Annotated in this window: 44 protein-coding genes and 4 pseudogenes; 29 read left to right on the top strand and 19 right to left on the bottom strand. The window is 45.1% G+C overall.

Annotation, left to right across the window (positions count from 1 at the left end):
* Nucleotides 1–225: 225 nt before the first annotated feature.
* From RIM23_RS17200 to RIM23_RS17170, 7 genes are all read left to right on the top strand, one after another.
* Nucleotides 226–819, top strand: a complete 594-nt coding sequence (locus tag RIM23_RS17200) for a hypothetical protein (RefSeq protein WP_446368399.1) — start codon at nucleotides 226–228, stop codon at nucleotides 817–819.
* A gap of 264 nt (nucleotides 820–1083) precedes the next feature.
* Nucleotides 1084–1851 (top strand): YebC/PmpR family DNA-binding transcriptional regulator, encoded by a 768-nt coding sequence (locus RIM23_RS17195; RefSeq protein WP_446368398.1) that lies wholly within the window; start codon nucleotides 1084–1086, stop codon nucleotides 1849–1851.
* 261 nt (nucleotides 1852–2112) lie between these two features.
* The gene (locus tag RIM23_RS17190; protein WP_446368397.1) at nucleotides 2113–4353 is read left to right on the top strand and encodes a TOMM precursor leader peptide-binding protein; all 2241 of its coding nucleotides are present in this window, start codon (nucleotides 2113–2115) and stop codon (nucleotides 4351–4353) included.
* A gap of 140 nt (nucleotides 4354–4493) precedes the next feature.
* The gene (locus tag RIM23_RS17185) at nucleotides 4494–5930 is read left to right on the top strand and encodes a SagB family peptide dehydrogenase (RefSeq protein ID WP_446368396.1); all 1437 of its coding nucleotides are present in this window, start codon (nucleotides 4494–4496) and stop codon (nucleotides 5928–5930) included.
* Between the two features lie 286 nt (nucleotides 5931–6216).
* Entirely contained in the window at nucleotides 6217–6570 is a 354-nt protein-coding gene (locus RIM23_RS17180) for a hypothetical protein (protein ID WP_446368395.1), read from the top strand.
* A gap of 364 nt (nucleotides 6571–6934) precedes the next feature.
* Nucleotides 6935–10849 carry a two-component regulator propeller domain-containing protein gene (locus RIM23_RS17175; protein WP_446368394.1) on the top strand — a complete coding sequence of 1305 codons (3915 nt, stop codon included), beginning with the start codon at nucleotides 6935–6937 and terminating at the stop codon, nucleotides 10847–10849.
* Between the two features lie 431 nt (nucleotides 10850–11280).
* Complete coding sequence (locus RIM23_RS17170; RefSeq protein WP_446368393.1) at nucleotides 11281–12108, top strand: carbonic anhydrase; 828 nt, start codon at nucleotides 11281–11283, stop codon at nucleotides 12106–12108.
* 84 nt (nucleotides 12109–12192) lie between these two features.
* Here the strand turns inward: RIM23_RS17170 and RIM23_RS17165 are convergent, their stop codons facing one another.
* The gene (locus RIM23_RS17165; RefSeq protein WP_446368392.1) at nucleotides 12193–13287 is read right to left on the bottom strand and encodes a DJ-1/PfpI/YhbO family deglycase/protease; all 1095 of its coding nucleotides are present in this window, start codon (nucleotides 13285–13287) and stop codon (nucleotides 12193–12195) included.
* Between the two features lie 356 nt (nucleotides 13288–13643).
* On the opposite strand from RIM23_RS17165, the gene RIM23_RS17160 reads away from it, so the two are divergent.
* On the top strand, nucleotides 13644–13979 hold the full coding sequence (locus RIM23_RS17160; RefSeq protein ID WP_446368391.1) for a DUF6335 family protein: 336 nt from the start codon (nucleotides 13644–13646) through the stop codon (nucleotides 13977–13979).
* 109 nt (nucleotides 13980–14088) lie between these two features.
* Here RIM23_RS17160 and pyk read toward each other — a convergent pair whose 3' ends face one another.
* A complete protein-coding gene (pyk, locus tag RIM23_RS17155) occupies nucleotides 14089–15516 on the bottom strand; it encodes a pyruvate kinase (protein ID WP_446368390.1) in 1428 nt (475 codons plus the stop codon).
* A gap of 89 nt (nucleotides 15517–15605) precedes the next feature.
* Nucleotides 15606–16937, bottom strand: coding sequence for a M16 family metallopeptidase (locus tag RIM23_RS17150; RefSeq protein ID WP_446368389.1), 1332 nt, complete (start codon nucleotides 16935–16937; stop codon nucleotides 15606–15608).
* Between the two features lie 81 nt (nucleotides 16938–17018).
* Between RIM23_RS17150 and RIM23_RS17145 the strand changes: the two genes are divergently transcribed.
* Together RIM23_RS17145 and RIM23_RS17140 are read left to right on the top strand one after the other, a co-directional pair.
* Nucleotides 17019–17186 carry a hypothetical protein gene (locus RIM23_RS17145; RefSeq protein ID WP_446368388.1) on the top strand — a complete coding sequence of 56 codons (168 nt, stop codon included), beginning with the start codon at nucleotides 17019–17021 and terminating at the stop codon, nucleotides 17184–17186.
* A gap of 858 nt (nucleotides 17187–18044) precedes the next feature.
* Entirely contained in the window at nucleotides 18045–19883 is a 1839-nt protein-coding gene (locus tag RIM23_RS17140) for an ATP-binding protein (RefSeq protein ID WP_446368387.1), read from the top strand.
* Nucleotides 19884–19921: 38 nt separating this feature from the next.
* On the opposite strand, the pseudogene RIM23_RS17135 reads toward RIM23_RS17140, so the two are convergent.
* Both RIM23_RS17135 and RIM23_RS17130 read right to left on the bottom strand, forming a co-directional pair.
* Nucleotides 19922–21370: pseudogene (locus RIM23_RS17135) on the bottom strand (peptidoglycan-binding protein); the annotation flags it as partial.
* A gap of 102 nt (nucleotides 21371–21472) precedes the next feature.
* Nucleotides 21473–21997: pseudogene (locus RIM23_RS17130) on the bottom strand (peptidoglycan-binding domain-containing protein); the annotation flags it as partial.
* Between the two features lie 660 nt (nucleotides 21998–22657).
* Here RIM23_RS17130 and RIM23_RS17125 point away from each other — a divergent pair.
* The 3 genes from RIM23_RS17125 (at nucleotide 22658) to RIM23_RS17115 (ending at nucleotide 24646) form a co-directional block, all read left to right on the top strand.
* Nucleotides 22658–23200 (top strand): ATP-binding protein, encoded by a 543-nt coding sequence (locus tag RIM23_RS17125; RefSeq protein ID WP_446368386.1) that lies wholly within the window; start codon nucleotides 22658–22660, stop codon nucleotides 23198–23200.
* A 345-nt stretch (nucleotides 23201–23545) separates the two neighbouring features.
* Entirely contained in the window at nucleotides 23546–24013 is a 468-nt protein-coding gene (locus RIM23_RS17120) for a phosphate-starvation-inducible PsiE family protein (RefSeq protein WP_446368385.1), read from the top strand.
* 180 nt (nucleotides 24014–24193) lie between these two features.
* Nucleotides 24194–24646, top strand: coding sequence for a nitrate reductase associated protein (locus RIM23_RS17115; RefSeq protein WP_446368384.1), 453 nt, complete (start codon nucleotides 24194–24196; stop codon nucleotides 24644–24646).
* Between the two features lie 44 nt (nucleotides 24647–24690).
* Here RIM23_RS17115 and RIM23_RS17110 read toward each other — a convergent pair whose 3' ends face one another.
* Nucleotides 24691–26604: a PAS domain-containing sensor histidine kinase gene (locus RIM23_RS17110; protein WP_446368383.1), complete on the bottom strand. Its 1914-nt coding sequence runs from the start codon at nucleotides 26602–26604 to the stop codon at nucleotides 24691–24693.
* A gap of 389 nt (nucleotides 26605–26993) precedes the next feature.
* Here RIM23_RS17110 and RIM23_RS17105 point away from each other — a divergent pair, with 389 nt between their 5' ends.
* The 6 genes and pseudogenes from RIM23_RS17105 (at nucleotide 26994) to RIM23_RS17080 (ending at nucleotide 33126) form a co-directional block, all read left to right on the top strand.
* Complete coding sequence (locus RIM23_RS17105) at nucleotides 26994–27146, top strand: hypothetical protein (RefSeq protein ID WP_446368382.1); 153 nt, start codon at nucleotides 26994–26996, stop codon at nucleotides 27144–27146.
* Nucleotides 27140–27451, top strand: a pseudogene (locus RIM23_RS17100) (hypothetical protein); the annotation flags it as partial. The gene RIM23_RS17105 and the pseudogene RIM23_RS17100, both read left to right, overlap by 7 nt.
* Before the next feature lie 20 nt (nucleotides 27452–27471).
* Complete coding sequence (locus tag RIM23_RS17095) at nucleotides 27472–28833, top strand: MFS transporter (RefSeq protein ID WP_446368381.1); 1362 nt, start codon at nucleotides 27472–27474, stop codon at nucleotides 28831–28833.
* Nucleotides 28834–29184: 351 nt separating this feature from the next.
* A complete protein-coding gene (locus tag RIM23_RS17090) occupies nucleotides 29185–29400 on the top strand; it encodes a hypothetical protein (protein WP_446368380.1) in 216 nt (71 codons plus the stop codon).
* Nucleotides 29401–29507: 107 nt separating this feature from the next.
* Nucleotides 29508–32384, top strand: coding sequence for a tetratricopeptide repeat protein (locus RIM23_RS17085; RefSeq protein ID WP_446368379.1), 2877 nt, complete (start codon nucleotides 29508–29510; stop codon nucleotides 32382–32384).
* Between the two features lies 1 nt (nucleotide 32385).
* Complete coding sequence (locus RIM23_RS17080; protein ID WP_446368378.1) at nucleotides 32386–33126, top strand: tetratricopeptide repeat protein; 741 nt, start codon at nucleotides 32386–32388, stop codon at nucleotides 33124–33126.
* 448 nt (nucleotides 33127–33574) lie between these two features.
* On the opposite strand, the gene RIM23_RS17075 is transcribed toward RIM23_RS17080, so the two are convergent.
* The 4 genes from RIM23_RS17075 to murC all read right to left on the bottom strand — a co-directional run bounded on the left by RIM23_RS17075 (nucleotide 33575) and on the right by murC (nucleotide 37157).
* Nucleotides 33575–33964: a nuclear transport factor 2 family protein gene (locus RIM23_RS17075; protein ID WP_446368377.1), complete on the bottom strand. Its 390-nt coding sequence runs from the start codon at nucleotides 33962–33964 to the stop codon at nucleotides 33575–33577.
* A 170-nt stretch (nucleotides 33965–34134) separates the two neighbouring features.
* Nucleotides 34135–34479 carry a YbaB/EbfC family nucleoid-associated protein gene (locus RIM23_RS17070; RefSeq protein ID WP_446368376.1) on the bottom strand — a complete coding sequence of 115 codons (345 nt, stop codon included), beginning with the start codon at nucleotides 34477–34479 and terminating at the stop codon, nucleotides 34135–34137.
* A gap of 83 nt (nucleotides 34480–34562) precedes the next feature.
* Nucleotides 34563–35537 carry a UDP-N-acetylmuramate dehydrogenase gene (gene murB / locus RIM23_RS17065; protein WP_446368375.1) on the bottom strand — a complete coding sequence of 325 codons (975 nt, stop codon included), beginning with the start codon at nucleotides 35535–35537 and terminating at the stop codon, nucleotides 34563–34565.
* 87 nt (nucleotides 35538–35624) lie between these two features.
* Nucleotides 35625–37157 (bottom strand): UDP-N-acetylmuramate--L-alanine ligase, encoded by a 1533-nt coding sequence (gene murC, locus RIM23_RS17060; protein ID WP_446368374.1) that lies wholly within the window; start codon nucleotides 37155–37157, stop codon nucleotides 35625–35627.
* A gap of 535 nt (nucleotides 37158–37692) precedes the next feature.
* Between murC and RIM23_RS17055 the strand changes: the two genes are divergently transcribed.
* Together RIM23_RS17055 and RIM23_RS17050 are read left to right on the top strand one after the other, a co-directional pair.
* A complete protein-coding gene (locus tag RIM23_RS17055; RefSeq protein ID WP_446368400.1) occupies nucleotides 37693–38709 on the top strand; it encodes a type I glyceraldehyde-3-phosphate dehydrogenase in 1017 nt (338 codons plus the stop codon).
* Nucleotides 38710–39111: 402 nt separating this feature from the next.
* Nucleotides 39112–39420, top strand: a complete 309-nt coding sequence (locus RIM23_RS17050; protein ID WP_446337007.1) for a hypothetical protein — start codon at nucleotides 39112–39114, stop codon at nucleotides 39418–39420.
* A 26-nt stretch (nucleotides 39421–39446) separates the two neighbouring features.
* Here RIM23_RS17050 and RIM23_RS17045 read toward each other — a convergent pair whose 3' ends face one another.
* The gene (locus tag RIM23_RS17045) at nucleotides 39447–40124 is read right to left on the bottom strand and encodes a hypothetical protein (RefSeq protein ID WP_446368373.1); all 678 of its coding nucleotides are present in this window, start codon (nucleotides 40122–40124) and stop codon (nucleotides 39447–39449) included.
* Between the two features lie 133 nt (nucleotides 40125–40257).
* Here RIM23_RS17045 and RIM23_RS17040 point away from each other — a divergent pair, with 133 nt between their 5' ends.
* Nucleotides 40258–41193: a metallophosphoesterase gene (locus tag RIM23_RS17040; protein ID WP_446368372.1), complete on the top strand. Its 936-nt coding sequence runs from the start codon at nucleotides 40258–40260 to the stop codon at nucleotides 41191–41193.
* 36 nt (nucleotides 41194–41229) lie between these two features.
* On the opposite strand, the pseudogene RIM23_RS17035 reads toward RIM23_RS17040, so the two are convergent.
* Nucleotides 41230–42433, bottom strand: a pseudogene (locus RIM23_RS17035) (RNA-guided endonuclease InsQ/TnpB family protein).
* A gap of 374 nt (nucleotides 42434–42807) precedes the next feature.
* On the opposite strand from RIM23_RS17035, the gene RIM23_RS17030 reads away from it, so the two are divergent.
* Nucleotides 42808–43329, top strand: a complete 522-nt coding sequence (locus tag RIM23_RS17030; protein WP_446368371.1) for a hypothetical protein — start codon at nucleotides 42808–42810, stop codon at nucleotides 43327–43329.
* 232 nt (nucleotides 43330–43561) lie between these two features.
* Nucleotides 43562–44716: an AAA family ATPase gene (locus RIM23_RS17025; RefSeq protein WP_446368370.1), complete on the top strand. Its 1155-nt coding sequence runs from the start codon at nucleotides 43562–43564 to the stop codon at nucleotides 44714–44716.
* A gap of 194 nt (nucleotides 44717–44910) precedes the next feature.
* Here RIM23_RS17025 and RIM23_RS17020 read toward each other — a convergent pair whose 3' ends face one another.
* The 5 genes from RIM23_RS17020 to sufU all read right to left on the bottom strand — a co-directional run bounded on the left by RIM23_RS17020 (nucleotide 44911) and on the right by sufU (nucleotide 48669).
* Nucleotides 44911–45321: a QcrA and Rieske domain-containing protein gene (locus RIM23_RS17020; protein ID WP_446368369.1), complete on the bottom strand. Its 411-nt coding sequence runs from the start codon at nucleotides 45319–45321 to the stop codon at nucleotides 44911–44913.
* 68 nt (nucleotides 45322–45389) lie between these two features.
* Nucleotides 45390–45677 carry a peptidase gene (locus RIM23_RS17015; protein ID WP_446337000.1) on the bottom strand — a complete coding sequence of 96 codons (288 nt, stop codon included), beginning with the start codon at nucleotides 45675–45677 and terminating at the stop codon, nucleotides 45390–45392.
* Nucleotides 45678–45854: 177 nt separating this feature from the next.
* Nucleotides 45855–47375 (bottom strand): sensor histidine kinase, encoded by a 1521-nt coding sequence (locus tag RIM23_RS17010; RefSeq protein WP_446368368.1) that lies wholly within the window; start codon nucleotides 47373–47375, stop codon nucleotides 45855–45857.
* A gap of 15 nt (nucleotides 47376–47390) precedes the next feature.
* Nucleotides 47391–48065: a response regulator transcription factor gene (locus RIM23_RS17005; protein ID WP_446368367.1), complete on the bottom strand. Its 675-nt coding sequence runs from the start codon at nucleotides 48063–48065 to the stop codon at nucleotides 47391–47393.
* Between the two features lie 169 nt (nucleotides 48066–48234).
* The gene (sufU, locus tag RIM23_RS17000; protein ID WP_446368366.1) at nucleotides 48235–48669 is read right to left on the bottom strand and encodes a Fe-S cluster assembly sulfur transfer protein SufU; all 435 of its coding nucleotides are present in this window, start codon (nucleotides 48667–48669) and stop codon (nucleotides 48235–48237) included.
* Between the two features lie 45 nt (nucleotides 48670–48714).
* On the opposite strand from sufU, the gene RIM23_RS16995 reads away from it, so the two are divergent.
* The gene (locus RIM23_RS16995; RefSeq protein ID WP_446368365.1) at nucleotides 48715–49038 is read left to right on the top strand and encodes a cupin domain-containing protein; all 324 of its coding nucleotides are present in this window, start codon (nucleotides 48715–48717) and stop codon (nucleotides 49036–49038) included.
* Between the two features lie 39 nt (nucleotides 49039–49077).
* Here the strand turns inward: RIM23_RS16995 and RIM23_RS16990 are convergent, their stop codons facing one another.
* Together RIM23_RS16990 and RIM23_RS16985 are read right to left on the bottom strand one after the other, a co-directional pair.
* Nucleotides 49078–49719 carry a ribonuclease H1 domain-containing protein gene (locus tag RIM23_RS16990; RefSeq protein WP_446368364.1) on the bottom strand — a complete coding sequence of 214 codons (642 nt, stop codon included), beginning with the start codon at nucleotides 49717–49719 and terminating at the stop codon, nucleotides 49078–49080.
* 85 nt (nucleotides 49720–49804) lie between these two features.
* Nucleotides 49805–51043 (bottom strand): acyl-CoA dehydrogenase family protein, encoded by a 1239-nt coding sequence (locus tag RIM23_RS16985; RefSeq protein ID WP_446368363.1) that lies wholly within the window; start codon nucleotides 51041–51043, stop codon nucleotides 49805–49807.
* A gap of 696 nt (nucleotides 51044–51739) precedes the next feature.
* On the opposite strand from RIM23_RS16985, the gene RIM23_RS16980 reads away from it, so the two are divergent.
* The 4 genes from RIM23_RS16980 to RIM23_RS16965 all read left to right on the top strand — a co-directional run bounded on the left by RIM23_RS16980 (nucleotide 51740) and on the right by RIM23_RS16965 (nucleotide 56046).
* Complete coding sequence (locus RIM23_RS16980; RefSeq protein WP_446368362.1) at nucleotides 51740–53044, top strand: ABC transporter substrate-binding protein; 1305 nt, start codon at nucleotides 51740–51742, stop codon at nucleotides 53042–53044.
* A gap of 47 nt (nucleotides 53045–53091) precedes the next feature.
* Nucleotides 53092–53997, top strand: a complete 906-nt coding sequence (locus RIM23_RS16975; protein WP_446336987.1) for a carbohydrate ABC transporter permease — start codon at nucleotides 53092–53094, stop codon at nucleotides 53995–53997.
* A 7-nt stretch (nucleotides 53998–54004) separates the two neighbouring features.
* Nucleotides 54005–54880, top strand: a complete 876-nt coding sequence (locus tag RIM23_RS16970; RefSeq protein WP_446368361.1) for a carbohydrate ABC transporter permease — start codon at nucleotides 54005–54007, stop codon at nucleotides 54878–54880.
* A 71-nt stretch (nucleotides 54881–54951) separates the two neighbouring features.
* A complete protein-coding gene (locus RIM23_RS16965; protein ID WP_446368360.1) occupies nucleotides 54952–56046 on the top strand; it encodes an ABC transporter ATP-binding protein in 1095 nt (364 codons plus the stop codon).
* The last annotated feature ends 445 nt before the right edge of the window (nucleotides 56047–56491 follow it).

The following is a 56491-nucleotide window of genomic DNA, read 5'->3' as shown; positions in this document are numbered from 1 at the left end:
TAGCCCTAGTTGGTAGTCAGGGCTTTAGCCCTAGTTGGTAGTCAGGGCTTTAGCCCTAGTTGGTAGTCAGGGCTTTAGCCCTAGTTGGTAGTCAGGGCTTTAGCCCTAGTTGGTAGTCAGGGCTTTAGCCCTAGTTCGTAGTCAGGGCTTTAGCCCTAGATTCTGTTGGGTTTCCTAAGGTCAACCCAACCTACAACTATTCCACTATTTTGGTATAGTCATTTTATGACCACAGACTTAACTGATCCGACACTTGATCAAGCGATCGCGTCTTTAACCACGCCTTCTACCAAACCCCCTGCACCAGAGGCTGTGGTTGAGATGCTGTTAACCGCAGAAAAGACAGCAAAACAGACGAAAGCACGCCATAGCTACTCTCAGTTGCTGGGGACATGGCGATTGGGATTTATCACCGGAACCAAACGCTCTCGTCAACGTGCTGGTGTTGTTTTGGGTGCGGGACGGTTTTTGCCGAAATGGGTGAAGATTCAGTTATCCTACTTCTCCTCAAAAGCCAATCCAGAGCAAGGAACTGTCGCCAATTCGGTGGAACTTGGCTCTGTGCAACTGGTTGTCACCGGACCCACTCAGTTTTTTTCCAATACAAATATCCTCGCTTTTGATTTTACCCGCATGAAAGTGTCTTTATTTGGTTTAAGGTTATATGAAGGATATATTCGTGGTGGTCAAGAGCGAGAGGCTTCTTTTTATGATAAACCTTTAAAAGATAAGGCATTTTTTACCTATTTTCTCGTCGAAAACTGTGCGATCGCGGCGAGAGGGCGCGGTGGTGGGTTAGCACTGTGGACAGCATTGTAGAGGGGGGTTTTACCGATTTAGGGTCTGCTGAATAAGTCTGGTGGAGGGAGCAGGGGGAGCAATGTAGAGACGCGCCATGGCGCGTCTGGGAGCAGGGGGAGCAGGGGAAGCCATAGTACATTTTCCCGGATAGCGGTGCAAGGGTATAAAAGGGTTCTAATTTTCCGTTTGTTTTGGCTTTCACTAGCGTGAATGACCAATGACAAATGACCAATGACCAAGCTACCCTAGGGAAGCGGGATTTGACTGATTTGGTTTTCAGTTATGGCAGGACATAGTAAATGGGCAAATATTAAGCGCCAGAAGGCGAGAGTGGATGCGGTGAAGGGAAAAACCTTTGCCAAACTCTCACGAGAAATCATTGTAGCTGCCCGTAGCGGCGTTCCTGACCCGAATGGGAATTTCCGCTTACGCACCGCGATTGAGAAGGCAAAGGCGGCGGGTATTCCTAATGATAATATTGACCGGGCGATCGCGAAAGGGTCAGGTCAATTTGATAGTGGTAGCGACAACCTGGAAGAGATTCGCTATGAGGGCTATGGTCCGGGAGGTGTGGCGATTCTAATTGAAGCCCTTACCGATAATCGTAACCGCACGGCAGCAGATTTGCGATCAGCATTTACTAAAAATGGCGGGAATCTAGGGGAAACGGGTTGTGTTAGTTGGATGTTTGAACAAAAAGGGGTGGTGACGGTGGCGGGTGAGGTGTCCGAGGATCAGCTATTGGAAGCCTCACTGACTGGTGGCGCCCAAACCTATGAGTGGATAGAAGACGACGAGGAACCGGGGGTGGAAGTTGTTACCGAGGTAACCAATCTAGAACACTTGAATCAAACCTTACAGGATCAAGGCTTTACCGTGCGCGATGCTGAGTTACGCTGGATACCGGGAAATAGCGTCGAAATTACTGATCCAGATGTGGCGCGATCGCTCCTAAAATTAATGGATGCCCTCGATGAGTTGGATGATGTGCAAAACGTCACCGCTAATTTTGAAATGGCAGATGATTTGGTGTCGTTGACGATGGCGTGAGACGAGGGGAGCAACCATGACACAGGCACTCTTACACCCCAAAACCCAACGGTTTGTACATTTATAGCGCTTCGCGCTGGTATATTTACAAATTCAGAAATGGATGCTTGATCAGGTGAAATTTAGAACATTTGTACTGTAACTACGCGAGAGCGAACTGCTATAAATAAAATCGTAGGGTGGGTTAGGCGGTATTTAATCGAGATAATAACGATTTCAGTAGATATCCGCCGTAACCCACCACTCACTTGAACCAGTACCATGATCAATCAACCCATAGTTAAACCCTATTTTCATAGTGAAATTCTCGATTCCACCGTATTTTTAATCTCAGAACAGGAATCCTTTGCCCTCAGCGGACAGCTTTACACCCAATTAGTCCCCTTACTCACCGGACAACCCGTTGACGATATTATTGAACAACTCCAAGACACCGCCTCAGCAGCGGAAATTTACTATGCCCTCATGTTAATGGAACAAAAGGGGTATATTGTCGAAGCCCAGGATCACATCTCATCCGAAATCGCCGCTTTTCTGGCAACCTTACCCGTTAATCCAATCTCAGCATGGCATCGCTTACAAACCACAACCGTATCGGTGCAATCCTTGGCAACCTGTTCCATTCAAGACATCAAAATCCACTTGGAATCCCTTTCCCTAAACCTGGGGAAAGAAGGTAATTTAACCCTGGTTGTTACCGATGACTATTTGCGTCCCGAACTCGCCGACATTAACCGCAACGCTTGGCAAAACCAACAGCCTTGGCTATTAATCAAACCCATCGGGACAACGATTTGGCTAGGACCTCTATTTATACCTGGAAAAACTGGATGTTGGCACTGTTTAAGGCAACGGTTACGCACCAATCGACCGGTGGAAACTTATATCCAAAAACAAAACCAAAAGGCATCAATTTTTCCCATCGCGAAAGCCCTCCTCCCCTCCACCTGGCAAACCGGATTAAATCTCGCGGCGACGGAACTAATTAAATGGATTGTCCAAGGCGAAAATACCCAAGTTACTGGACAGATTATTACCGTCGATACCCTATCCCTGAAAACAGAAACTCATACCTTAGTTCAGCGTCCTCAATGTCCCTGCTGTGGCAATCCCCAACGGTTTAACCAAACCCCATCTCCTATCTATCTCACCAACCAGACGAAAACCTTTACCAAGGATGGCGGACACCGTTCTGTCTCACCGGAAGCCACGCTGAAAAAATACCAGTATCATGTGAGTCCGATTACGGGTGTCGTGCATACATTACATCGGAAAAAACTGACAGACAATGGTGTGATTCACAGTTATTATGCGGGACATAACTTTGCCATGATGTTTGAACCCCTCTACTTTTTGCAGCAAACCGTGCGCGGGAAAAGTGGCGGAAAAGGGAAAACCGATAGTCAGGCAAAAGCGAGTGCGTTGTGTGAAGCGATTGAACGCTATTGTGGCATATTTCAAGGGGATGAGATTCGCCAAAAGGGATGTTATCAGGAGTTAGGGGATCAGGCGATTCATCCGAATTACTGTATGCTTTATAGTGAAGCGCAGTATGAGAATCGTCAGCAGATAAATGAAAAATCGACGCCAAGTCAACAGGTTCCTGAACCATTTGATCCACAACAGGAATTAGACTGGACGCCTGTTTGGTCATTAACTCATCAACGGTTTAAATATATTCCCACGGCTTATTGTTATTACGGCTATCCCAGAGAACAAAATCTCTACTGTTGGGCAAATTCTAATGGCGCGGCGGCGGGTAATACCATAGAAGAGGCAATTTTGCAAGGGTTTATGGAGTTAGTAGAACGGGATGGGGTGGCGTTGTGGTGGTATAATCGGGTGCAGCGTCCAGGGGTCGATTTAGCGAGTTTTGATGACCCGTATTTAGAGGAGGTGGTTGAGTATTATCGTTCGATTCATCGGGAGATGTGGGTTATTGATATGACGACGGATTTGAATGTGCCGACGTTTACGGCGATTTCTCGACGAGTTAATCGGGAAGTTGAAGATATTGTCTTCGGCTTCGGCGCTCATTTTGACCCGAAAATCGCTTTATTACGCGCGATAACGGAGATGAATCAGGTGCTTCCGGCTGTGTTATCGGTGGCGGATGATGGGACAACAGAGTATCGTTTTAATGATCCGGTGGCGTTAGACTGGTGGCAAAGGGCGACGATTGCAAATCAGCCCTATCTGGTGCCTAATTCTAGGGTGAAAATGAAGGGTTATGATGATTATTCCCGGATGGGAAGCGAGGATTTGGCGGAAGATGTCAGGAGTTGTGTCAATATAGCTGGAAAGCAGGGCTGGGAGGTGTTAGTTTTGGATCAGACTCGTCCGGATATTAGATTGCCAGTGGTTAAGGTGATTGTGCCGGGATTGCGTCATTTTTGGCGGCGATTGGCGTTTGGACGGTTGTATGATGTTCCGGTAAAATTGGGCTGGTTGTCTAAACCGTTGCTGGAATCTCAGCTTAATCCGATTCCTATGTTTTTGTGATTGTAGGGGGCATAGATGTGCGTTCAATAATGGGCAATGGGTGATAAAATGAATTGATTAAGCTTTTGTGGTGGGGGATAGGAAAGTTTAACCGGCGAAGACAGCGCAACTACAAGCGCAACTACGAACCTAGGTGGAATATGTCACTTCCTTTTATCCTGTCTTTTCGTAAGGATATTACTGTAACTGAAGAGTCGCGCGATCGCATGGTGATTCAGTCAACCCGTGTTAAGGGCAATCTCCCTCAGTATACCCTGAATCTGGAGCAGGTATCACCAGGATTATTCAGTGCGATAAATAGTTTATCGACAGCTGGGGGAACAGAGGAGAATCTTAGTGATAGTGTTCTCCAAACAGATGGGTTTGAGAGACTGCCAACGTTTTATTATTATCTGAATCAGTTTATTCAGTTAGGGTGGATTTGTCATACGGTGGCTGGGGATGGGGTATCAATCGCTACGCGAGTTCCGATTTATCCGTTTAAACGGTTTCAGGTTCAATCGGCGACAGTTGAACAAAAATATACGCTCTCGCGTTTTGCTTATTGCCATAAACAGGACAATCAGTTAATCATAGAATCTCCTTTATCCCACACCAAAGTTATTCTAGCCGATTGGCGCGGCGCCGCACTGGTTTCTGAATTGGCGCAACCGAGAACCGGAGAGGAATTGTGTCAAACGATACCTGGATTGACGCCAGAAATGGTACAATTATTTTTAAGTTTACTCCGGAGTAGCCAAATGCTGGGTGTCGTGCCGAATAATGGCAAGATTGAGGAGGATGAGAGTCATTCGTTAATATCCTGGGAGTTTCACGATTTGCTGTTTCACGCCAGAAGTCGCAAGGGGAGACATAGCAATGATTCTGGGAAAACGTTCCGCTTCCTAGACAAGATTCCCCAGCCTCCGATGATTCAACCTCAGATGTCGGATGAGATTATTGAGTTGTATCAGCCGGATATCGAGAAACTTAAGGCGGAGGATTATTCCTTCACTTGGGTACTGGAGGAGAGGAAATCGATTAGGAGTTATGGCGATAAGCCGATAACCTTGAAGCAACTGGGAGAATTTATGTATCGCTGTACTCGGAATAAGCGAATCACGGCGAAGGATTATGGGGAATGCACCCACAGACCTTATGCCAATAGTGGAGGTCGATATGAGTTAGAATTGTATGCGATCGCGAATACCTGTGATAATCTAGACTCTGGAGTTTATCATTATCGTCCCGAAGCTCATCAGCTTTGTAGATTGACGGGCAGGAATGAGAATGTGGAGGCGCTGTTAGAAGATGCCTATTTTGCGAATGGTAGATTCTGTATGCCGCAAGTTCTATTTGTCTTTGCCCCAAGGTTTCAGCGAGCAAGCTGGGTTTATGAATCCATTGCTTATGCTAATATGCTCAAGGATGTGGGTTCATTACAGCAGACCATGTATCTGGTTGCAACAGCGATGAATCTTGCCCCTTGTGCGATCGGTGGTGGTAATTCCGATTTATTTGCGGCGACGGTGGGAACGGACTATTATCGGGAAACTTCAGTCGGAGAGTTTATTCTGGGTAGCCTATCTGTAGATTAGCCGAATGATCCAATCTAGACTAATTTAATTTATAAGACGCTCTTACATAGATAAAATAAGCATTGTATATTAATATAACTATAACTTGGCGTAGCGGATTTAAGGGAAATAAGTGTCCCTAGGACATCGGTCAAGAAACCGGGTTTCTTTGGGTGAAAGGTTGATATTGCGTTGTCATCCTCACGAGAAACCCGGTTTCTAGGAATACTTAACTAACAGCCTTTCGCGCTGCGTTGACTATCATTACTTCCCTTGACTAGATTCTTTGAAGAATAGGAGAAAAACCATGTCAGTTTTGGTAAAGAATAATCCAGCAACTCAAAAGATTTTGTCCAAGATTATCGCCCAGACATGGGTAGATGAAGAGTTTAAATCGCAATTTCTCTCGAATCCAAATCCTGTCTTAGAAGAGAACGGGTTAACGATTCCCAGTGGTGTAGAGTTTCAAGTGGTGAACAACACCTTAATGGGAACAATGACTAACAAAGTTCCTGTTCAGGACGGTAATGTAGTTTGTGAAATTCCTCTTCCCTCCAAGCCAATGGGACTGAAAGACCAACCGATACAGTCTTGGACTAACGATCAAAACTCTAATTATCCTGTCGCCGACTGTGATGGGGGAGAATCCTTTTGCTATTGATGTGATATCCTTCGTTTAAATAAGGCTCTTCTATTAACACCCTTATTTCAGTGTCTATATGTAGGAACAGTTCCTACATATAGGTAAAGTTTTCTATTGATAAAATTAGCGTTGTTGACCATAGTAATATCATGTCCGGTCAAGCACCACTGAATAAAAACGCCTGAAACCCTTGTTTTGATAGCATTGTAATTATGCATGAGCGTCAGTACATGATATCACAATTTTTTTATACCACAAGATAACTTAAAAATCTTATATATATATGGGCTTGATTGTAGTCTTATCTTTGCCCCTACTATATTTTAGAATGTTTGGGAAAACCATGAAATTGTTGAAAAAGATTATTATCAGCCTAATTTTTATGATTTTAATAATATTGAGTTTACCAATAAAGGTGTATGCTCAAGACTATCAAATTAAATTCGATCATATTAAAGTTAACGATGGATTATCTCAAAGTGGTGTTGCACCTATTCTCCAGGACAGCCAAGGATTTATGTGGTTTGGTACGCAAGATGGACTAAACAAATATAATGGATATACTTTTAAAATATACAAACACCAAGAAGAAGATTCCCTATCATTATCAGATAATTTTATATTATCCATCTATGAAGATAAGGAAGGTATCATCTGGGTGGGGACCGAAAGTGGGGGACTGAACAAATTTGACCGTAAAACTGAGCAGTTTACTCATTATACTTATGATTCGGGAAATCAACATAGCATAGGAAATAACAAGGTTTTATCCATCTACGAAGATAAGGATGAAAAACTTTGGGTTGGTACGGATGGCGGTGGACTCAATGAGTTTAATCGGGAAACCGAGCAATTTACTCGTTACACGCACAACCTCGATGATCCCAATAGTTTAAGTAATGATACTGTATTATCAATCTATGAAGACAAGGATGGAACACTATGGGTTGGTACGAATGGCGGCGGACTCAATGAGTTCAATCGAGAAACTGAGAAATTTACTCGTTACATACACAACCCTGATGATCCCAATAGTTTAAGTAATAATATTATATTATCAATTTATGAAGACCACTCTGACAGGCTGTGGATTGGTACGAATGGTGGTGGACTCAATCACTTTAATCGCGACACTAGACAATTTATCAATTTTAGACACGAATCAGATAACCCAAACAGTTTAAGTGATAATACTGTAAATTCAATTGTTGAAGACCGATTAGGTAATCTTTGGCTAGCAACCAGTAGCTGGTATGGGAATTACTATGGTTCAGCACTCAATAAGTTTAATCCTGAAACTAAGCAATTTACTCATTATACTCAAGCTTTAGCTGGTCAAAATAGCTTAAGTGATAATATAGTTGGTTATATATTTAAAGATAAGTCAGGAATTATATGGATTGGAACTGGTTTTAGTGGAGTTAATAAGTTAGACACAAAACACAAAAAATTTACTGGCTACAAATATGAGGCTAATAACTATTACAGCTTGAGTGATAATCATGTTATGTCAATTTATGAAGACTCCTCTGGTTTAATCTGGATTGGCACTAATAGTGGTGGACTCAATAAATTTAACCATCAAACTGGAAAATTTACGCATTACACTCATGACTCCAACAATCCCAATAGTTTGAGTAGCGACAATGTTTGGTCAATCTACGAAGATAGCAACGGTGCGCTTTGGGTTGGCGCGTTTGGGGGTGGACTCAATAAATTTAACCGCCAAACTGGAGAATTTACCCATTACATTCATGAACCTAATAATCCCAATAGCTTGAATCATAATACAATCTCATCAATCTATGAAGGCAGAGAAGGTACATTTTGGATTGGGACTTTTGGTGGCGGAATTGATCAATTTAATCGCCAAACCGAGGAATTTAGTCACTACCTGCATAATCCAGATGACCCAAATAGCTTGAGTGATAATTCGGTTGTATCAATTTATGAAGATAGTTCAGGTACACTCTGGATTACCACGTTCAACGGTGGACTCAACAAATTTGACCGCGAGACAGAAAAATTTACCCGCTACACCCACGAAACTAATAACCCCAATAGCCTAAGCTATGACCGAGTATTGTCAATCAATGAATACCCAGCCGGAACACTCTGGTTAGGCACCTACGGCGGCGGACTTAATAAATTCGATATCGCCACCGAAACCTTTACCCATTACACCGAAAATGACGGTTTACCCAGCAATTCTGTTGTCGGTATCCTTGCAGACGATAATGGAAATCTCTGGCTAAGTACAGGTAATGGCTTATCCAAATTTAACCCCGAAGCGGAAACCTTTAGAAACTACGATGTCGGTGATGGACTTCAGGGAAACGAGTTCGATGGCGTGAAAGCCTACGCCAAAACCAAAGATGGTGCGATGTTATTTGGCGGACTCAATGGCTTCAACTTATTTTATCCCGACCAAGTTAAAGACAATCCTCATATTCCCCCCATTGTGATCACCGATTTTCGAATCTTTGATCAAACCGTCAAACTAAACCCCGCCATCTCCGTTGCCAAGGACATTAAATTATCCTACAAAGACAACTTCTTTAGCTTTGAATTTGCCGCCCTTGACTATACCAATCCAAAAAAAAACCAATACGCCTACAAACTCGAAGGATTTGATCAAGATTGGATTTACTCCGGAACTCGACGCTACGCCAGTTATACAAACCTCGACCCCGGAACGTATACCTTTCGAGTTAAAGGGTCGAATAACGATGGAGTTTGGAACGAAGAAGGCACATCTGTGGCGATTACGATTACCCCGCCACCCTGGAAAACAGGTTGGGCTTATACCCTTTATGGAATTGCCGTATTCGGCGCTATTTATGGCTATGTCCAATGGAAAACTCTAGCCCAAGCTAGAGAAAATGCCCTGCTACGTGCCAGTGAGAAAAAGCTGAATCAAATATTAGAAGCCCTTCCCATCGGCGTCGCCGTTATTAACCAATTGTTTGAGAATATTTATGTGAATAAATTAGGTTGGCAATTCCTGGGAAAAGAACTCGCTCCCAAGGCGACAGGGAAAAACTATTCCGAGATTTATCAATTTTATATTGCTGGAACAGATAAGTTATATCCCTCAGAAAAACTACCCATAGTTCGCGCTTTGCAGGGAGAAACAGCAAGAGTTGATGATTTTGAAGTTCGCAACAATGATAAAAGGAATTTGTGGGAGATATTAGCTACCCCTATTTATGATGAAAAAGGCAATATTATTTATAGTATAGCCGCTTTTCAAGATATTACCCATCGCAAACAGCTAGAAGCCGAACGCCAGCAGTTTATTGAAGCCCTACAACAAACGAATGAACAACTGCAAGTTATTTTAAATACTGTACCCGGTTGTGTGGCTTGGATTAGTGCAGACGGGCGATACCTTGGCGTTAATCAGCATGCAGTGGATAATTGGGGCTTGTCTCCCAGCGATTTTATTGGTCAAAAAATTGGCTTTCGCAACAAGAGTTCGGAGTATATTCATTTTATACACCAGTTCTTGGCAAGTTCAGAACTTACCGCCTCTCAGGTGGTTGATTTCAAAATAAAGGATTCGATTCGCAATTATTTGATTATCGCGCAAAAGTACCAACAAGGTAAAGCGGCGGTTTTAGTTGGTATTGATATCACAGAACAAAAGCAAGCTGAAGCTGAACTGCAAACATCTCTGCGGGAAAAAATAGTTCTGCTACAGGAAGTTCACCATCGGGTCAAAAACAACTTACAAATTATTTCAAGTCTCCTGGATCTTCAATCCCAGAGGTTAACTGATCCCCAAGTGTTGGATGTTTTCCAACAGAGTGAGAATCGGGTTAAGTCTATGGCGCTGGTTCATAACCAGTTGTATCAATCTACCTCTCTAGAAAAGATTGACTTTGCCGATTATGTCGAAACCTTAGCCTCCTATCTATTCCAGTCTTATGGCGTGAATCGAAGCTTAATTAACTTAATTAAATTGCAGATTGACGTTGAACCGATTTCTCTCAACCTAGACACAGCAATTCCCTGTGGCTTACTGCTGAATGAGTTACTGTCCAATGCCTTAAAATATGCCTTCCCTGAATCCCGTCCAGGTGTGATTACCATTAAACTGACATCCGAGTGCGATCGCAGACTGACTCTCACGGTTCAAGATAACGGAATTGGCTTACCTGAAGGGTTTGAGCCGGAGAATCCCAAGACATTGGGATTTCAGTTAATCCAGGCTTTAAGCGAACAGTTGGAGGGAGAATTGGATATCACGCAAGATCAAGGAACCCAATTCACAATTCGGTTTTTTGATCTATGAATCATTCCTAGTGGCGGTTCCCTACCCTTGTCAAGGGGAGGGTTATAACGGGGGTAGCGTTCCCCGGATTTGGTATGACAAGGCTAAGCGCGATCGCTTCCCCGATACCTGTTCGGGCCCCTGTCACGATGGCGACTTTTCCTTCTAGGAGTCTACTCACGATCTAAACCTCTTCCCATGACTATTTCTACTCTGTTCTTGTTTTCAAATCATCTCAAATCAATTTTTTATACATCTATCTTTAGGATGATTTTAGCTGGGGATATTTGGAAAATTGGCGATAGTCTAGCAAAGGTTCTTAATTAATGATGCTCAATCTTTTGATAACCAATACTGATAAATCAAGTTCTATCTATTGATAGATTTTTCGCCAAAGGTATAGTAAGCTAATATATGTAAAGATTTGTAAACCACTCACTCATATAAGAAAAATGGATCGGCGTAAACTACTCAAGTACTTGTCAATCGGTGTAGCTGGAACCTCCTTAACCGCTGCTGTACAGTCTCTCGTATCAGCATCTGGTGGGGGAGGTGCTGCATGGGGTTATACCGGATCACTTGGACCGAGTAATTGGGGAAGTCTTGATCCAGCTTATGCGGTTTGTGGAACGGGAACACGACAATCTCCAATCGCTCTAACCAATCCCATTGGGGTCGATTTTGAAGACGACTTTACCATTAACTACAACTCGTTTTCCCCAACTATTCGGGATACTGGTAAGACTATCCAAGTTGACTGTCCTCCCGGCAGTACTCTGACCTTGGATGGTAAAACATTTAATTTAATCCAATTTCACTTTCACGCTCCCAGTGAACATACAATAGATAACCAAGTTACGGAGATGGAAGTTCACCTAGTTCATCAACGTACAGATGCAAATGGAAACGTAGAACTAGCGGTTATTGGCAGGCTCATGGAAGTGGGTAGTTCTGGTACTAACTCTGAGATGGCAAAGATTTTGAACAACCTACCCGCCTCAGGTGGAACAACATCACCATCAGTAACCATCAATCCTAAAAAGTTTCTTCCTCAGGATGGTTTGATAGGCAGTCTCCTGCCCCTCCTGGCCACCCCGCCCAAATATTATCGGTATTCTGGTTCTCTCACCACACCCCCTTGCTCAGAAATTGTGAATTGGCTTGTATATAAAGATACGATGAGAATTACATCAGGACAATTCGCCAACTTTACAAACCTATATTCCAATAATTCCAGACCTGTGCAAGAAAGGAACGGTCGGCTCGTACTCAAGGATTAATTAAATCCACCTTTACAGACAAGGGAGACGAGAAAGAATGTTGCGGGTTAGCAGATATTGCTAACCCAAACAAACTACTAATTCTTAACCCCCAACCGCCGCCATGGTAGTGGGTTCAGCAGGTGTAGCCTCTTGTTCTCCGAGGCGATTGTGATAAAGTTGGGCTAAACGCTGTTCGTATTCTGCCAACTCCTTTTCAATCTGAGTAAACAGGACTGTTGACGTGGGATCTGTGAATTGTTTCCGCAGATTATAAGCATCGACAACACCCGTTTGAATGTCACCCAAGGCATGGCGTAAAATTGATAAACTGTCGCTTGGTTGCAGCCAATTTTGTAAGGTGGCGTAGGCGTCTGTCGCCACTTCCGGAATAGATTCAAATGCCTGAAAATCTCTCAAACGATTTTCCAGCATAATAATATGATGCTGCTTATTTTCGATGATTTCTTGCAGTAGCGATCGCAACTCGACATCAGCCACTTTTTGGGTATAATATTCAAAGGCTTTTCGCCCATATCGTTCCCCAGCTAAAGCCGTATTCAATCCATTAACAATGTCGCTTTTGCTACTACCCCCCCAAGCTTCTGCCAATTGCCACCATTGAGCTGTCGTATCCTTTTCATCGGGTAACGCTTGATCCGGAATACCTAAACCCAATCGGGTGAGAATTGCTGTGGTAAATATTGCCAAGTCACCGGGTTGACGAGAGGTAATCAGATTACCATCCACCACTAAAGGTTCATCCACATAATTAGCACCGGCATTCGTCATATCCTTGCGAATGGAGAGAAATCCGGTAGCATTTTTGCCCTGAAGTAAATCCCCTTCAATTAATACTTGGGGACCATGGCACACCGCCGCGACGAGCTTATTCAACTCCATGGCTCCTTGCACAAATTGTACGGCATTAGGGTTATTTCGCATCGTATCCGGCGCCATCCCTCCGGGGATAACTACGGCGTCGAAACTTTCTGGACGTGCTTCGGTTACTGTACCATCAGGTTTAATCGAAACCTTCCCTTGTTTTCCCTGATAGGTTTCATTCATGCGCGAACCCAGAACCACAACCTGTGCCCCCGCTTGTTGCAGCGCTTGATAAGGGATTTGAAACTCAGAATCTTCAAAATTATGATCAATCAGAATGGCAACTTTTTTGGATCTATTATCGGTTATCATCATCAGAATTGTTAACGAGTTGATCGGGTAAAATATTGGAATTGTATTCTTTCAGCCACGAATAATACGACGGGCTAAACAGGTATTATGGATAAGTATTTTCAGCTTATAAACGGCTCCGGAAAAAGTCATCTCTCAAAAGAAAGAAATAGGGTTCGCTCTGGGGTAATAAACCGATTTACCGGCGAAACGCTAAGCTGTTGGGTGGGAGTAGTAACCTACTGCCGTAGTACAGCTAAAATTGTGGAATAGGTTGGGTTCGTAGTAGGGGCTAAAGCCCCTGATTTTATGTATGGGTTTTCTGGTTGTAAGGCGAATCTACCAAATTAGCTGTGCCACACCACTACAAGGAGATATAGATGGAACCTAAAAACATAAACCAATCCCAGTCCAACCCGATATCATCAGACGAAAGTCAGGTTGAAGAATCGAGAAACCGTATGGCAAGTGGCGAACCCACCACTACTGATATAGATGCTAACCTCTACCAAGCAAAAGTAAGCGGTGAGGAAGCCGTTGGCGGCTTAACTCCCACACCGGAGCAAAATGTGACCCAGGAGATAGAGCGAGTAGTTGGTGTAGCAGGCGCTCAAAAAGAACCGGTGCAAGTCACCAATAAGCTAGAACGGCGGGATGAGCAGCGTTGGGAATTAGATCCGAAGTCCTCTGAAGATTATCAAGAACACGGACTCTAGAATTTTGGTTGGCGTAATAGCAATTAGCGGCAGATAAGAAGTCAAAAGTTACCAGCCATAATTTTGAGTATTGAAGCCTACACTGAGCTGGCGCTACGGTGTTGGTAATTCAGGCGCTAATCGTATGAATGTTGAGCAAGTTCGTTCCGCCTGGGATTTTTGTCGGAATCCCAGCGATAATCAAAATTTTGTCTCCCGCTACCACTAAATTCCGTTTTAATAACTGAGTTTGGGCTTGATTAACTAACTCTTCAAAAGACTCAACTTCTTGCTCGATTAACAGGGGTTTAACCCCCCAAACTAAATTCAAGTTGTGGTAAACTTCTAAATTAGGAGTTAGAGCAATAACAGGCACTCCTGGACGCTCGGCGGCGGCTAGTTTGGCGGTGTGTCCTGTACTGGTGAAAGCCGCAATACAGCGCAAATCCATAATCTTATCAATCGTGTTGAGCGCTTCACTCAGGGCATTGGCTTCACTGGTTGCGGCTGGGGGATAATTGACAAATTTAATTTCCGGTTCCACATCCGTGGCAATACGGGCTAGCATTGTCACGGCTTTAAGTGGATATTTACCCACGGCTGACTCCCCGGAAAGCATAACCGCATCGGTGCCATCGATAATTGCATTAGCCACATCACTGGCTTCAGCACGAGTTGGACGGGGATTATTAATCATACTGTCGAGCATTTGGGTGGCTGTGATTACCGGAATCCCCTTTTGGTTACAAATCCGAATAATTTTCTTTTGCAGAAACGGGACTTTTTCCGGACTCATTTCTACACCCAAATCTCCCCGTGCTACCATGATACCGTCACTTTCATTAATAATGGCTTCTAAGTTCGCGATCGCTTGAGGTTTTTCGATTTTGGCAATCACGGGTATAGAGGAGGCATTGTGCTGCAGGAGAAATCCTTTGAGAGTACGGATATCTTCTGCAGAACGAACAAAGCTTAAGGACACCCAGTCTACCCCTTGAGCAATGCCAAATTCCAAATCTTGTCGGTCTTTGTCTGTCATAGAGGGTAAGCGATTTAGGCTCAATCCGGGCAGGTTAACACCTTTACGGCTTTTGAGTACACCCCCTTCGACGACTTGACACTTAACAGTATTGCCCTCAATTTCCTCAACCCGAAGCTCTAAGAGTCCATCATCCAGCAGAATCTGCACTCCGGGTTCCGCTTCTTGAGCCAAGTGGGGATAGTCGATAGAAACCGTTTTCGCTTGATGATTGAATTCCGAAATGGGAACTAAGGAAATCAATTCTCCTTGAACCAGATCAAGTCGTGCATCGGGCAGTTTACCGACTCGAATTTTTGGTCCTTGTAGGTCTTGGAGTAAAGTAATCGGTGTATCTAATTCCTCTTCAATAGAGCGTAGCAAAGAAATCGTGTGAGCATGGTCATCGTAGCTACCATGGGAGAAGTTCAACCGTGCCACATTCATTCCCACTTGCACCATTTGCTTGAGGATGTCTGGTGAATTACTTGCAGGACCAATGGTAGCAACGATTTTAGTGCGATTGCTTAGAGGTTTCATTATCAATTATCCCTAAATTGTGGTATGGGCACGGCATTGCCGTGCCCTATTATCTTATTTATCTCGTCCCGTTATCTCTTCCCGTCTATTTACGCTGGTTTCATCGTCACAATACCATAAGCATCCGTTGCCAGATAATCCTGGGCAGCATGTTGAATCTCGTGGGCATTGACGGCTTGAATGCGAGCCGGATAATTTAATGCTGGGGTTAAATCACCCAATTGGGAGTGATAATAACCATATAGACTGGTGCGATCGCTCGGTTTCTCATTACTAAAGGTAAAGCGATTCGCCACCTGGGTACGAATTCGGGCAATGTCCACCGCCGCGACACATTCTGTTTGTAACCGACGAATATGTTCCTCAATCGCCGCTTCCACAATTTCTAAGTTCTCTGTGGGAAGCTGGGCGGAAATATAAAATATTCCCTGTAGCTGCTGAGTCATATTACTCACCCCAATATGAGTCACCAGTTTACGGTCTTCGCGCAAATCTCGCACTAACCGCGACATCCGCCCCTGTCCTAAGATAGCGGCTAAAACATCTAACGGATAGGTACTCTCCAACTGTTTTAATCCCGGTACTCGCCAAACCATGACCAATCGCGCCTGCTGTAATGTCGAGTCTACATACTCTTGGCGCACAATGTCGGTAAACGGCGCTTCTGGCTTATAGGTAAGACGGGATGATTGGGGATTGGGTGAAGCATTCGCGTTGGGATTTTGACCGACAACCGATAAATCTGGGCGCATAAGCTTCGCCCCTACGTGGGCAAATCCCTGCACTACTGTGTCAATCAACTCCTCCACGGGTAAATTGCCCACCGCTACGGCTGTCATCGTTTTGGGCTGATACCAGGTGCTGTGAAAGTCTCGCATCTGCTGAGCGGTTAAGGATTCAATCACAGAAGTCGGTCCAAGTACCGGGCGACGGTAGGGGAGGTAGTCAAAGCTGGTTTCTAACGCCCGCCGAAAGGTGCGGCGACGGGGACTATCTTCCGAACGCCGAATTTCTTCTAACACTACTAACCGTTCCCGTTCAAAGGCGTCATCGGGAATCAGAGGATTTAACACCACATCCAGTTGCAAGGGCGCGAGTTGAGCAAAATCTTTTGGTGCTGTGGTGATGTAGTAATGGGTGTAATCATGACTCGTTGCTGCATTGGTCACCGCACCACGTTCTTCAATCAGCCGCTCAAACTCGCCACTGTTTAGGCGTGGTGTTCCCTTAAAAACCATGTGTTCGAGAAAATGCGCCATACCGTTAATCGGGTCAGATTCAACGGCGGAACCCACATTCACCCAGACATTCAGGTTAACCGCATCGACAGGCATCTGTTCTGCCACAATGGTTAGACCATTCGGTAATGTCTCAAGGGTTGGGGCATTTAGAGGTGGAGTTTTGAGCAGAGTTGAGGTCATTCGTTACTCGCTTGCTTTGCAGTTGTGCCATGTTTCTCTATCTTAATGGGTTTGTCAGATTCCCCCGGCATATCCTAGGGAATGCCAGAGGATGCGATTGAAATCGCTGCTACACTGGCCCTTTCGTCCGCCTGCGCGGACTGGGTTATAACGGGGGTGGCTAACCCGGATTTGGTATTAATTATTATCGCTGTTTCCGTCAATGCAGAAAACAGCAGTTGGCGTTTATTCAGGGGAATTTACGGTTAAATTTGATGGCAATTCGTGATAAATTTAGGCTTATTGGGTATTCTTCCCTAGGATATTGGAATTACTCTAAGCCAGTCGCTATATAGGTTTTATGGGTATGCTTTTGATTGTGCGATCGCGCTAATCAACTCTTTGCTCTTTTATTCCTCAATTTTTATCTATTTTTAATAACTATACTGCTTACCTCAATCGCTTTTTATATCTCTTTTATTTCATTTTTTCAAGGCAAGATGCTACCCCTACCACTAATTTACCTAATTAGGATGATCCAAATCACCGGAGTAATGTGCTACTTATTCCTTCCTTCCTTCCTTCACCCCCACAAAGAGTGGGTGTCGATGCTTACTTCCAGTCCTATCCGGAAGTTTTCAATATTTCTTAACCCATTGACTATTTTGCTGAAATATCTTTATATTACTTTAAGATTCCCTCAGCCCTCGACAGCCCTGTCATTGTCTCTCTAACTCCTACTGTCAGTCCACTCCCTCCATTGATAGCTCTTGAACAGAATCGCTTTTTACCACTGCCCTCTCCAATCTTTACCAGAACTTTATTTGTTTGGGTAATTTTAAATGAAAACTTGTTAAAAAATTCATCATTTTCTTCCTACAATTAATAGATAGAGGCTGTAATAAGTTAATGAACCAGGATAAGAAGCTACTAACTAAACTTATATCTACCAATTGTCACCATACTTAACTCCTATCGTCAACAATGACACCAACGGCTTAATTCAAGTCTTTCTCTAAAATCATGAATCATTTTTCCTTAAAAAATCAAAATCTATCTCACTTCTTGGCTTATCTTATGCTTTTTTCCCATTCCCGATATCCCCCAGTATCCCAAAACAAGGTTTTAATGAGTCAGCAAAACCCATTAAATCTAAACCAGCGTTTATCAAAGATTGTCCCTTTAACCTGGATCAAAGAAGGCATTCGCAACCTCAGCATATCTCAGAAAATTGGTTACGGCTACGCCTTAGCGATCGGCATATCCACTCTGGGAACAACAGGAGGATTAATTCTAGGTAATTATTACCAAGAACAAGCCCAACAACAAGAACGGGTTGCCGATCAGCAGCACCATCTCCTCAGCAACCTGGAAAATGCCACCTTTGCTGTGCGATCGCATCCCCAAGCACTATTGGCTGCATCGGTTAACCCTAGCCAGGTTGACGCCCAAAAGACTCAGTATTTAGCCGATGTGGAGCGGATGAAACGCCTACTCTTTTCGTTAGATACGTTCATCCAAGCATATCCCCATGACTTGGACATTAATACGGCTGAATTACATCATCTTGTTAAGGAGTATGAAGCGAATATAGACGCCTACAATCAGGTGATTGAATCACTCTGGCAGATCAGTGAATCGGAGAACCTGAAGTCAGAGGACGTTTCTGTCATTCAACAAGAACTATTAAAGGCACTCCATCACCCCTCTACCAGTCAAGTGATGGCTCAATTCGATCACCTATCCCACCATGTAGAGGATGCCAAAACTAAAGCTGAAACGCAACAGTCTCAGGCAGATCAAAAACTGGCACAAGCAGAAGCCCTACGCCTGCAAATCATCGTTATTAGTTCACTGTTATCAGTCGGTATCGCCGTACTCTTAGCCACTATTACTAGCCGTGCGATCGCGTATCCTATCGAAACAGTAACTCAAGTGGCTAGTGCGATCGTCAAAGAATCCAATCTAGAGATTCGCACTCCCGTTACCACCAACGATGAAGTCGGTTCATTAGCCACATCCCTAAATCAGCTTGTCCAGTGGGTAGATGACTCAACTCAAGAACTGCAACTAGCGCGTCAAACCTTAGAACAGCGCGTCGAGGAACGGACGCAAGAATTGACCCAAGCGCTTAAAGAACTCCAACAAACCCAAGCCCAACTGATTCAACGGGAAAAAATGTCCAGTTTAGGACAAATGGTAGCCGGGATTGCCCATGAAATTAATAATCCAATTAACTTTATCTACGGTAATCTAGATTATGCTAAGCGATCAATTAATGACTTACTGAACCTACTAGAACTTTATCGGCAAGAATATCCTCAGCCTAATGCAGCGATTCAAGAACAAAGCGAAGCGATGGATTTAGATTTTCTCATCGCCGATATGCCGAAAATGCTGTCGTCCTTAAAAATGGGGGCTGAACGAATCCAGGAAGTTGTCTTATCATTGCGGAACTTCTGTCGTCTGGATGAAGCACAGTTGAAACAGGCAGATATTCATGACGGACTAGAGAACACCCTCTTGCTTGTCGGTCATCGTATCCAGCCAAATATTAACATCGTCAAAAAGTACAGTCAATTACCGCGAATTGATTGTTATCCGGCTCAACTCAATCAAGTTTTTATCAATATTATCAGCAATGCCATTGACGCCTTAGAAGACATTCAAGGCAAAGCCATCCCGACAATCGTCATTCGTAGCGAAACCATCAATAATCGTTGGATTCGCGTAGCAATTTGGAACAACGGTGAAGCGATTCCAGGAGAAATTAAAGACCGGATATTCGATCCCTTTTTCACCACCAAGTCTGTTGGCAAAGGGACAGGGATGGGATTAGCAATTTGTTACCAGATTGTGAAAAAGCACCAGGGTAAAATTGAAGTCACCTCTGAACCAGGGAAAGGAACTGAATTTGTGATTATGCTACCCATTCAAACAGAACAAGAGATGGCGATATCTGCTTAAATGTTCAACACATATACCTCACCTTGTCCATGTTTATTCTAATCCTGAAATACCATAATCGCACCTGAATAACAAGCCACCCAAACCTGATTTGTTTCTGGATCATAAGTAATGCCAATAGGGTTAGCATTGGTATTCACCGTTTGCTGAATTGACATGTCGCTGGTGCGAACCTTACTCATCGTATTCGAGTGGTAATTCACCACATACATAAATTGACCATCATCGGATATATCCATACTGCGTGGTGCATTCCCGGTGGCAACTTTGCGTAAAACTTTACCTGTAGCTAAATCAATTTTAGCCACCGTTCCTTCCCCATTTAAGGTGGCGTAGAGATACTGATCGGCTGGATCAATGCTTAAATGACGCGGCGAATTACCAATGTTTTTGATCCAGTCGAGGGAGAAATCGTTGAGATCGACAACAGCAATATCATAAGACCCCATCACAGCCACATACGCTTTTTGAGACGCCCTATCAACAACAATTCCCCGGGGATATCGACCCAATTTAATCCGCCGAACTTCCTGATTTTGCTGAGTATCGACAACGCTTAAATCCCAACTACACCAATTACTGACGAGAACCAACCGATTATCGGGGCTAGTGGCGACAAATTTAGGCACAGATCCGACTTCAATCACTTGGTCAATTTCTAAATTATCAGTATTGATGCGATACAAAAAACTATTGTCTGTTTTTTGGGAAGGATCACATTTATCAGTTCCTGGCTTATTAAACCCTGAACCATACATTTGGTAGTTAGACACCCAAGCATATTGCCCATTATCAGAAAATGCCGCTTCAACGGGAGAGCCTTTATAGGTTCCATTCCCCTTTGAATGCCCGTATTTCTGCAAATTCACGGCATCGGCAATGGTTTTGACTAAGTTATATTGGCGGTCGTAAACCGTAATTGTATGGCTGTACATCATGTTCTGGGCAAAAAATAACCCCCGACCTGAATGTACAATGGATTTGGGGGAAATTTTGCCAGCAATGGTGTGTTTAAGCGTCATCTGGCTGGACTGACGTTGCTCATTGTCCTTTTTTTTTTCGCTGTCTTCGTTAATAATTGATTCCTGATTAAAGGGACTATTATCGGAATTTCCTGTCGGTGTAGAGAACGAATCAAGATTCGAGGGACTCGTGTCGTAATTTTCTTCCGGTTCGATGAATGAGTCTTGATTAAAGGGACTATCGTCAGAGTTTTCCTCTGGTGTAGAGAACGAGTCTTGATTCAACTCTGATGTCGGAGACTCAATCGGGGATGGTGTTACCGCAGGAGATGGCAATTCTAATGCGGCTTTGGTGCTAGAACCCACCATACCATCTACGTTTAATCCTTTGACTTTCTGAAATTGAATCACGGCTGTCTCAGTTAAGCTGCCATAATAACCTGTGAGCGGTCCATCGTAATACCCCTGTTCTTTTAAGGTTCTCTGTAGCGCTGTCACGTCTGAATTGCGACTCCCTCGCTTGAGGACTAAACCAGGATTAGCGAATCCAATTCGATCCTCTGTAACCTCAGTAGATGGGGGAGTTTGTGAGGAGGATGAAACCGGCTTCGATTCGAGTGCAGCACGGGTTTGAGAACCGGCAATACCATCGACGGTTAATCCGTGGGCTTTTTGCAGTTGAATCACGGCGTCTTGGGTGGTTGAGCCGTAGTAGCCGGTAATCGGTCCACTAAAGTAGCCAGCCACTTGTAAATTTCGCTGTAGAGAGGTGACTTGAGGATTGCGATCGCCTCGCTGGAGGATAAAATTGGGTCGGGCGGATACTAGGGGTTTATCGGGTTCTAGTGTGGCTGAATCCAACTCTAGGGGTGTTGGTGTTTGGGAATCAATACTCGAATTAGTCGGTGCGGCTGAGTCGGACTTTAATGTGGCGGTGGTATTCGCCCCCACGATACCATCGGGGTTGAGTCCATTGGCTTTTTGAAATTGGATGACGGCGGCTTCGGTTAAGGGTCCATAGTAACCCGTAATCGGTCCTGTAAAGTAACCCTCTGCTTGCAGGGTTTTCTGAAGATTGGTCACCTCAGCCCCACTCGTTCCTTTCCGCAGCGCTAAAACGGGACTGGCTAGGCTGACAATGAACAGCGCCATAGTCAGGAAGATAAAGGGAATCCAAGCCGCACTCAAGCCCTTTTTCGAGTCGAGTTCGGGGATGAATAAGCTTGAACTGGCGGGGGATGGGGGTTCGGAGGTTGCCAATGCTTCATCAGTGACCGCCAAATGAAGGGAGGCAGAATTTTCCATTGTTCTCTATTGTTTAGCGCATTCTTCGCTATCCTATACCAGGAACTTTGACAAGGGCTACCCCCTAGAGCGTCAGTCGAGTAACTTTAAATTACTGGGCGCGATCGCATTGATCATTTAGAATATATTAAGGTTATTACTCTAACTTTCACCTAGAGGCTACTCCTGCATCATACCAACCGCCTCCAAACACCTCTAAACAAGACAGACAGAGGCGGCAAGGGAAATTTTAGTGGTCTGTTACTTCTACCCTCTTGTCCTGAGTCTAAAAGCTAGTCTGGACAATAAGTTCAGTCATCGATGCGACTGAAACACTAACAAGAGAGAAAATGAGCGAACTTGATGCCATTAACCTTATTAATGTGATTCAAGTTACATTAGTGGTGTGCAGCTAATTACCCAGACCAACGGAAATTATCACGTTACTGTCAATCTATCTATCACAATGCACTACCTACAAATCCTGGATACTAAAAAATAGTTTCTTTCCATGAGGGGACTTTTCTTATGCCAAATACCATAGAGCAACTCCCTGAAGGCGGAATGGGCATAAAAATCATTTCCCAGATCGCCGACGATATCAGGTATACCCGCACCCTAGACAATAAAAATTGTTTGTTTATCAGCAAAGTCTATGAACAAGAACCTGTTAAAATATTACCGAAATGCCACCAGAAAAATCTGTTCGCCAGGTTACTTTGTTTTGGCAGGCGGCTGACGTTGATTCTGGGAAATTACTTGAGAAAAAAACGAATCAAGTCTCGTTATCGGAACCTCAAGCTTACTGTCAATAGCGACCTCAATGCCGTAGAGCAAATTTTAGATTGGTATGGGCAGCTCCAGCATTTACCCATTCCTCAACAAGTTTGGCAGTTAGGTCAAATTGCCCTAGTCGAGGCGTTTACCAATGTTGTTCGTCACGCCCACAAAGGCTTATCAAAATCGACTCCTGTTGAATTGGAAATCACGGTATCTAATCATCGTTTAGATATGAAAATTTGGGATTATGGACAACCCTTTGATTTAGATGCCAAGCTGAAAGAACTTTAGCTAAAAAATACTTTGCTCATGTAGAGTCCCCCAGATTTATTTTTGCCACGTTACTTCTGTGCTCAATTATGGGCTGTCGTCTACTAACTTGAAAATCGCTGTAATATCATGTCCTGAGGATTGCCCCTAATTGCAATGCTTTAATCACAAGGGTTGCAGTCGCTTTTATTCGGGGTGTTTGACCGGACATGATAGAAATTGGAAATGGGTAGTGAGCAAGATGCTAGCATAACAACGATGAGAGCAGTTGTTGACATTAAAGTTTAAATGTTGAACAGCTTAGAATCGTCTTGTACTACTCCATCAATGGTAGTATGGTTTTGGCAGGGTGACTCCTAGAGAAAAATGCAGCGATTAAAAAAATTACTCCTTCTCTTGAAAGATAGTTGTAGGGACAACTCATTTCTGATCGCCATTGAACAGGTTGAGGGCATTGTCTCCAAGATTTTGTCTCTGGTGATGATTGCCGTCATCTTGGTGGCAATGTTCGATTTGATTATCGTTCTCTCCAAACAACTGCTGGTTGAACCAGTGGGTTTCTTTAATGAAAGCTTGTTTGAAGTTTTTGGGCTATTTTTAAATGTTCTGATTGCGCTGGAAATTCTAGAAAATATTACTGCCTATCTCCGCAAGCACGTTGTTCAAGTTGAACTGGTTATCGTCACTTCCCTAATTGCCGTCGCCCGTAAAATTATCATTCTCAACCTCGAAAAAACAGGAGGTATCGAAATTATTGGTTTAGCTCTGGCTATTCTATCACTCTCCATTAGTTATTGGATTATTCGCCGCACCGCACCGAGAAACAATCATTAGTAAAACGGTTTTTATAGTTGAGGTAGTAGGGGTGATTAAGGACGGGTTTGGTGGATAGATTATCGGTTATCCCACCAGATAAATCTATTTTGACGTTTGACGTTTGACTGGGCGAAGCATTTGCGAGTAAAATTTAGCCGTAAAGCTGAACAATCTGGGCGCATAAGCTTCTCCCCTACTATGACTCACTTCTTCCAATTTGAAAAAGATTTCGTCGATTCCTTACGCTGCATCCCTATGCAGGTGCGAATGAAATTAGACACCTGTGGCGTTAAACTTAAATTAGCCCACTGGCATCAATTTACCCAGCAAGAACGTCAGACGTTAGTGGAAATGCCCGCAACTACAGCCCCCGAAAGCCAAGTCTATCGGCAGTACTTACAAGATTTGGTAACAAACTATACAGGTCAACCTGCTTCAGAACTTGCTATCGAACCTAATCCAGCTTGGATGGAAGCAACGACAATTCCATCCGATGTTCAAACTAAAGCCCAAGAATTTGATGTTTCCCTCACGCTTGAGGAGTGGAAAGCCCTAACTCCCGCCCAGCGCTTTGCCCTAATTAAACTGACGCGCCCTAGTCATGAAAACCGAAACTTTTTGCCTGCACTCAAAGAGTTTAAGATCATCTAAGTAGATCGTCATTTGTTTATTGTTTACTGTTCCTCATAATTCACTTACTTTAATGCTATGGAATTTAAGGAATCAGAAATTGAGGATTGAGATGATCGAATCTTTGAATCTACCGGATTTTGATAAAGATTTGAGCAACAATACTGCTGTAGATTAGGTTCAATGGGAATTTCTATGATAAACTCTGTTCCCTGACCCGGTGATGAAAAGCACTTGAGATGTCCGCCATGCTTTTCTACCACAATCTGATAACTGATAGACAAGCCTAATCCCGTACCCTTGCCAACGGGTTTGGTGGTAAAGAAAGGATCAAACAGTCGCTGCTTGACGCAATCAGGAATACCGACACCATTATCCGCAATCCGAATAGCAATCCAGTTTTCGTTAATCACCTGCGTACTAACCTGAATGGTGGGGGTTTTAGATGAAGTTCTCTCGTCCAATAGATCTTTTTCTAACCCTTCTTCTAAAGCATCGATCGCGTTACACAGAATATTCATGAACACTTGGTTCAATTGTCCCGCATAGCAGTCGATCAAGGGTAAGTCTCCATAGTTTTTGACCACAGTGATCGAGGTTCGCCCTGCTTTGACTTTGATGCGGCTTTGCAAAATCAACAGAGTATTATCAATCCCTTCATGAATATCCACCACGCTTTTCTCGGCGCGATCCAGATGGGAGAAATTCCGCAGCGATCGCACGATTTGATAGATCCGATCCGCCCCCACTTTCATCGAATGCAGTAACTTCGGCAGATCCGTGGTAATAAAATTGAAATCGATGATCTCGATATGCTCTTGAACTTTGGCTGAGGGTTTGGGAAAGGATTCTTGATAAAGCTCAACTAACTCTAATATATCCTGAAAGTATTGCTCAGCGTAATTCAGGTTACCATAGATAAAGTTCACTGGATTGTTAATTTCGTGAGCAACTCCCGCAACTAATTGCCCTAAACTCGACATTTTTTCCGAGTGAACGAGTTGGGCTTGAGTGTATTTGAGCTTTTGCAGGGCGTCTTGCAGTTGCTGAGTCTGTTGTTCCAACTGGGTTTGCGATCGCCGCCGTTGATGTTCGACTTGTTTACGTTCCTTAATTTCCCGTCTGAGTCGCTGATTAACTTGCACGAGTTCAGCGGTGCGTTCAGCCACTCGTCTTTCTAAGTCATCATGAGCATTTTGCAGCGCTTCTTGTGCCAGTTTGCGTTCAGTGATGTCCCGGACTACTTTAGTAAACCCGCGCAATTGCCCTTTTTTGTCATACAATGCTGTAATCACTGCATTTGCCCAAAATATCGATCCATCCTTGCGGACTCGGTAACTTTCGTCCTCAAACCGACCGTTTTCTGCCGCGATTTTTAGGGCTTGCTCTAGTTTACCTGCTTTAAAATCCTCCGGTAAATAAAACCGAGACACGGGTTCACCGAGAATCTCTTCTTCTTGATAACCATTAATCCGTTCAGCGCCCTGATTCCAACTGATGACCCGTCCCTCTGGGTCTAGCATATAAATGGCATAGTCTTTGACATTTTCTACTAGACAGCGGAAGCGTTCTTCACTATCACGTAATGCTTCCTTGGATTGCTTACATTCGGTTTGATCACGCACCACAGCGTAGATCAATTTGTTTTCGGGGTGGATTGAGACATTCCATAACAGCGATTTGTAAGATCCATTAGCACAACGACAGCGATTTTTCAAGGGGATCGGTGCAGTCGGATTTTGGGTTAGGGATTCTAGCTTCGCGATCGTTAACCGTTGATCATGGGGATGGATCAATTCCAGCCAAGGTTGTGCTAAAAGTTCCTGATGAGTAAAGCCTAATATTTCCTCCCATCGGGGATTAAGTTGCTTGAAATGACCATCTTCCCCCAACACGCACAGCATATCCAACGAGAGCGTGAAAAAAGGATCGGAAGCCTGACTGCCGGTGCTTGGGGTTGGCGGTAAAAAATTTAGCATTTTATAGCTGGGGCATTATTATGGGAACCCTTATCTCTATTTTTATTTTTTTGAGGAGATAAAGAGTTGTAGATGCGCTTCCCCCGGTTATCCGTTCGTCTCCTTAAGTTTAAGTTTAAGGGAGTTTAGACCTAACGCTTCGCTTTAATGATTAGAATTTCTAGTGGGTATGATTAGTTTTTTCTATAACTTAACCTGATCCGTTGGTCAAGGGCGCACGTTGCTTGTTAGTGTCCGCTTAACGGTTCGCGGGGCAGTAAGGGAAGCGATCGCGTTCGGCTTAATGGCAGCCTCGAATTTTTGTAAAACAAAAGCTTGGCGCACAAGGATAATTGTAGCACGATTGACATCTAAGACTCCCTGCCTAAGTTTGGTGAAAAACCAGACGGGTGGAAAGCACTAGTGCAGCGCGGCGGAAGTCCTTGAGCAGCTTTGTCTATGCTGTTAAAGCAGGGGGAGCAGGGGGAGCAGGGGGAGCAGGGGGAGCAGGGGGAGCAGGGGGAGCTGTTAACTGTTCAGTTATTTCTGCCTTCTTGCACTAGGAAGACGAATAAAGCGTGGCTTGTATCGTAGTAGCGATGGTTTGATTGTAAATGCCGATTTAAACGGCAGTGCTAACATTTTAAGAAAAGTAGCCAGAAAGTTAGGCATTGACCTAAACCGACTGAGTAGACGGTGTTTGACGACCGTAGCGAGAGTGAGATTGTGGGCTTTGCCACAGCCTACTCTGTCAGCAGAATCCCCATCTATGCAAGAGCGGGGAGTGTCAACATTAAATGTTCCTTGTAGAAAGTCGGTAATCATAGAAGGCGATCGGGCTATGCAGGGTTATCAACCGATCGCCTAGTGTTGTCAGACAACTGATTCATGAAAAAACAACCATTAAATTTTTGGCAGCTCTGGAATATGAGCGTTGGATTCTTCGGCATTCAATTTGGCTGGGGACTCCAAATGGCAAATATGAGCGCCATTTTTGAGTATCTAGGTGCAAATGCCCATCAAATTCCCATTCTTTGGCTAGCCGCCCCCCTGACGGGGTTAATCGTGCAGCCGATTATTGGCAATATGAGTGATAATACCTGGGGATCTCTGGGTAGGCGACGACCGTATTTTTTGATTGGGGCAATTCTGAGTTCGATCGCGCTGATTGCAATGCCTCACTCATCGGCACTGTGGATGGCAGCCGGATTATTGTGGATTTTAGATACATCGGTCAACATCAGCATGGAGCCGTTTCGGGCATTTGTGGGGGATTTAGTGCCAAGAAGCCAACGGACGATGGGATTTGCCATGCAAAGTCTGTTTATTGGCTTAGGCGCTGTTAGTGCTTCGGCATTACCCTGGATTTTAAATAACCTCTTTCATATTCCCTCCCTCAGTGGAAATGAAGGGGCGATTCCCCTGACAGTGCAATTCTCCTTTTATATTGGTGCTGCCTTTTTCTTTGGTACGGTACTGTGGACAGTTCTATCTACAGAGGAATATCCGCCGCAAAACTTAGAAGCTTTTGAGAAGCAAAAAAAGGAAAAAGGGGGTTTGATCAATAGTATTCGAGAAGCCGCGATCGCGTTCAAAGAAATACCCCCGGTGATGAAACAATTGGCTTGGGTGCAGTGCTTTACCTGGTTAGGCATGTTCTGCTTCTTCCTGTACTTTCCCCCCGCCGTCGCCTGGAATATTTTTGGCGCGACAAATCAGCAATCATTACTTTATAACGATGGGATTGAATGGGCAGGAATTTGCATTGCTTTCTATAATGCCGTTTGTTTTGGCTTCTCTCTGTTATTACCGAGAATAGCAGAAGCCACCAGTCGCCAACTCACCCATAGCTTCTGTCTCCTCTGCGGTGGGGCAGGTTTTATGTCGCTGATGGTGATTGACAATCAATATCTGCTATTCCTGTCCATGGTGGGGGTTGGTATTGCTTGGGCAAGTATTTTGACCCTGCCTTATTCCATGCTCATTGGCGGTTTACCCCCCAAGCGCACTGGCATTTTCATGGGCATTTTTAACTTCTTTATTGTGTTACCTCAGATTGCCGTGTCTTTGGGGTTTGGCTGGGTGATGGATAATCTTCTGGATAATGATCGCCTCTTAGCCATAGTCATCGGCGGTGTCTTTATGGTGATTGCAGCGTTCTTGACACAACGGGTAGAAGACATACCAGCACAAGATTTACCATTACCTGAGGTGAAGTTATCAGAAGAAACGGCAGAAACGGCAGTTTAAAACGAATGGCACTCTCTAATTTGCCTTGTGAGATCGCCAAAACCTTTGATATACCGTAGGGTGGGCATTGCCCACCAGCATACCAGTCAGTGCGATTCAGTTGAAAACCCGTAATCATGTAGAGGGCGGTAAATTTAAATTGGGTATTAGTAGCGAGCTGACAGGCTCGCACTACAAGAATAAGAGCCATTGTTGGCATTAAGATTTTTAAATGCCGAACAGCTTCTTGGAAGCCGTGCAATGTAGGGGCTTTCTTTAGGGATTAACGTTAGGAGATAGATCTCAAACTGCACAACAAAACCCGCCCTCATCCCTGCTAAAGTTTAGCTGTAGGAGTTGCTATCAGAGTCAATGGCAGATATCCAATTTGAAATTCAAGGACAAGACGCGATCGCAGCAACGGAAGCCTTATTCGCCCATCCCGGATTAGAAGGGCATTGGGAGACGGCTGACGAACCGGATAAAGAAGGTACAATTGCCACCATTGGCGCGATTGTCGGTATTGTTGGCGGCATTATCACCATTGCTGAAAGCGATCGCTCCCTCTGGCAGAAATCACCGACCTAATTGGGCTAGCGGAACGAGATTACTACGTTCGCCTAGCCGTCAATTATACCATCACTGGGCGTAAATTATACAACTGGTTAGATGGGAGCGATCGCTTTCTCCAACGTTTGCTGAATCAGTCTCGCCGAGAGGGGATTGTTTTAGCCATCAACGCCGCCGAACAACTGGCACATCTGCCCTGGGAAGTGCTGCATGATGGCAGTAGTTTCCTGGTGCAGAAACTGCCTGCGGTTATTCCTCTACGCTGGGTATCATTGAATAGTCGGAAACTGGAAATTGATGCCGCACCCCAAAATCGGGCGCTGAATGTCCTGTTTATGGCAACCTCACCGTTAGGGATAGAACCCGTCTTGGATTTTGAGGCGGAAGAGGGGCGAATCCTGAAAGCGACAGCGCGTCAACCTTTATCACTGACAGTAGAAGAAAGCGGCTGTTTGTCGGAGTTGGGGTATTTAGTCGATGATTACGGCGAGGGATATTTTGATGTCTTGCATCTGACAGGTCATGCTACCTTTGTTGATGGAGAACCCCGCTTTTATACAGAAACAGAAATAGGTGAACCTTATCTTGCCAGCGCTGAAGATATTGCCAAAGAACTACAATTTCGACTACCCAAACTGATATTCCTCTCCGGTTGTCGCACAGGGCAAGCCGGGAAATCAGGGGCTATCCCTTCCATGGCTGAGGCATTGCTGAACTTAGGCGTAACAGCCGTTTTGGGTTGGGGACAGAAGGTTTTAGATCAAGAGGCGACAACGGCGGCGGCTGCATTATATCAGGCGTTGTCAGCCGGAAAGACATTAACACAAGCCGTTGCCCTAACATACCAAGAATTGATTAAAAATAAGGCGCGGGATTGGCATTTGTTTCGGCTGTATGCGGCGGAAACGTTGCCAGGGGAGTTAGTCACACCTGTAAGAACCCGTGGGCGCAAACCTGCACCGCCACCAACTGTTGCTACACAGTTTCTAGACACGGCAGGAACAGTAAAAGTCCCCACTCGTGAAAGTTTTGTCGGGCGTCGTCGTCAGTTACAAAACTGTTTACGGGCGCTGAAACCACCATCTGAGGATATTGGGGTATTGATTCATGGTATGGGTGGTTTGGGTAAGAGTAGTTTAGCAGCAAGACTGTGCGATCGCCTGAGTGAATTCCAACGTCTGGTTTGGGTGGGGAGAGTGGATGAACCCAGTCTAGTGAACAAGTTAGCGGCGGCGTTAGATAGTCGGGAATTAAGGGAAGCGTTACAGGATAACAGGGAAGAGTTGAAGTTTCGGCTGCGGCGGGTGTTTCGACTGTTGTTAGATCCCACCCTAGCCCACCCTTCACAAGGGAGGGAACAGCCATTTTTGCTAGTCTTAGATGATTTTGAGGTGAATCTAGAATCCCGCAATGATGGGTATGTGCTGCAACCGGAAGCGGCAGAGGTTTTAGAGGCGTTAGTCTGGGCAATTCAAGATAATTATGCCCCTCATCGCTTAATTATTACCTGCCGTTACGATTTTGAATCCAGCCAGTTACAGTATTTTTACAAGCAAAAAATGGATTCGCTGCGGGGGGCAGATTTGCAAAAAAAGTGTAATCGCCTCACTGCATTTGGTTCTGAATCTCAGGTAGATGAGGCGTTACAGGAGCAGGCGCAACGGTTAGCGGATGGGAATCCTCGCTTATTGGAATGGTTGGATAAGGTGTTATTGAATTTAGAGTCTCCCCAGCTTGCTTTAAATAGGGGGGAAAAGAATACAGTGGCGGATATTTTGGCACGTTTGGAAGCTGATCCGGTGGAGTTAAGAGAAAAGGTTTTGGCAAAGGAACTCCTGAAACAAATAGATCAGCCGATGCGGGAAATGTTATCGCGGGGATTGGTGTTTGAGTTACCCGTACCGAGGGAGGCGTTTATTGCCGTTTGTAGGGGCGGGTTTAGGGACAAACTTACTGGAAATACCGATAACTCTGAAGCGAAACCCGCCCTGAATAATGTGGATGAATACATTAATCGGGCGATAGCGTTGGGATTGTTGGAGGTTAGTCCTGATGAATCATTAAGAGTACCGCGTATTTTGCCATTGATTTTACCGGAAGATGTGGAAAATTTGCACAAGCAAGCGGCTAATATACTGTATCATATTTGGTTGGAAGAAGTAGATAGGATGGAACTACGTTGGATTGGGAATATTCCTTTCTTATTAAATCCTCCAAGCGATTTTTACAAAATCTCAAATAACACATTAGATGGAAAAATTAAAGAAATTCATCGATTAGCATTGATAGGACAAGAAAAAACAATTGTAGTCAAGACATGCTCAACTATAGCCAAACTGTGGAATCATTATAACCGATGGCATGATGTCGTAAAAATTTGCAAAGAAACTTTGGTAATTGCTGAAGATTATTGTATTTTATATAATTTGGCTGTTGCTGAACAGTTCCTGGGTGATATTGATCAAGCAATTGAACATCTTAAAAAATCGTTGGAATTATGCTCGTTAGAGGATAAAGCAGTCAAAGCATCAATTATTCATGCCTTAGCGTATATTAAAACCAGTCAGGGAGATTTTCAGGAAGCCAGTCTCCTCTATAAGCAATCATTAGCAATAAAAGAGAGTATAGGTGATGTTGGGGAGATATCAGTGACCTGGGAAAGTCTAGGAACCCTAAAAATGTTTCAGGGAGATATTGATGAAGCTATCGTTCTATATCATAAAGCTCTTGAATTAGAAAATAGTAATCCAATTAGTTATACAAGAAAGGTCAAGGCATCAATATTACATAACTTAGCAAATGCCTATACTCAAAAAGAACAACTGGAAAAAGCATTATATCTTCTTTGGCAATCTATGAAACTTTCTGAGATAAGTGGTGATTTTTATTACAAAGGGGCAAGTTTACATGAATTAGGACGTGTTTGCGATATGCAAGGAAAAGTAGAAGATGCAATTAAATTTTTATACCAGTCTCTTGAACTAAAAAAAAACGAGTGGTGATATGGCTGGAAGAGCGGCAAGCTTATCAAGTTTAGGTCAATTGTTAGCCGAAGAAAACGAAGAGTTTACAAAAGGTTTAGCCTACTTATACGAATCACTTGAAATTTACAGAAAATTAAACTTTATCCAGAATATAGACAAGATTAAAACCACTATTTATGACGTGAAGCAGCAACAAGCAGCAACATTACACAATACAGCAGTTACTAAAGTTCAAGAGGAATGTTTTGATGAAGCTATCGTCCTTTATCAGAAATCTCTTACTCTTACAGAAAGTATCGGTGATGTCAAAAATAAGGCAGCCACATTGGGAATGTTAGGACAGCTATTAGCAGAGGGAAAAGGAGATTGGGAAACAGGACTGCATTATTTACAGCAATCTATAGAAATATTGCAGTGTCTCCAATCGCCTAATATCACATTAATGAAAAAAATCACTGCCAGAGTACAAACTGAACTGGCGATAATCAAAGCAAACCGGAAAGAGATATCCGAAGCGCTCATGCTTTTTCAGCAGTCTTTGGCAATCAATGAAAGCATTAGTAATGAAAATGAATACGAAAAGGCAATGACATTGATGTGGTTGGGATGGTTAACAGCAATTGCTCAGGGGGATTATGGCACAGCATTAGATTATTTGCAACAATCCCTGGAAATATTGCAGCATTTCCAATCCCCCGAAGCGGAAAAAGTGAGGCAAATGATCGCTAACGTGCAAAAGATGGCAGACGAGAAGCAATAATCCACATCTAAACCATTCTATCTAATGGTAAGGGCGTTGTAGGGGCGGGTTTAGGGGCAAACTTAACGGACAAACCAATAACCTTTGTACAAAACCCGCCCTTTCCCAGACGGTGATTATTCCCCTACGCTGGGTATCATTTGATTTTTGAATCCAACCCGTTGCAGTATTTTTTGTTTCTACATCTTTGAGATGCGATCGCGCTTAGAATCAGGGCGGGTTTCGTTGTTCAGTTTGAAGTCTGCTTCCTAATTTAATTCCTAAACCCGCCCCTACATCTTTGGCGTGCGATCGCGCCTGGGATTAGGGTGGGTTTTGTTGTCACGTTTGATGTCTGTCTCCTAATTTAATCCCTAAAGAAAGCCCCTACAGATTACCTGTACAATTTCTGCAAAGGGAAAACCTAGCAGATCCTGATATTGATTCTTTCAAAAATTTCCCTAGAATCTCAACGCATCAAGGGACTACCATGATGATGAACCAGATACCAAGACGAAGCCATGCGCTCAAAAATATTGGTTGCCATTGACTGCGCCTGAACACTTCTGCCACCGCTAATTTGCAGAATATTTTCGATCAGAATCACGTAGGCAATTTCATTCCGAATCTCGGTGGAAATAATATCTATTTCTATCTCTAAATATTTCGTTTTCCTGAATATCTGTTCCCAGGATACTCGAATCGGCTGCCAACCGCGTAACACATTGCGCCCAGGATGAATACAAAGACTACCAGTTCCTTGCGACCAGACGGCACTCATCGCGTCAATATCTTTTTTCTCAAACGCTTGATAAAAGGCTTGATTCGCCGCTAGGACTTCAGCACGTTTGTTAGTCATGAAATACGTTCATCATTCATGGCTCATGGTACGGCTTCACCAAAAGTAAGCCAGCTCAGTATTCGCTTGGCGAAAAGCCAGCGAGATAATACTCCGTACTCTAGCAGAACTGGGGAGTGCTGTCTCCGATGGATAACCTATAACTCTCATTCCCAGTTCTACAGCTGAGGTTACATTCCCGGCAGATTTAGCCCACTGGTGAGTTCTTCCATACGTTCCCTCATCGTAGTGGTTGATTTATCGTAAGCATCTTTCATGGCGGCTGTAACCGTTTCTGAGAGGGCTTCGGCTCCTTTTGCGATCGCGTCTGGAGCAATTTCCACTCGCAGGGGTTCCTGATTCCCACTCATAAACACCTTAACCATACCATCGCTAGAGGAGCCTTCAATTTCCATTTGCTCCAATTCTTCTTGAAGCTGTTTGGCTCCTTGTTGTACCTCTTGGGCTTTTTTGAATGCTTCGGCAAGTTCCCTCATCTTGCCTAAACCGAAGCCGAATCCTTGTCCTTTGGTCATAACTGATTGAGTATCTCTCAAGTTGGACGGGTTTATCGTTGCTAAGTCTTAATCTTAGTACCGAGACGGTCAATGCGACATCCTTAGACAGGCTGAAACTGTCCTAAGATTTTCACTTCTGGCTCTAAGGAGAGCGACCAATGCTGCTCGACTTGGTGCTGTACATAACGAATCAGTTGGAAGATATCGCTGGCTTTGGCGCCGCCACAGTTCAAGATAAAGTTAGCATGGCGTTCAGCCACTTGAGCGCCGCCAATTTGATAGCCTTTTAAACCCAATTGTTCGATCAGCCAACCAGCGGCGTGGGGTTCGGGATTGCGGAAGACACTGCCACAACTGGGTAAGTGATAGGGTTGAGCATCGCGCCGTTGCTTTAAATGGTGAGTCGTTGTGGCTCGGACTTGTTTAGGATCAGCGCCAGGTTGCAACTGAAACGTTGCCTGAGTCACAAAGCGATTGCCCCCTTGCAGGATAGAGGTGCGATAGCGAAAGCCCAACTCTTGAGGCGTTAATCGCTCCACGATTCCAGTTGGTGAAACGGTTTCCACACTCACCAGCAGATCCGCCGCACAAGTTTGATGGGCACCGGCATTCATCACCACTGCCCCCCCCACAGTTCCTGGAATTCCTACCGCCCATTCCAACCCTTGCCAACCGCGATTAGCCGCTTGCCATGCCAAACGGGCGATTGGCTCTCCCGCTCCGGCTGTCACTCTACCTGTATTGGGGTCAAAGTGGGTAAAGCGAAGATGACGAGTACAGACGACTAAGCCAGACAAACCACAATCACTGACGAGTAGATTAGAACCTGCCCCTAACAAGGTTAGGGGTAGTCCTTGAGACTCTGCCCACTCAAAGCTGGCGAACAGATCGTCTACCTGTCGGGGTGCCACGTACCACTCGGCTGGACCCCCCACACGAAAGGACGTCAGACTGGCTAAGGGAACCTGAGAACGGACAAGGCAGTCAGTTCCTGGTAAGTAAAGCTTAGGCTTGTCAGGAGCGTCCTGACATAGTGGCGCGTTAGCAACACGGGGAGAAAAGGATGACAAGGTCATATCAATACAGGTCAAAAGAATGCCGATGGAGTTTAGGCAGTGGCAGTGGACACACCGAATCAGGTGCGGCTCCGAGTGAACCCAATCTTAGACGGTTTGACTCAATTGAGTCGAATGATCAGGTGTAGCCGTCTGGTAAGACTCTATAACCTGGGGAATAATTTGATTCAAATTTCCCGCACCCAGAAAGATGGCAAGGTCTCCGGGTTGCAGGATTTGGGCGAGTAGTTGGGAGACTTCATCTAATGTTGGTTGGTAATACACCCGCTCATGGTGATCCGCGATCGCGGATCGCACTTGCTCACCTGTAATTTGTCCGACACCGGTTTCCCCTGCGCTGTAAATGTCTGTGACAACGACGAGATCAGCATCGCCAAATGATTTAGCAAAGTTTGACAAAAATGTCAAGGTGCGACTATAGCGATGAGGCTGAAAAATGGCAACAATACGGCGTGATAATTCAACCTGTAAGCGAGCTGCCGCTAAGGTTGCCTGGATCTCACTGGGATGGTGAGCGTAGTCATCGACAAACGTAATTCCCTTACACTGACCCCGAACCTCAAAGCGGCGTTTGGCACCTTCAAAGGTAGCTAGGGCGGAGGCTATCGCGTCAAACTCTAATCCCAGGTATCGCCCCACGGCGACCACCGCTAAGGCGTTGCTGAGATTGTGTTGACCTAACAGATTGAGCTGCAGTGTACCCAACACCTGATCCCCTTCCCAAATCCGCGCCGTGATGGATGGTGCCTGATAAACGACCTGATCCACACTGTAGTCAGCTCCGGCTGTTCGTTGTAGGCTATAGCTGATTGTCGGGGTGAAATGCGATCGCAAGGTCTGGCAATCAATACAGCCCACTACAGTTTGACAGCGATCGGCAAAAATCTTAAAAGTTTCGATGACCTGGTCTAGATTCTGGTAATGGTCGGGGTGATCCAGTTCAATATTGGTAATCACGCCAATTTCCGGAGCCAGCTTGGCTAAAGATCCATCCGATTCGTCCGCTTCAGCAACCAGAAAGGGACTTTGACCCAGACGGGCATTCCCTTGCCAAGCATCCACTTCTCCGCCAACCACGATAGTTGGATCAAGACCCGTTTTCAGCAGCAAGTATCCCATTAAACTGCTGGTTGTGGTTTTGCCGTGAGTTCCAGCCACCGCAATACTTCGGTAATCTTGAATCAACGCGGCGAGTAAGTCTGAGCGATGAAAAATCGGGTAGCCGCCTTCTACAGCCGCTTGGTACTCGGAATTGATCGAATTAATCGCACTCGAACAAATAACTTGGGGTAAGCAGGAGGCAAGATTAACAGATTTGCTAACTTTCGAGGGGACAGCAACTGTTTTTCGAGTGGGTTCTGGTTCAATAGCCGTTGCTGATACGCCCTGATCAGTTGGGACATTCGTTTCTCTAAAAAATTCCAAGTTGGTTGCCTTCTGGTCTCTAAACAGATGAGCGCCGACGGATTGCAACCGCTGAGTAATATGCGTCGAACGAATGTCAGACCCAGATACAGGAAGGTTGCGTTTGGCTAGAACGTAAGCCAGCGCTGACATACCAATTCCACCAATTCCGATGAAATGGAATGGTTTGCCACTAAGATCAACAGTATTAGGCATCTTAACTCCTTACACACCACACCACACAAGCCTACTGTGCCAATAACACGCGCTATCATATCAAGAATTGATTTTTCAGGATATAGCAAAGGGTGGATTTATCAGATTTTTTTTGCCACAGACACACCTAGCTATCAATTGTGTTATTGCTCCGGTGGAGTTGACCACCATGTTTGTACTGTAGTCGGTTTTTCTATCTCCAGACGGTTTTTTATACTCAACAGCCGTCATTCTGGGGTTTCCGGAAAATTAAGCAAAATATAGAACTCCGCTTCTTGGAGCTACCCAACACCCGACATCCGACATCCGACACCCAACACCCAACACCCAACACCCGACACCCCTTACTCTCGACACCCCTTACTCTCGACTCAAATTGACCCAAACCCTTATGGGAAAAGACTTAGAGCCACCTATGGTGTCTACGTTTCCCGATCCTTGGCGCAATTGGCATTTAGAATTTGTCCGGCTTTGCGATATGATTGGGTTCATAAAAAGTATATTTACTGAGCTTGAATACAGAGGGCAAGACGCAGTGATTAGAGTAGCGATCAACGGGTTCGGACGCATCGGACGTAATTTCGCCAGATGTTTACTGACTAGAGAAAATAGTCAGTTGGATTTAGTGGGCATCAATGATACATCTGATCCCAAGACAAATGCACATTTGCTCAAATACGACTCCATGCTAGGGACGCTCAAAGCCGACATCGGCTATGATGAAAACTCCCTCATCATCAACGGCAAAACCATTAAGTGCGTATCGGATCGCAACCCCCTGAACTTGCCTTGGGGTGATTGGGGTATTGACCTAATCATCGAATCCACCGGGGTGTTTGTCACCAGTGATGGTGCATCTAAGCATATAGCCGCCGGCGCCAAGAAGGTGCTGATTACGGCTCCAGGGAAAGGCGGTGACATCGGCACGTTCGTCGTTGGGGTCAATCATCACGACTACGAACACAGCAAGCATGACATTGTTAGCAATGCCAGTTGTACAACAAACTGTCTGGCTCCTGTGGTCAAAGTGATACATGAACACTTTGGCATCATTAAAGGAACCATGACTACGACCCACAGTTACACAGGTGATCAGCGGATTTTGGATGCAAGTCACCGTGATGTGCGTCGGGCAAGAGCCGCTGCGATCAATATCGTGCCAACCTCCACGGGAGCGGCTAAAGCTGTGGCTTTAGTTATTCCAGATATGCAGGGGAAATTGAATGGGATCGCGATGCGCGTACCTACCCCGAATGTATCGGTTGTGGATTTGGTGGCTCAAGTTGAGAAAAGCACCATTGCTGAGCAGTTGAACAAAGTATTCAAAGAAGAGTCAGAAAACTCGCTTAAGGGCATTTTGGAATACAGCGACTTGCCGTTGGTGTCCTCAGACTACAAGGGACATGATGCTTCATCCATTGTCGATGCAAGTCTGACGATGGTAATGGGTGGTGATATGGTTAAAGTTGTTGCCTGGTATGACAATGAGTGGGGCTATTCTCAGCGGGTTGTCGATTTGGCTGAACATATGGCAGCTAAGTGGGAAGGTTAAGGCAAAACTTCACCATTTTGAGCAAATAACCTCTCAAAGAGTTCATCGGCTGAGAATCGAAGGAACATAAACTTGTTGTAATTCCTCCAATTCCGGTTCGAGCGAAGCCTCAATAGAGTCATCGCTCTATGTCGTCGTTGACTAAATTGTTTGGCAATTTATACTCAGGGTCTTAACTCTGAGTATTTTTTTTATGATAGCCCTTGGGTGTGAAATAGGCGGGATCATTGTCAGGGAAAGCTAACAAAAAAACCTTTCTCTTTCATTAGGAATAATCTGTACAATTAACTACATTTATTGTTAAAATAAAATAAATAATTAACTAAACTGTCCGTTTTAGCCAAGTCCAGATAGGATTCCAGCTATCCCACAATTGCATATATATATTGGAGAACAGCTTCCATGCCCATTCAAATTAAAGTTGAGAGTAATGACTTCGAGGAAAAATGCCGTTGCAACTTGTGCGGTAACATTTTTTTCCCGTTAGAGGTGGTGGCAAGAGCGTATCGGGAATCTGGCGAATATGTTAGTGATGTTTGCCCCGAGTGCCTTGCCACTGGTGCAGAGGGAATCAGTACCCGAATGCGCCAACGAGCAGACTACCTGCGATCGCTAGCGATTGAGTTAGAACAACTAGCCAGAACTGAGATTGAATCCCCCAGTCTGGCTCAATTCAATATTGCCAACCAGCTTGAGAAAGCCATGCGCTGATCAGCTTTTGAATAGGGGACGAATGTCTAAGGCTGTAAAATTACTATCCCAGAACCGACTACCGGACTCCGCGCCAATAGGGTTCCATCGGAATTAGTGATTTCCAGTTTGCTCAACTCCAATTCTTTCGAGCGACGCCAAATTTCACTAGCTAGCTGATCTTGCTCCTGTGTCTGCAACTCATACCAGCCGTCACTGACGGTTACAATCAGACGACTACCCGGAAAGTTGGCTTGAATGGATTGAATTAGTCCATTGGCATAGTGATCCGTAATTTCAGCCACTTGATTTTGAATCGCTGTAATCAGGCGTTGTTCTGGGGTAAGTTCCGGAGTAAGTTCCGGAGTTTGTGCAAGTTCAGGTACGGCTAATTCTGGATGTGCAGGGATGGGTTCTGGTTTTACTTCTTTGGCTAACTGTGTCGGTGTCTCTAGGGTTAGGGCGACTGTAGTTACCAGTATGACAACAATAAAAGCCGCGATCGCGCCCGTCAATCCCCAATCCGATAGCTTTTGATTCCACGCCTCTGGTAGTACAGAGCGAATTTTTGCCAAAATGCTATCCCAGATATTCTCAACGGTTTCAAAGCTGGGATAGAGCCAATCCACCATTTTAGACGGGCGAGTGGGTTCAGCCGTATTAGTTTCTTGAGTGGATTCATCTGCCTCTACGGACGTCTGAGGCTTATGCTGCTCCTTTGACATCTTAAATCTCCCTCCCCAGCAACGCCAATTGGCATAAAATGCGCTAGATTCTTCTTACACAACGCTGTTCCTACAGCACAAATTTAGCATTTTTGCCCGTCTTGTCTTCAGTCTGCATGACTGCTCTAGATCTATGAGCCTCAAACGCCGTCAATTTCTAATTTTGAGTGGTATCAGTTGTTTAGGTGTTATTGCCGTTGGTAGTAACCTCAACGCCCGTAAAACGACTCAGACGAGTGATCCCCATTTCCAGACTCCTGAGTCAACACCCTCAACGGACACCCAAAACCAATTAAGAGATCCACATCTGCTACGCTTTGTTTCCGTTGCTGATACAGGTACAGGTGCAGCCGGACAATATGCTGTGGCAGAGGCAATGACTGCTTATTATCAACAGAATCCATACCAGTTAGTGATTCTGGCGGGTGACAATATTTATAACAATGGCGAGATTGAAAAGGTAGAGGCAGTCTTTGAAAAACCCTATCAAGCCTTACTGGAAAATGGAGTGAAATTTCACGCTTGTCTGGGAAACCATGACATCCGCACCGCCAATGGTGATCCCCAAGTCCGGTATCCAGGTTTCAACATGCAGGGACGATACTATACCTTTCGGCGGGGATCAGTCCAATTTTGGGCGATGGATACCAACGCTAATGCGGATTGGCAGCGTCAGTTACCCTGGTTAGAACAGGAACTCAGCCGCAGCGATGCACCCTGGAAGATTGTCTTTGGACATCATCAAATTTATTCATCGGGTCACTACGGATTGAATCAAAGGTTTATTGAAACCCTGACTCCCCTGTTTCAAAAATACGGCGTGCAACTCTATATTAATGGTCATGACCACACCTACGAGCGTACTTTTCCGATTAATGGGACAAGCTATCTAATTTGTGGTGCTGGTGCTGGAGTTCGTCCTGTCGGGCGTTCGCCATGGACTGCCCATTCCGCCTCAAAGCTAAGTTTTGCCGCTTACGAGGTGTATCGCGATCGCATCCTAGTTCGTGGTATTGATACAAAGGGTCAAATCTTTGATCAAGGGGTGATTCCATCTGGTGAAGCTTGACATCCTCCCTCGCCGGAGACGAGGGATTCCTAAACCTCACGATTTAGGTTTCTGCTTCTTTCCCCTAAGAAAAAGCGAGAGAGGTTTTTCGCAACTGCCCCTTGGACTTATGCCCATCAGGTCTTATGTTCGCTCCACAGACTATCACCGCAAGCCCTGCGGCGAGAATATTATTTGCGGCATTAATGTCTCGGTCATGGTGGGTTCCACACTCTGGACAATCCCATTCCCTGACATCAAGGGGCAATTTATCAACAATGTGACCACAGTGTCCACAGCGCTTAGAACTGGGAAACCATCGGTCAATCTTAACCAGTGTCCGACCGTACCACTGGCACTTGTATTCCAACTGACGAACCAGTTCACTCCAGCTTGCATCAGCAATCGCTTGAGCCAACTTATGGTTTTTCATCATGTTCTTCACCGCCAAATCTTCGACAGCAATCGTTTGATTTTCGCGTACCAATCGAGTCGTCAGCTTGTGAAGGAAATCTTTGCGAGCGTCGGCAATTTGGGCGTGGATTCGGGCAACCTGCTGCCTGGCTTTCTCCCTATTGTTCGAGCCTTTAACCTGGCGAGACAACGCTTTTTGAGCTTGCCTCAACTTGTATCTCAGTCGCAAGAAATGCTTTGGATTAACAATCTTTTCCCCATCGCTGGTTGCAATCAAGGAGGTAATACCTGCATCAATCCCAATCGCTTTATCAAGTTGAGATAGCAGTTTGACAGTATGATCCTCAACCAACACAGAGACAAACCATCGCCCAGAAGCATCCAACCTTACTGTAACCGTAGAGGGTTCACAGTTTTCTGGAAGGGTACGACTCCAGCGAATTGGCAGAGGTTCACAACATTTTGCCAACCACAATTGCCCATCCTTCCACTTAAAGGCAGAACGAGTAAACTCAGCACTACCACCATTCCGCTTCTTTTTGAAGTTGGGGTATTTAGCACGACCTGCCCAGAAATTGGTAAACGCTTTTTGCAAGTTCCTCAATCCCTGCTGCAATGGTACACAGCTCACTTCATTAAGAAATTGCAAGTCTTCTTGCTTTTTCCAATCTGTCAGCATAGCGGATGTCTGTTTGTAGTCAATCCGCTCTTGCCTTTCATACCAGCCTTCAGTTCGGGTGTGCAACGCCAAGTTGTAGACCAACCGAATACAACCCAACGTGCGGCGCAAGAGTTGTTCTTGTTCCGGCGTTGGGTAAAAGCGGTATCGGTAGGCGCGTTGAGTCATACCTCACATTCTATCACATTCCCTGTAAAAACTGTAAACTGTAACCGGAGGCGCGGCTTTCCTCCCTCGCTAAAAGCGACGGTCTCCATCCGCTTGCGAAAGATGAAAGAGTTTTGATCCTTGGCGCAGCAAGAGGGAACCTGGTTTGTAGGGGCGGGTTTAGTAACTGTATGCTTGGTTTTTGATGGTAACCTTTGTGCAAAACCCGCCCTGACTAACTCTTCCAGACGTAGTATGCTACGTCTGGAACATACCATCTCCCCCATCTCCCCTGCTCTCCTGCTCCTCTATCCTCACATGAGAAATGGAGGTTATGAACCTCAGCCCATGGGATGATGTAGTATTGACGCCTGTTGGTGTGGGTAATCTATCAAATGATGAAAAGCAAACTGATTCAGAAAATCATTGCCAGTGGACTCCTATTTGTGGCGTTAACTGCCCAAAGTCAGCAAATTGTACAAGCTCAAGAACGCTCAACCTCCCTGCTGAGGCTGAGTTGTGTGGATGCGGGTATTGGCAACTGGAGACGTCGAAGTGAAAACGTTGTCGTCAATAAAGCGGTTTACCCATCGCGATTTTATATGGGTCCAGGCGATACTCAGGCATCATTGACCTGTAGGCTGCAACCCAATCAGGAGAATGTCACTTTTCAGAGGCTGCAATTAGGGTTTGGCATGCGCGATAACGACCAAGGTAGTCCCAGGGTTCTTGTTAATGTGTATATAGATGGAGTAAGGGCTGAATCTCGAACCGTTTCACCTGGAGGAGAACCCGCTTTCGTATCGCTGGATGTGACCAACACGCAAAACGTTTCCCTGGAAGCTGTCTGTACAAGCAGATTTCAATATTGCGATCGCGTTTATTTCTGGGAAGCTTCACTCTTGATTGCTCCCTAAGCGTCGGCGCCGGCTAGCGTAACCCCAGTTAGCGATGCCTTAGACATTACGCATTCATGTTCTAGATGTGTCAGGGTACGTCTCTCTAAGGTAAAAAAAAGGAGTTCCTTCCTCAATTGTGTGAGGCTTATGCCGGACAAGCTCAGCCGATCAGATTATCATCAGCAGTATCGATAACAATTGCTGCTTTTCATATCGGTGTCATTTTATTGCCATCAGCCTACTATAAGCCATGAAAGTCAAGCGCCTGAAAATCAACTCGTTCCGTGGCATCGGCGATCTGACGCTGGAGTTCCATGAGACTGAACCAACAGTCTTGGTGGGGATCAACGGAACGGGAAAATCCAGTATTCTCGACTGTATCGCACTCCTACTTTCCCATTTTGTGGCGGAACTTCAAGATCCGATTGGAACGGGACATTTTATTAATGAACAGGACATTACTGAAGAACGGAAAATTCCGCGACATTTTTTTAGTCAGGGAGATATCGCCAATGGCGCCCATCACACAAAAAATGAGATCACGATTTCCTTAAGGGAACGTCCGATCAGTTGGTTTCTCTCATTATCCAATACCAAGGGACGACCCCGGGGTGGGAATATTCGAGAGTTAGAAGGAATTTGTTTGCGAATTAAGAATCAGTTGCAAAACAATCTGAATGTGAATTTACCCGTAGTGGTTTATTATCCCGTCAACCGCCAGTTTTGCGACAAGGTGACCCAAGAACCGACGAAATACCATTGGTCAAACCAACTGGTGATTTATGACCAAGCCCTAATCGGTGTGTCGATTAACTTTAGCAGCTTTTTCGAGTGGTTTAAGGATCTTGAAGATCTAGAAAACGAATGGCGTCGAGATAATCCTGAACACCGCGATCGCCTCTTAGAAGCCATCAGACAAGCGATATCCTCTCTGTTGCCCGGTTTTGCTAACTTGCGGGTGCGACGCGCCCCCTTACGCATGACGGTGACAAAACAAGGTCGAGAATTAGTTGTTAATCAGCTATCAGAAGGTGAAAAAGGCTTGCTCGCACTCGCCGCCGATTTAGCCAAACGGTTAGCGATCGCGAATCCGGGGTTAACGAATCCCCTTGAAGGGAGTGGTGTGGTTCTGATTGATGAGATTGAACTCCACCTGCATCCTAAATGGCAACACGAGATTGTGCCAGCACTGACTCGAACTTTCCCCAACTGTCAGTTTATTGTGGCGACTCATTCACCCCAAGTGATTGCTAATGTGAACCCGGAACAGGTTTACCTTCTCCAAGCTATCCCGGATAGTGAAGTGGGAGACACTCCCATGATTATCGCCAAACATCCAGAACCGTCAATGACTCAAGATAGCAATTCCTTGCTCAAAGAACTGATGGAGGTTTCGGTTAGCTAAATCGGCAAGAACCCTTACTTCAAATATCCTGACACGAGCGAAGGATCAGGCAGGGTGGGATAAATCCCCAGTCTAAAGACACGTCATTTTAGTCTCTCCTAGAACTTACGTTTTCTTGACATCTAAATTACCATTCGTAGGGGCACGATAGTATCGTGCCCTCACCATAAGTTGCGTTTGTGTGTAAGTTTGTTTTAACCAGCTTTGACCAGAATTAAATCATCTTCTTGCTTCACATCATAACCTGCCAAGGAATCTTTAGCCGGTCCTTGAATGACTTCGCCATTGATCGTGAATTTAGAATCATGGCAGGGACATACAAATTCCGTTTGATCTGCTTGCCACTTTACTGTACAACCCGTGTGAGTACAGGTAGGATTGACCGCTATAATCCTGTTCGAGTCGCCGGGATCACGCACCACCAAGATTGAACCGATGGAAAATTGTTCGTTGAGGATTTCACCGTTTTGATCCAATTGAGCGACTGCACCAACAGACTCAAATCCATCCGCACGAGTGGGATTAGCCGCAGAGGTTGATTCATCTGTTTTGGGCAGACCTAAAATTGATACAAACGTAGCTGTTTTTTTAAGTAGATGACTCATCGTTGCACTCTCCTCATTATTAAATAGTTTTCTCTTTTTAAGTTGTAAGTTGGAACCTGATCAGGATTTTAGTGGTTGCCTGTTTTTTGAATAGACGGACGTTTCTTAAATAAACCTGTCATGCTTAACCCTGTAACTAACAACCCCACTAATCCCAAACCATTCAGCAGCGGATAGATGGTTTCTAAACCCAAAATTTTCAGAGTATGCAGTTGCATTAGAAACCTAGCGATCTCGTCTTGATGAAACCATTCATCAAAAATGGTGTAACCCATGCCAGTAATCACGGTTATAATTAACGGGAGACAGGCAGCGATCGCGATTAGGCGGTGGTATTTACGAAACGTGCGTATCATGGGCATCCCCTCCTCCATTGCTTGAGAATTCTGATGTTAGCCATCACTGTTTCCGGCTATAGTTAAGACTTTAAGTGGAAAAGGTAAAGAACTCGGGTGGATACCACAGTTTTGTCAAAAAAAACTCACACCACCAGTAGGGACACGGCAGTGCCATGCCCCTACGGCTATCTACCCCTAAGAAACTATGGGCAGATACACCTGAAAACAACTGCCAACTCCTAACTCACTCCTCACCGTAATGTCTCCACCATGTTGTTGAGCAACGGCTTGAGCGATCGCTAAACCTAACCCTGAACCTTCCTGGCGCTGAGTTCGGGCTTTATCGGCTCGCCACAGGCGATCAAAAATAAACGGCAAATGTTCTGGATAGATACCAATCCCTGTATCCTCCACACTGACAACCACCAAGGTTTCATCTGTGCTCATCGACAGGGTAACTGTACCCCCGGATGGAGTGTATTGCAGAGCGTTTTCAAGCAGATTACAAAATACACGAAAAAGTTGAGAAGCATCTCCATTGACAAAAACATCAGGTTGTAGTAAGCATTTCAGGGTAATGTCTTGGGCTTCAGCGTTGGGTTCGAGACGCTCCTCAACATCCTCCAAAAGTTCGTCAAGGGGAATCACCATCCATTCGCGGGTTGGTGCGGCGGTTGTCGCATCGGTTCGGGCGAGTAACAGGAGATCCTCCACCAAACGACTCATCTGGCTAGTCGCCGACGCGATCGCAGCCAATTTTTCCACATCCGCCGGATGAATCCGTTCGGGATGAGTCTGCATCACCTCCACTGACGCCTTAATCGCCGTCAGGGGGCTGCGTAACTCGTGAGACGCATCGGCTGTAAACTGTTTAAGTTGCTGAAAACTCTGCTCAATCGGCTGCATCGACTGCCGAGTCAGCCACATACCGCCCACCCCCATCAATCCAAAAGCCAGGATACCGGCTACCCCAGATCCCCAACGTAACTGGGTGAGGACAGCTTCCACAGACTCTGTAGATTCACTGGCGCGAACATAACCTTCGAGTTGTCGTTCTCCTTGGCGGTAACTGTATGCGGGAATCGTTAGGGTACGAATCTGCCCTTGTTCCCCTGTCTGGAACCCTTCTTGTAGGAGAAAAGTGGGCGAAAGTGTGCCAGAGATAGCTAACCGTTGCTGATCCGCCCCAAACCACTCCACACTTTGATCCGGTTTACTCAGATTTTGCCAGGGAATGTCGAGATCACCATCTCCGTCTAAAGGGCGATAAGCAGGTTGATCAACGGCATCTTTATCCTGCTTAATCGCCACTAAACTATGAGCCGCCGCTTGGGCTAAATTGAGCAGACGGTTATCTAATTGCTGATAGAGACTATGGGCAAAAAATTCATAGACTACACCATTGGATATGACCCGAATTGCCACCATAACCATCAGGTAGGAACCCAACAGACGCCAGCGCAAGGATTTAAACTGGGGGCTGACAGAGTTTTGACGCTTTACTTCGGAAAGAGGGCAGGGTTTTGAGTATGTAGAAGCGGGTTTAGGGATTTTCTTTTGGCTATTGAGAGTAACGTTTGTGCGAAACCCGCCCTGACTGAGTTTTGGATTTTGACCCTTCGCTTTGCTTATAGGGAACCTGGTTTTGATACCCAATTTTGGTAAAAATTTATACGGTTTTTTATGTCCCTGATTTCCCTGATCTTCTCTGACCATACGTCTTTCCCCTGGCTAATTTTGCTTCAGCCGATACCCGATACCATAAACCGTTTGAATCAAATCAGGTGGAGCGCCGACTGCTCTAAGTTTTTTGCGTAAATCTTTAATATGAACCTTAACCGCATCTTCTCCGGGTGGATCATCCCATGACCAAAGCTGTTCTAAAATAGCGCTACGACTCTGCACACGACCATGACTTCGTAACAGTAATTCCAGTAAACTGTATTCCTTGGGCGTCAGATGCAGGGGGTGTTCAGCATAAGTGACTTGACATGTATTCGGATCGAAGCTCAGACGTTCCCACTCCAGCACCGGGGGTAGGCTAGAATTGCCTCGACGCAGTAATGCCCGAATCCGAGCGGTTAATTCTGGCAAATCAAAGGGTTTCACCACATAATCATCCGCACCTGCATCTAATCCAATCACCTTATCATTGCTAGTGTCTTTAGCCGTCAGCATCAGCACCGGGGTCATTTTACCGGAACGTCGCAAGCGTTGACAAAAGCTAATTCCATCCAGTTTAGGTAGCATCACATCCAGCAGGATGAGTTTATAGTTGAATGCTTCGACAAAATCCCACCCCGCTTCGCCATCGGTAGCCATATCAACAATATAATGTTGGTCTTGCAGAGTTTCTGCCAGCGCTTTAGCAATGCGCTGATCATCCTCAACCAGCAAAATCCTCATGATTGTTCACAGCTATTCACGGGTAGATAGTTTCTATAATAACGTTTCACTTTCGTAAACCATAAATTGGATTCGCAGCAAACAATTTTTTCTAATCCGTCGATAACACAGTCTGACAGGTAAACCATTGACAGCCGCCAAATTTAAAATTATTACATGAGGATTCGCGTTAAGATTCTATAACGGCTTTAAGCGTATGCCAACTCAATGTCGCACATTTAATCCGTATAGGAAACTGGGAAACACCCTGTAAAGCATTCAGTTTCCCCAACTCTGGGGAAAACTCACCTTGTCCGGTAATCATCTCTCGAAAGCGTTCCACCATTGACAAGGCTTCGGCTATGGTTTTCCCCCGTACCGTATCCGCCATCAAATCGGCTGACGCGATCGCGATCGCACAACCTTTTCCCTCAAATTTAATATCCTCAATCCTATCGCCTGTTGGATTAAGTTGTATCGTTAGTTCAATCGTGTCGCCACACATTGGGTTATGTCCGTAATGATATCCATCTACAGGATTGGTTGTGCCTCGATTTTGAGGGTTCTTTGAGTGTTCCAGAATAATTTGCTGATATAATCGGCGCTGATGAATTGAAGAAGTCATAATCTTTTAACATTCAATAGAGGATAGTTCCATCATTGATTAGATATGCCCAATATTTTTAACTTACCGCCCCAACTGCCTAATGAAGAACTATTTGAGGCTTTAGTCTGTAGTGATAGTGTTTTAATTGAGCGCATTATCTCCACGGGACAAACGACACCTATAGGAGAATGGTATGACGGACAGCAGGATGAGTGGGTGATTCTGCTTCAGGGTGAAGCAATTCTTGCTTATGATGATGGTTCGAGAATTGAACTTAAAGCCGGGGATTATGTTCTGATTAATGCTCATCAAAAGCACCGAGTCGAATTGACAAGCTCTCACCCACCCTGTATCTGGCTTGCTGTCCATGGTCATCTAAATAGGTAGCTTGATGCTTCTCTCTGGGAACGAGAAATGGTGCGGGTTTTACTTGCGACCAAAATCTGCGGGGATCTCACCCCAAGACCCAGTATTCCATTTTAAAATTGAGTTCTTATACTCGTTAGCTTCTAACCAATTCAATGCTCTTTTGACTAAATCAAATATTTCTTCATTATCTGGACTTGATTTTAACGTGGTTCGCACTTGCTTATTTTTAAGCCAAGTAATAGCTGTCTCAGAATCAGAATAAATGGGTATATTGCTGCTTTTATTTTTGAGGTAGGCAAGTGCATGGACAATAGCCAGAAACTCTCCCAGGTTATTTGTTCCGTTGGACATTGGACGTTTATGAAAGACGACTTCCCCGGTTGCTGTGTCAACTCCTCTATATTCAACGTCGCCTGGATTACCGATACAGGAAGCATCAACACAAATGCTGTTCCTAATTAATTGGCTTGCAGCAATATTTTTTTTGCTTGGGCTACACCAATTTACTTCTTTTTCAGAGAATTTAAAAATAGAAAGCTGTTCCGTAACACCCAATTCTGCTTCAGCTTCTCCTATAGTCTTGTACGACTTGTAAATCGCTCCACTGAACCCTTTTACTTGTTTTTCACATTCCTGCCAACTGGTAAATAGTCCTGTCTTTCTGCCTTTGAGAACAGCATAGTATTTATTGGATTTCATTTTAGAAGTGCAGCACTTGCTTGACTGGACAATTTTTGTTTTTTATCTGGATTTTTTTCCCTGACATTGTAGCACTACTATTCATCTAATTTGGACGAGGCGAGTAGACTAACTGCGCCAAAGTTGCTTCCATTACTGCCGTGGTTTGCCCAGACACCGTAAATACTACAGCTTCGCGATAGACTCTTTGGGCAGCGTGGGATTGGAGATTGGCTGCGCCACTAGAAACTGTTACAGCCGCATTGGTACAGCGCCCTGCTAGGTTAATTGCCCACGCCCTTAGCTGTAGGGATTGGGGATGATGTGTTGAGTGTTGAGGACGGTAGGGGCGGGTTTTACTATTATCGTTTGTTGTCACCCGGATGTTTCTAAACCCGCCCCCATCTCCCTCAGATCCCTGATCCTCGGTGTCAGCAGAATTTGCCGATAATGCGGCTATCATGACAGCTTCACAGTCCAAGACTTCGGCGTGGAGATGATCAAAAGCCGCTTGAATAAATTCGAGTTGCTTGCGTTGATAAACGGCGGCAATAATATCTAATCCGGCTTGAGCACAGCCTAAGGCAAAGAACCCATGATTTAACACATTTTTTCGATCCGTTTCATGAATCGCCCCGGCTTTTCTGATGAATAAAACAGACTCGTGGGGTAAAAACCAATCAGCCAGACTCGCCGACACTGTATTCGTGGAGTTCATCGCCGCTAAAACCATCGGTTCACTAAACGCGATCGCACCCCCAACCGCTTGCTCTGTAGACGTAAACGGTACTATACCATAGAGTTCCCGACCATCGGGTAATGTCGCCCCAATCACAAAATCCTCAAACAAGCTAAAACCCGTAACCCAAGGGACATTTCCAGTAATCTGATAGCCCCCATCTACAGGAGTTGCCTTGACTAGGGGATTCCCGGTGCGTCGCAGTTGGGAGAATCCTACCCCCACTAACGCCTCACCTCTCCCCATGGGGGGAAGATAGTGCTGCTTTAAGGCTTCATTGTCACTTTTTGCCAAAAATCCACCTGCACTCTGATGCTGAGTTTGCAGAAATGCCAAGGCGCCAGAATAGCGACAGACGTGTTGCTGGAAGTGAGAGAAGGTAACAGGAGTAACCTCTGCACCTCCCCAACGTTGGGGAACCTTAAGCGCGAGGAGGTTGCGAGAGCCTAATCCCTGGAGCGCGGTTCGCAACGCCTGTGTATCCTGATCTATCTCTGATGCGCGAGGTGCAACGATTTGGCGCAAGTAAGCATCCGCCACCTCTAAAAGGTTGGATTGATTCGCGATATCTTGAGCAACACCCTGGTTAGCTGCGGTTAGTGACATTTGGCAACAAACAGTTAAATTATCCCTTCCTTAGACTATCCAATTTTTAGCAAAGGAAACAAAGACCAGAGAATGGCAACAGGCGATTGCCCAAATTATTTAGGGCGGCTAGATAAAACAGTTGATACCAAAAATCGGATTACTTAAGGTCAGCTTGGTAAAAAATAGGAAAAAATCAGTGTTTCATCAAAGGTATTATCTAGGCTAATCATAACTGGCACCGTTTTCACGAAACTATTTGATGTAGGGTCAGCAAGTAGGATAAAGCCTGAAAAGCTGAGCAAGAGACTGGCTGGAACTTGCCCATCTCACGTTAACTTGGAACTTATTGCCAAAGGTGAAAAATGTCAACTAACTATGGAGGTATAAATTATGTTAGCGAAACAGGATACCAGTATCCTTTTGCACACCCGAATCGACTGACAGAGCCGATCTTGCCTCATCGCCTGCCCATAAATGTTAACTTAAATAAATTTAAGTTTCATTTCTTTACATCTAGCTCTAACCTAGATTGACATCTCGTCAAATCAAGCGATGAGGTAAAGTAATTCATAAGCGTTAGCTACAATTAGGCTGAAGCTTATACACTATCGTGTGTTGACTCCAATACCAGCACCAAGAGCAATCCTGTCAGAGACAGGGCATAATCGTCATCACACAGGTGAATTGAACCCTATTGAATTGTCAGAGCATCCAATGAACATTAGTCAGCAATTAAGCAGACTCAAAAGAGGCATCTTCAGAATCAAAAGATTCCCTCGTTTTTTAATCTTACTGATTGCCTCAATTGCCGCAATTCAGTTTTTAATTCTCCCAGCATTGACCCAACAACCCGTCACAGTCCAAGTATTGATGAGCGCCCTAGAAGCATCCCAGTGGCAACTTTTTGTCGAGGACTTTGAACAACAAAATCCAGGCATCAATCTGGAAATCATCGAAGGACCGAATGAAACTAACCTGGTTGAAGACCTCTATACCTCGGCTTTCTTACTAGGAGAATCCCCTTACGATCTGGTTTATCTAGACATTGTTTGGGTGCCAAAATTTGCCGCCGCCGGATGGTTAATGCCTCTGTCCGACCGAGTTTCTGAAGACCAATTATCAGAGTTTCTGCAAGGGGATGTAGAGGGGGGACGCTACAACGGTGAACTTTATCGAATGCCCTTCCGTTCCGACGGGGGTATGCTCTACTACCGTACTGACTTATTAAAGCAAGGTGGATACGAACCCCCCGAAACTTTTGACGAACTCATGCAAATCTCCCAAGCCTTGCAACAACAAACAGACGTTGATTTGGGGTATTTATGGCAAGGGAAGCAGTACGAAGGATTGTCTGCTATGTTTGTGGAAATCCTGGAAGGATTTGGTGGCTTTTGGGTGAATCCAGACACATTAGAAGTTGGACTTGATCAACCCGAAGCTATCCAAGCTGTCGAATTTTTACGCAATACCATTGACAAAGGCGTTTCTCCCCCTGGTGTCACCACTTACGCCGAAGAAGAAACCCGGCGAATCTTCCAAAACGGTGAAGCTATATTCTTGCGAAATTGGCCCTACGTTTACACATTAGCAGCTAACTCAGAAATTGCGGGTCAATTTGCAATCAAGCCGATGGTGCACCAACCTAATGATAGCAGTGGTGCTTGCCAAGGTGGATGGGGACTGGGTATTTCTAAATCGACGAAACACGCCGATGAAGCCTGGAAAGTGATTGAATTCTTTAACCGTCTGGAGGTACAACAACAATTCATATTGGCAACAGGCTATGCTCCAGCTCTCAAAGCACTTTATACCGATCCCGAACTGGTGGCTAAATATAGTTACTTTCCCAAACTTCTAGAAGTTCTGGAAAAAGCGGTTCTGCGTCCACCCATCGCCCAATATGCTCAAACCTCAGATATTTTACAGCGTTATCTGAGTGCAGCGATTACGCAAAGTCTAAGTGCAGAAGAAGCCATGAATCGGGCAGCCCAGGAGACTCGTAGACTCTTGGGAGATTAATGTGAAGCAGCACGTTTCACGGCTAGTTGTAAGTCTATAAAGTCACTATGAAACAAGGTTCAATTCGGCAAAAAGAGATCCGAACGGGTTGGTTACTAACCCTACTCGCCATACTTATCTTGGTAATGGTATTTGCCTATCCCATTGGACGGGCGTTTTGGTTAAGTCTATTCACTCAAAATTTGGGTACTGAGTTGCAGCCAGAGTTTTCCGGACTGGCAAATTATGCACGGCTTTTGGGTGATGGGCGATTCTGGCAAAGCATCTGGCACACGACCGTTTTTACGGTGTCCTCGATTCTGGTTGAATTAGTGCTAGGAATGGCAATTGCCCTAGTTCTAAATCAAGCCTTTTTTGGACGAGGTTTAGTTCGCACGGCTGCACTCATTCCCTGGGCGTTACCAACAGCCGTCATGGGGTTAGCTTGGCAGTGGATTTTCAATGATCAGTATGGCGTTGCTAACGATATTTTGCGATTTTTACCCGTCGTTGACCCGGTAACTTGGTTGGGTGAACCTAATTTGGCAATGGTGGCATTGATTGCGGCTGATGTCTGGAAAACAACGCCTTTTTTTGCGATCATTCTGCTGGCAGGATTGCAATCAATTTCTGAGGATCTTTATGAAGCTCATGCTATTGATGGAGCCTCTCCACTACAAAGCTTTGTGCAAATTACCTTACCTTTGCTAACCCCACAAATCCTGATTGCCTTATTATTTCGATTTGCTCAAGCCTTCGGTATTTTTGATTTGATCCTAGTGATGACGGGAGGAGGTCCAGCCAATGCTACGGAAATGATCTCACTCTATATTTACGACACGGTGAGGCGCTATCTGGATTTTGGTTACGGTGCTGCTTTGGTGGTCGTAACATTTCTCTTGCTGATTATCGCCGTAGCAATTGTCGCATTTTTGCTCTCAAAAACCCGGCTTAATGTTTTAGGAGACCAATAGATTAACCATGGCAATCGCTCAACAATCATCATCACAAAAAAAGTCACGAATCAATACCAAGCAAATTATGCTCTGGGTTGGTGTTGTCTTAACGCTAATCTTTTGCCTCGCGCCAGCCCTTTGGCAAGTTCTCACGTCATTCAAGGTGAATGAGGCAATTTCGGCAATTCCTAATGTCTATTTTCCCGCACCAGATCAACTCACTTGGAATCACTACACGCAGCTATTTGAGCGTTATCCCTTTTGGCGTTATATCTTCAATAGCGCCCTTGTTTCCTTAACCTCCACCTTCTTGTGTTTAATCGCCGGAGCGCCTGCCGCTTATGCATTGGCACGGTTACGAATTCCGGGAGAGCGAATTGTTCTAGGCTGTGTCCTCGTCGTCAGTCTCTTTCCCTACGTGCTACTTTTTCTGGGGCTGCTAGAGGTGGTGAAAGCTTTGGGCTTGGGAAATAACTACATCGCCCTAATTGTTCCTTATACCGGAATTAATTTACCGCTGACTATTTTGGTTCTACGGAGTTTCTTTCAGCAGCTACCTAAAGACTTAGAAGATTCGGCTAAGGTTGATGGATACAACACAGTACAAATGCTGCTGAAAATTGTTCTGCCGATGACCATACCTGCCCTGGTAACCACGGGAATTTTGACATTTATCTTTGCCTGGAATGAGTTTATCTTTGCCTTGACCTTTATTACTCAAAATGAAATGAAAACTATCCCGGTGGCAGTGGCTCAAATCGGTGGCACATCTGTATTTGAAATCCCTTACGGTCCGATCGCGGCGGCGACAGTAGCTGGAACTTTGCCCCTGATTGTGTTAGTCCTCCTCTTCCAGCGTCGCATTGTTCAAGGAATCACGGCTGGGGCAGTGAAAGGATGAGGTTGTAGAGACGTGCCATGGCACGTCTGGATTAACCCCGATTTAGATTCAAAACTCAATAGGTAAAAATCATGGCAAAACTCGAACTCCAGAATCTACGCAAAGAATACAATCCCAAAACAGTACCCATTAAAGACATCAGCTTAGAGGTGGAAGATGGTGAGTTCATGACATTTATCGGACCCTCTGGCTGTGGCAAATCTACATTACTACGATTAATTGCTGGATTGGAAACCCCAACCAAGGGTAGAGTGGTTATCAGTGGACAAACAGTCAATACTGTCCCTCCCGGCGATCGCAACATTGCCATGGTTTTCCAGAGTTACGCCCTCTATCCCCACATGACAGTAGAGGAAAATATCAGCGCCTCTCTGAGAATCCGTAAAACTCCTAGCGATGAAATTCGCAAGCGCATTGATGATGTAATTATCAAGCTGGATTTAGACCGTTCCTTACTCGAACGCAAACCCCGTCAACTCTCCGGTGGACAACGACAACGGGTAGCGGTTGCCCGCGCCTTAGTTCGGGAACCGGAAGTCTTTTTATTAGATGAACCCTTGAGTAACTTAGATGCCTTACTGCGAGAACAAGTTCGGGCAGAACTCAAGCAACTATTTAAATCTCAAAACAAACCCGTCGTCTATGTTACCCACGACCAAACCGAGGCAATGACTCTCTCTACTCGCATTGCCTTACTTTACGAGGGCGTATTGCAACAGCTTGATACTCCCTATCAGATTTATACCTACCCAGCTAATAGTTTTGTTGCTAGTTTCATGGGCAGTCCCCAAATGAACCTACTAACCCTTAGCTGTCAGGAGAATTATGCCATCTTGGGTGACTTTAAACTGAAACTGCCCAACTTGCCGCAAAAACCGCGCCAAATTATCATGGGTATTCGTCCCGAAAATGTGCGGATTGCCAGAGAAGGAGATAACCAAATCATTAAGGGTAACGTGTATCTCGTTGAAGATATGGGCAAAGAAAAACTGATTAGCGTGCGGGTGAGGGGTTCCCAAGGGTCAGAAGGTAAGACAATTCGGGCGTTGTTACCCGCTGATCACTACTGGGATGGTGAAGAAGATACGGTGACTCTAGCCCTACCGGAGAAAACGATGCACTGGTTTGATGTAGAATCAGGCGATCGCTTCACCCATCATTCCTAACCGATCGAGTCTCGAAACTGACGACAGTCGGGGCGGGTTTAGTCACATTTTTTGTGCCACCGAAAAGATAATCGTCAAAAGAGCCCCTACACCTTACTTTTCACTTTTCACGGGATCTGGAAAACCTCTCTCCATCCCCCCTAGCCCCCATCCCCCCTAGCCCCCATCCCCCCAAGCCCCCCGTTGAAAGGGGGGGTTTAAGGGGGGGGTTAAGGGGGGGTGATAGGGGGGTTGAAGGGGGGTGTTTAGGGGGGGGGGGGGGGGGGGGGGGGGGGGGGGGTGGGGGGGGGGCGGGGGGGGTGGGGGGGGGGGGGGGTGGTCGCAAAATCATCAGATGGACTTTCTAGAACTTGATCCCGGTCACGTCGATATTATTCTCCAATACCAAGCAAACGTAGACCCGAATTGCTGGCGAAATTTTGTTTGTAGCGATTGAACCTGCTGG

Origin of the sequence: Coleofasciculus sp. G3-WIS-01 (assembly GCF_040223135.1) — a bacterium.
Classification (GTDB): Bacteria; Cyanobacteriota; Cyanobacteriia; order Cyanobacteriales; family Coleofasciculaceae; genus Coleofasciculus.
This window is presented reverse-complemented; position numbering and strand designations above follow the sequence as displayed.

Excerpts from the sequence above, each read along its gene's own strand:
- RIM23_RS17200 (WP_446368399.1), top strand. The coding sequence starts at position 226 with ATGACCACAGACTTAACTGATCCGACACTTGATCAAGCGATCGCGTCT.
- RIM23_RS17195 (WP_446368398.1), top strand. The coding sequence starts at position 1,084 with ATGGCAGGACATAGTAAATGGGCAAATATTAAGCGCCAGAAGGCGAGA.
- RIM23_RS17190 (WP_446368397.1), top strand. The coding sequence starts at position 2,113 with ATGATCAATCAACCCATAGTTAAACCCTATTTTCATAGTGAAATTCTC.
- RIM23_RS17185 (WP_446368396.1), top strand. The coding sequence starts at position 4,494 with ATGTCACTTCCTTTTATCCTGTCTTTTCGTAAGGATATTACTGTAACT.
- RIM23_RS17180 (WP_446368395.1), top strand. The coding sequence starts at position 6,217 with ATGTCAGTTTTGGTAAAGAATAATCCAGCAACTCAAAAGATTTTGTCC.
- RIM23_RS17175 (WP_446368394.1), top strand. The coding sequence starts at position 6,935 with ATGATTTTAATAATATTGAGTTTACCAATAAAGGTGTATGCTCAAGAC.
- RIM23_RS17170 (WP_446368393.1), top strand. The coding sequence starts at position 11,281 with ATGGATCGGCGTAAACTACTCAAGTACTTGTCAATCGGTGTAGCTGGA.
- RIM23_RS17165 (WP_446368392.1), bottom strand. The coding sequence starts at position 13,287 with ATGATGATAACCGATAATAGATCCAAAAAAGTTGCCATTCTGATTGAT.
- RIM23_RS17160 (WP_446368391.1), top strand. The coding sequence starts at position 13,644 with ATGGAACCTAAAAACATAAACCAATCCCAGTCCAACCCGATATCATCA.
- pyk (WP_446368390.1), bottom strand. The coding sequence starts at position 15,516 with ATGAAACCTCTAAGCAATCGCACTAAAATCGTTGCTACCATTGGTCCT.
- RIM23_RS17150 (WP_446368389.1), bottom strand. The coding sequence starts at position 16,937 with ATGACCTCAACTCTGCTCAAAACTCCACCTCTAAATGCCCCAACCCTT.
- RIM23_RS17145 (WP_446368388.1), top strand. The coding sequence starts at position 17,019 with ATGCCAGAGGATGCGATTGAAATCGCTGCTACACTGGCCCTTTCGTCC.
- RIM23_RS17140 (WP_446368387.1), top strand. The coding sequence starts at position 18,045 with ATGAGTCAGCAAAACCCATTAAATCTAAACCAGCGTTTATCAAAGATT.
- RIM23_RS17125 (WP_446368386.1), top strand. The coding sequence starts at position 22,658 with ATGCCAAATACCATAGAGCAACTCCCTGAAGGCGGAATGGGCATAAAA.
- RIM23_RS17120 (WP_446368385.1), top strand. The coding sequence starts at position 23,546 with ATGCAGCGATTAAAAAAATTACTCCTTCTCTTGAAAGATAGTTGTAGG.
- RIM23_RS17115 (WP_446368384.1), top strand. The coding sequence starts at position 24,194 with ATGACTCACTTCTTCCAATTTGAAAAAGATTTCGTCGATTCCTTACGC.
- RIM23_RS17110 (WP_446368383.1), bottom strand. The coding sequence starts at position 26,604 with ATGCTAAATTTTTTACCGCCAACCCCAAGCACCGGCAGTCAGGCTTCC.
- RIM23_RS17095 (WP_446368381.1), top strand. The coding sequence starts at position 27,472 with ATGAAAAAACAACCATTAAATTTTTGGCAGCTCTGGAATATGAGCGTT.
- RIM23_RS17090 (WP_446368380.1), top strand. The coding sequence starts at position 29,185 with ATGGCAGATATCCAATTTGAAATTCAAGGACAAGACGCGATCGCAGCA.
- RIM23_RS17080 (WP_446368378.1), top strand. The coding sequence starts at position 32,386 with ATGGCTGGAAGAGCGGCAAGCTTATCAAGTTTAGGTCAATTGTTAGCC.
- RIM23_RS17075 (WP_446368377.1), bottom strand. The coding sequence starts at position 33,964 with ATGACTAACAAACGTGCTGAAGTCCTAGCGGCGAATCAAGCCTTTTAT.
- RIM23_RS17070 (WP_446368376.1), bottom strand. The coding sequence starts at position 34,479 with ATGACCAAAGGACAAGGATTCGGCTTCGGTTTAGGCAAGATGAGGGAA.
- murB (WP_446368375.1), bottom strand. The coding sequence starts at position 35,537 with ATGACCTTGTCATCCTTTTCTCCCCGTGTTGCTAACGCGCCACTATGT.
- murC (WP_446368374.1), bottom strand. The coding sequence starts at position 37,157 with ATGCCTAATACTGTTGATCTTAGTGGCAAACCATTCCATTTCATCGGA.
- RIM23_RS17050 (WP_446337007.1), top strand. The coding sequence starts at position 39,112 with ATGCCCATTCAAATTAAAGTTGAGAGTAATGACTTCGAGGAAAAATGC.
- RIM23_RS17045 (WP_446368373.1), bottom strand. The coding sequence starts at position 40,124 with ATGTCAAAGGAGCAGCATAAGCCTCAGACGTCCGTAGAGGCAGATGAA.
- RIM23_RS17040 (WP_446368372.1), top strand. The coding sequence starts at position 40,258 with ATGAGCCTCAAACGCCGTCAATTTCTAATTTTGAGTGGTATCAGTTGT.
- RIM23_RS17030 (WP_446368371.1), top strand. The coding sequence starts at position 42,808 with ATGATGAAAAGCAAACTGATTCAGAAAATCATTGCCAGTGGACTCCTA.
- RIM23_RS17025 (WP_446368370.1), top strand. The coding sequence starts at position 43,562 with ATGAAAGTCAAGCGCCTGAAAATCAACTCGTTCCGTGGCATCGGCGAT.
- RIM23_RS17020 (WP_446368369.1), bottom strand. The coding sequence starts at position 45,321 with ATGAGTCATCTACTTAAAAAAACAGCTACGTTTGTATCAATTTTAGGT.
- RIM23_RS17015 (WP_446337000.1), bottom strand. The coding sequence starts at position 45,677 with ATGATACGCACGTTTCGTAAATACCACCGCCTAATCGCGATCGCTGCC.
- RIM23_RS17010 (WP_446368368.1), bottom strand. The coding sequence starts at position 47,375 with ATGGTCAGAGAAGATCAGGGAAATCAGGGACATAAAAAACCGTATAAA.
- RIM23_RS17005 (WP_446368367.1), bottom strand. The coding sequence starts at position 48,065 with ATGAGGATTTTGCTGGTTGAGGATGATCAGCGCATTGCTAAAGCGCTG.
- sufU (WP_446368366.1), bottom strand. The coding sequence starts at position 48,669 with ATGACTTCTTCAATTCATCAGCGCCGATTATATCAGCAAATTATTCTG.
- RIM23_RS16995 (WP_446368365.1), top strand. The coding sequence starts at position 48,715 with ATGCCCAATATTTTTAACTTACCGCCCCAACTGCCTAATGAAGAACTA.
- RIM23_RS16990 (WP_446368364.1), bottom strand. The coding sequence starts at position 49,719 with ATGAAATCCAATAAATACTATGCTGTTCTCAAAGGCAGAAAGACAGGA.
- RIM23_RS16985 (WP_446368363.1), bottom strand. The coding sequence starts at position 51,043 with ATGTCACTAACCGCAGCTAACCAGGGTGTTGCTCAAGATATCGCGAAT.
- RIM23_RS16980 (WP_446368362.1), top strand. The coding sequence starts at position 51,740 with ATGAACATTAGTCAGCAATTAAGCAGACTCAAAAGAGGCATCTTCAGA.
- RIM23_RS16975 (WP_446336987.1), top strand. The coding sequence starts at position 53,092 with ATGAAACAAGGTTCAATTCGGCAAAAAGAGATCCGAACGGGTTGGTTA.
- RIM23_RS16970 (WP_446368361.1), top strand. The coding sequence starts at position 54,005 with ATGGCAATCGCTCAACAATCATCATCACAAAAAAAGTCACGAATCAAT.
- RIM23_RS16965 (WP_446368360.1), top strand. The coding sequence starts at position 54,952 with ATGGCAAAACTCGAACTCCAGAATCTACGCAAAGAATACAATCCCAAA.